55 protein-coding genes and 1 pseudogene (1 of these 56 only partly in view) are annotated in these 55872 nt (G+C 64.5%); 34 read left to right on the top strand and 22 right to left on the bottom strand.

What is annotated here, in order from left to right:
• From AC1DGP_RS23950 to AC1DGP_RS23940, 3 genes are all read left to right on the top strand, one after another.
• On the top strand, positions 1-206 hold the 3' portion of the coding sequence (locus AC1DGP_RS23950) for a polyhydroxyalkanoic acid system family protein (RefSeq protein ID WP_476769458.1). 115 nt of this gene lie to the left of the window's left edge; 206 of the gene's 321 nt are visible here — the last part of the coding sequence; the start codon falls outside the window, past its left edge; the stop codon is at positions 204-206.
• 216 nt (positions 207-422) lie between these two features.
• Positions 423-2156, top strand: coding sequence for a YbaL family putative K(+) efflux transporter (gene ybaL / locus AC1DGP_RS23945; protein WP_476775521.1), 1734 nt, complete (start codon positions 423-425; stop codon positions 2154-2156).
• Positions 2157-2436: 280 nt separating this feature from the next.
• Positions 2437-3366 carry a lipid kinase gene (locus AC1DGP_RS23940; RefSeq protein WP_441505760.1) on the top strand — a complete coding sequence of 310 codons (930 nt, stop codon included), beginning with the start codon at positions 2437-2439 and terminating at the stop codon, positions 3364-3366.
• Between the two features lie 92 nt (positions 3367-3458).
• On the opposite strand, the gene AC1DGP_RS23935 is transcribed toward AC1DGP_RS23940, so the two are convergent.
• Both AC1DGP_RS23935 and AC1DGP_RS23930 read right to left on the bottom strand, forming a co-directional pair.
• Positions 3459-3830: a YciI family protein gene (locus tag AC1DGP_RS23935; protein ID WP_476775520.1), complete on the bottom strand. Its 372-nt coding sequence runs from the start codon at positions 3828-3830 to the stop codon at positions 3459-3461.
• Positions 3831-3974: 144 nt separating this feature from the next.
• Positions 3975-4859 carry a LysR family transcriptional regulator gene (locus tag AC1DGP_RS23930; protein ID WP_476769455.1) on the bottom strand — a complete coding sequence of 295 codons (885 nt, stop codon included), beginning with the start codon at positions 4857-4859 and terminating at the stop codon, positions 3975-3977.
• Between the two features lie 99 nt (positions 4860-4958).
• Between AC1DGP_RS23930 and AC1DGP_RS23925 the strand changes: the two genes are divergently transcribed.
• Together AC1DGP_RS23925 and AC1DGP_RS23920 are read left to right on the top strand one after the other, a co-directional pair.
• The gene (locus AC1DGP_RS23925; protein WP_441505757.1) at positions 4959-5558 is read left to right on the top strand and encodes a GNAT family N-acetyltransferase; all 600 of its coding nucleotides are present in this window, start codon (positions 4959-4961) and stop codon (positions 5556-5558) included.
• Positions 5555-6727 (top strand): MFS transporter, encoded by a 1173-nt coding sequence (locus AC1DGP_RS23920; RefSeq protein WP_441505756.1) that lies wholly within the window; start codon positions 5555-5557, stop codon positions 6725-6727. Before AC1DGP_RS23925 ends, AC1DGP_RS23920 begins: the two co-directional genes overlap by 4 nt.
• Before the next feature lie 30 nt (positions 6728-6757).
• On the opposite strand, the gene AC1DGP_RS23915 is transcribed toward AC1DGP_RS23920, so the two are convergent.
• Positions 6758-7387: a GntR family transcriptional regulator gene (locus AC1DGP_RS23915; RefSeq protein ID WP_441505755.1), complete on the bottom strand. Its 630-nt coding sequence runs from the start codon at positions 7385-7387 to the stop codon at positions 6758-6760.
• Positions 7388-7579: 192 nt separating this feature from the next.
• Here AC1DGP_RS23915 and gabT point away from each other — a divergent pair, with 192 nt between their 5' ends.
• The 11 genes from gabT to AC1DGP_RS23860 all read left to right on the top strand — a co-directional run bounded on the left by gabT (position 7580) and on the right by AC1DGP_RS23860 (position 18610).
• Complete coding sequence (gabT, locus tag AC1DGP_RS23910) at positions 7580-8935, top strand: 4-aminobutyrate--2-oxoglutarate transaminase (RefSeq protein ID WP_441505754.1); 1356 nt, start codon at positions 7580-7582, stop codon at positions 8933-8935.
• Between the two features lie 7 nt (positions 8936-8942).
• The gene (locus AC1DGP_RS23905) at positions 8943-9920 is read left to right on the top strand and encodes an aminopeptidase (protein WP_441505753.1); all 978 of its coding nucleotides are present in this window, start codon (positions 8943-8945) and stop codon (positions 9918-9920) included.
• Positions 9917-10693: an enoyl-CoA hydratase/isomerase family protein gene (locus AC1DGP_RS23900; RefSeq protein ID WP_476769452.1), complete on the top strand. Its 777-nt coding sequence runs from the start codon at positions 9917-9919 to the stop codon at positions 10691-10693. The genes AC1DGP_RS23905 and AC1DGP_RS23900 overlap by 4 nt, the downstream gene beginning before the upstream one ends.
• Positions 10694-10718: 25 nt before the next feature.
• Entirely contained in the window at positions 10719-11918 is a 1200-nt protein-coding gene (locus AC1DGP_RS23895; protein WP_441505751.1) for a CaiB/BaiF CoA transferase family protein, read from the top strand.
• 74 nt (positions 11919-11992) lie between these two features.
• Positions 11993-13231 (top strand): ABC transporter substrate-binding protein, encoded by a 1239-nt coding sequence (locus tag AC1DGP_RS23890; RefSeq protein ID WP_441505750.1) that lies wholly within the window; start codon positions 11993-11995, stop codon positions 13229-13231.
• A 13-nt stretch (positions 13232-13244) separates the two neighbouring features.
• Positions 13245-14120, top strand: a complete 876-nt coding sequence (locus AC1DGP_RS23885; protein WP_441505749.1) for a branched-chain amino acid ABC transporter permease — start codon at positions 13245-13247, stop codon at positions 14118-14120.
• Between the two features lie 4 nt (positions 14121-14124).
• Positions 14125-15018 (top strand): branched-chain amino acid ABC transporter permease, encoded by an 894-nt coding sequence (locus tag AC1DGP_RS23880; RefSeq protein ID WP_476832617.1) that lies wholly within the window; start codon positions 14125-14127, stop codon positions 15016-15018.
• On the top strand, positions 15018-15779 hold the full coding sequence (locus AC1DGP_RS23875) for an ABC transporter ATP-binding protein (RefSeq protein WP_441505747.1): 762 nt from the start codon (positions 15018-15020) through the stop codon (positions 15777-15779). Before AC1DGP_RS23880 ends, AC1DGP_RS23875 begins: the two co-directional genes overlap by 1 nt.
• Positions 15776-16519, top strand: coding sequence for an ABC transporter ATP-binding protein (locus AC1DGP_RS23870; RefSeq protein ID WP_476832616.1), 744 nt, complete (start codon positions 15776-15778; stop codon positions 16517-16519). The genes AC1DGP_RS23875 and AC1DGP_RS23870 overlap by 4 nt, the downstream gene beginning before the upstream one ends.
• A 16-nt stretch (positions 16520-16535) precedes the next feature.
• Positions 16536-17882: an amidase gene (locus AC1DGP_RS23865; protein WP_476832615.1), complete on the top strand. Its 1347-nt coding sequence runs from the start codon at positions 16536-16538 to the stop codon at positions 17880-17882.
• 59 nt (positions 17883-17941) lie between these two features.
• Positions 17942-18610: a TetR/AcrR family transcriptional regulator gene (locus AC1DGP_RS23860; protein WP_441505744.1), complete on the top strand. Its 669-nt coding sequence runs from the start codon at positions 17942-17944 to the stop codon at positions 18608-18610.
• On the opposite strand, the gene AC1DGP_RS23855 is transcribed toward AC1DGP_RS23860, so the two are convergent.
• Both AC1DGP_RS23855 and AC1DGP_RS23850 read right to left on the bottom strand, forming a co-directional pair.
• Entirely contained in the window at positions 18555-19112 is a 558-nt protein-coding gene (locus AC1DGP_RS23855) for a gamma carbonic anhydrase family protein (protein ID WP_441505743.1), read from the bottom strand. The two genes, AC1DGP_RS23860 and AC1DGP_RS23855, sit on opposite strands and share 56 nt — an antisense overlap.
• A 77-nt stretch (positions 19113-19189) precedes the next feature.
• On the bottom strand, positions 19190-19933 hold the full coding sequence (locus AC1DGP_RS23850) for a FadR/GntR family transcriptional regulator (RefSeq protein WP_441505742.1): 744 nt from the start codon (positions 19931-19933) through the stop codon (positions 19190-19192).
• Positions 19934-20406: 473 nt separating this feature from the next.
• Between AC1DGP_RS23850 and AC1DGP_RS23845 the strand changes: the two genes are divergently transcribed.
• From AC1DGP_RS23845 to AC1DGP_RS23825, 5 genes are all read left to right on the top strand, one after another.
• A complete protein-coding gene (locus tag AC1DGP_RS23845) occupies positions 20407-21117 on the top strand; it encodes an ABC transporter permease (RefSeq protein ID WP_441505741.1) in 711 nt (236 codons plus the stop codon).
• A 56-nt stretch (positions 21118-21173) separates the two neighbouring features.
• On the top strand, positions 21174-21899 hold the full coding sequence (locus AC1DGP_RS23840) for an ABC transporter permease (RefSeq protein WP_441505814.1): 726 nt from the start codon (positions 21174-21176) through the stop codon (positions 21897-21899).
• Positions 21900-21911: 12 nt separating this feature from the next.
• A complete protein-coding gene (locus AC1DGP_RS23835; protein WP_441505740.1) occupies positions 21912-22688 on the top strand; it encodes an ABC transporter ATP-binding protein in 777 nt (258 codons plus the stop codon).
• Between the two features lie 11 nt (positions 22689-22699).
• The gene (locus tag AC1DGP_RS23830; protein ID WP_441505739.1) at positions 22700-23554 is read left to right on the top strand and encodes a transporter substrate-binding domain-containing protein; all 855 of its coding nucleotides are present in this window, start codon (positions 22700-22702) and stop codon (positions 23552-23554) included.
• A 223-nt stretch (positions 23555-23777) separates the two neighbouring features.
• The gene (locus AC1DGP_RS23825) at positions 23778-25208 is read left to right on the top strand and encodes an FAD-binding oxidoreductase (RefSeq protein WP_476775515.1); all 1431 of its coding nucleotides are present in this window, start codon (positions 23778-23780) and stop codon (positions 25206-25208) included.
• A 133-nt stretch (positions 25209-25341) separates the two neighbouring features.
• On the opposite strand, the gene AC1DGP_RS23820 is transcribed toward AC1DGP_RS23825, so the two are convergent.
• Complete coding sequence (locus AC1DGP_RS23820) at positions 25342-26265, bottom strand: LysR substrate-binding domain-containing protein (RefSeq protein WP_441505737.1); 924 nt, start codon at positions 26263-26265, stop codon at positions 25342-25344.
• A 205-nt stretch (positions 26266-26470) separates the two neighbouring features.
• On the opposite strand from AC1DGP_RS23820, the gene AC1DGP_RS23815 reads away from it, so the two are divergent.
• The 6 genes from AC1DGP_RS23815 (at position 26471) to AC1DGP_RS23790 (ending at position 32664) form a co-directional block, all read left to right on the top strand.
• Entirely contained in the window at positions 26471-27520 is a 1050-nt protein-coding gene (locus AC1DGP_RS23815) for an ABC transporter substrate-binding protein (protein WP_441492493.1), read from the top strand.
• A 142-nt stretch (positions 27521-27662) separates the two neighbouring features.
• On the top strand, positions 27663-28736 hold the full coding sequence (locus AC1DGP_RS23810) for an ABC transporter ATP-binding protein (RefSeq protein ID WP_441492494.1): 1074 nt from the start codon (positions 27663-27665) through the stop codon (positions 28734-28736).
• The gene (locus AC1DGP_RS23805; protein WP_441492495.1) at positions 28729-29592 is read left to right on the top strand and encodes an ABC transporter permease; all 864 of its coding nucleotides are present in this window, start codon (positions 28729-28731) and stop codon (positions 29590-29592) included. The genes AC1DGP_RS23810 and AC1DGP_RS23805 overlap by 8 nt, the downstream gene beginning before the upstream one ends.
• Entirely contained in the window at positions 29589-30383 is a 795-nt protein-coding gene (locus tag AC1DGP_RS23800) for an ABC transporter permease (RefSeq protein WP_441492496.1), read from the top strand. The genes AC1DGP_RS23805 and AC1DGP_RS23800 overlap by 4 nt, the downstream gene beginning before the upstream one ends.
• 77 nt (positions 30384-30460) lie before the next feature.
• Positions 30461-31582 (top strand): NAD(P)/FAD-dependent oxidoreductase, encoded by a 1122-nt coding sequence (locus tag AC1DGP_RS23795; RefSeq protein WP_476832614.1) that lies wholly within the window; start codon positions 30461-30463, stop codon positions 31580-31582.
• A gap of 20 nt (positions 31583-31602) precedes the next feature.
• Complete coding sequence (locus tag AC1DGP_RS23790; RefSeq protein WP_476832613.1) at positions 31603-32664, top strand: NAD/NADP octopine/nopaline dehydrogenase family protein; 1062 nt, start codon at positions 31603-31605, stop codon at positions 32662-32664.
• Between the two features lie 21 nt (positions 32665-32685).
• On the opposite strand, the gene AC1DGP_RS23785 is transcribed toward AC1DGP_RS23790, so the two are convergent.
• The 9 genes from AC1DGP_RS23785 to AC1DGP_RS23745 all read right to left on the bottom strand — a co-directional run bounded on the left by AC1DGP_RS23785 (position 32686) and on the right by AC1DGP_RS23745 (position 43496).
• Positions 32686-33414: an SDR family oxidoreductase gene (locus AC1DGP_RS23785; RefSeq protein WP_476769444.1), complete on the bottom strand. Its 729-nt coding sequence runs from the start codon at positions 33412-33414 to the stop codon at positions 32686-32688.
• On the bottom strand, positions 33411-35066 hold the full coding sequence (locus tag AC1DGP_RS23780) for an FGGY-family carbohydrate kinase (protein WP_476832612.1): 1656 nt from the start codon (positions 35064-35066) through the stop codon (positions 33411-33413). Before AC1DGP_RS23780 ends, AC1DGP_RS23785 begins: the two co-directional genes overlap by 4 nt.
• 52 nt (positions 35067-35118) lie before the next feature.
• Complete coding sequence (locus AC1DGP_RS23775) at positions 35119-36558, bottom strand: FAD-dependent oxidoreductase (RefSeq protein ID WP_441492501.1); 1440 nt, start codon at positions 36556-36558, stop codon at positions 35119-35121.
• Positions 36559-36634: 76 nt separating this feature from the next.
• Positions 36635-37930 (bottom strand): ABC transporter substrate-binding protein, encoded by a 1296-nt coding sequence (locus tag AC1DGP_RS23770; protein ID WP_441505733.1) that lies wholly within the window; start codon positions 37928-37930, stop codon positions 36635-36637.
• 23 nt (positions 37931-37953) lie between these two features.
• Positions 37954-38787 (bottom strand): carbohydrate ABC transporter permease, encoded by an 834-nt coding sequence (locus AC1DGP_RS23765; RefSeq protein ID WP_441505732.1) that lies wholly within the window; start codon positions 38785-38787, stop codon positions 37954-37956.
• The gene (locus AC1DGP_RS23760) at positions 38777-39652 is read right to left on the bottom strand and encodes a carbohydrate ABC transporter permease (protein ID WP_441505731.1); all 876 of its coding nucleotides are present in this window, start codon (positions 39650-39652) and stop codon (positions 38777-38779) included. The genes AC1DGP_RS23765 and AC1DGP_RS23760 overlap by 11 nt, the downstream gene beginning before the upstream one ends.
• 67 nt (positions 39653-39719) lie before the next feature.
• Positions 39720-40817 (bottom strand): LacI family DNA-binding transcriptional regulator, encoded by a 1098-nt coding sequence (locus AC1DGP_RS23755; protein ID WP_441505730.1) that lies wholly within the window; start codon positions 40815-40817, stop codon positions 39720-39722.
• Positions 40818-41186: 369 nt separating this feature from the next.
• Positions 41187-42470, bottom strand: coding sequence for an amidohydrolase family protein (locus AC1DGP_RS23750; RefSeq protein WP_441505729.1), 1284 nt, complete (start codon positions 42468-42470; stop codon positions 41187-41189).
• A gap of 273 nt (positions 42471-42743) precedes the next feature.
• Positions 42744-43496 carry a GntR family transcriptional regulator gene (locus tag AC1DGP_RS23745; RefSeq protein ID WP_441505728.1) on the bottom strand — a complete coding sequence of 251 codons (753 nt, stop codon included), beginning with the start codon at positions 43494-43496 and terminating at the stop codon, positions 42744-42746.
• 174 nt (positions 43497-43670) lie between these two features.
• Between AC1DGP_RS23745 and AC1DGP_RS23740 the strand changes: the two genes are divergently transcribed.
• From AC1DGP_RS23740 to AC1DGP_RS23730, 3 genes are read left to right on the top strand one after another with little or no spacing between them, the layout of a single operon-like run.
• Complete coding sequence (locus AC1DGP_RS23740) at positions 43671-44507, top strand: ABC transporter ATP-binding protein (protein ID WP_441505727.1); 837 nt, start codon at positions 43671-43673, stop codon at positions 44505-44507.
• 1 nt (position 44508) lies between these two features.
• Positions 44509-45279 carry an ABC transporter permease gene (locus AC1DGP_RS23735; RefSeq protein WP_441505726.1) on the top strand — a complete coding sequence of 257 codons (771 nt, stop codon included), beginning with the start codon at positions 44509-44511 and terminating at the stop codon, positions 45277-45279.
• Positions 45280-45311: 32 nt separating this feature from the next.
• On the top strand, positions 45312-46337 hold the full coding sequence (locus AC1DGP_RS23730; RefSeq protein ID WP_441505725.1) for an ABC transporter substrate-binding protein: 1026 nt from the start codon (positions 45312-45314) through the stop codon (positions 46335-46337).
• Positions 46338-46494: 157 nt separating this feature from the next.
• Here the strand turns inward: AC1DGP_RS23730 and AC1DGP_RS23725 are convergent, their stop codons facing one another.
• The 4 genes from AC1DGP_RS23725 to AC1DGP_RS23710 are packed head-to-tail and all read right to left on the bottom strand — an operon-like array spanning position 46495 to position 50424.
• Positions 46495-47307, bottom strand: coding sequence for an SDR family NAD(P)-dependent oxidoreductase (locus tag AC1DGP_RS23725; RefSeq protein ID WP_441505724.1), 813 nt, complete (start codon positions 47305-47307; stop codon positions 46495-46497).
• Positions 47304-48038, bottom strand: coding sequence for an SDR family NAD(P)-dependent oxidoreductase (locus AC1DGP_RS23720; protein ID WP_441505723.1), 735 nt, complete (start codon positions 48036-48038; stop codon positions 47304-47306). The genes AC1DGP_RS23725 and AC1DGP_RS23720 overlap by 4 nt, the downstream gene beginning before the upstream one ends.
• A gap of 48 nt (positions 48039-48086) precedes the next feature.
• Positions 48087-49409: an MFS transporter gene (locus AC1DGP_RS23715; RefSeq protein WP_441505722.1), complete on the bottom strand. Its 1323-nt coding sequence runs from the start codon at positions 49407-49409 to the stop codon at positions 48087-48089.
• Between the two features lie 34 nt (positions 49410-49443).
• Positions 49444-50424 (bottom strand): alpha/beta hydrolase, encoded by a 981-nt coding sequence (locus AC1DGP_RS23710; RefSeq protein ID WP_441505721.1) that lies wholly within the window; start codon positions 50422-50424, stop codon positions 49444-49446.
• Between the two features lie 48 nt (positions 50425-50472).
• Between AC1DGP_RS23710 and AC1DGP_RS23705 the strand changes: the two genes are divergently transcribed.
• Entirely contained in the window at positions 50473-51393 is a 921-nt protein-coding gene (locus AC1DGP_RS23705) for a LysR family transcriptional regulator (RefSeq protein ID WP_441505720.1), read from the top strand.
• A 42-nt stretch (positions 51394-51435) separates the two neighbouring features.
• On the opposite strand, the gene xerD is transcribed toward AC1DGP_RS23705, so the two are convergent.
• The gene (gene xerD / locus AC1DGP_RS23700) at positions 51436-52365 is read right to left on the bottom strand and encodes a site-specific tyrosine recombinase XerD (protein ID WP_441505719.1); all 930 of its coding nucleotides are present in this window, start codon (positions 52363-52365) and stop codon (positions 51436-51438) included.
• On the bottom strand, positions 52362-52508 hold the full coding sequence (locus tag AC1DGP_RS23695; RefSeq protein WP_441492512.1) for a histidine kinase: 147 nt from the start codon (positions 52506-52508) through the stop codon (positions 52362-52364). Before AC1DGP_RS23695 ends, xerD begins: the two co-directional genes overlap by 4 nt.
• Before the next feature lie 156 nt (positions 52509-52664).
• Between AC1DGP_RS23695 and AC1DGP_RS23690 the strand changes: the two genes are divergently transcribed.
• Genes AC1DGP_RS23690 through AC1DGP_RS23680 form a run of 3 tightly spaced genes read left to right on the top strand, consistent with a single transcriptional unit; the run spans position 52665 to position 55722 of the window.
• Positions 52665-53255: a shikimate kinase gene (locus AC1DGP_RS23690; protein WP_441492513.1), complete on the top strand. Its 591-nt coding sequence runs from the start codon at positions 52665-52667 to the stop codon at positions 53253-53255.
• Positions 53256-53273: 18 nt separating this feature from the next.
• Positions 53274-54416, top strand: a complete 1143-nt coding sequence (gene aroB / locus AC1DGP_RS23685) for a 3-dehydroquinate synthase (RefSeq protein WP_441505718.1) — start codon at positions 53274-53276, stop codon at positions 54414-54416.
• A 13-nt stretch (positions 54417-54429) separates the two neighbouring features.
• Positions 54430-55722, top strand: a complete 1293-nt coding sequence (locus tag AC1DGP_RS23680) for an HlyC/CorC family transporter (RefSeq protein WP_441492515.1) — start codon at positions 54430-54432, stop codon at positions 55720-55722.
• A gap of 19 nt (positions 55723-55741) precedes the next feature.
• Here AC1DGP_RS23680 and AC1DGP_RS23675 read toward each other — a convergent pair.
• Positions 55742-55872 (bottom strand): annotated as a pseudogene (locus AC1DGP_RS23675) (IS630 family transposase); the annotation flags it as partial.

The raw sequence follows: 55872 nt of genomic DNA, 5'->3' as shown, positions 1-55872 counted from the left end.
AGCTGGTCGAGGAGAACTGGGACGGGGATGCCGTCCAGTTCGGCGTCGCCGCACTCGGCTATACCGTCAGGGGCAAGCTCGAGGTCGAGGAGACGCTTGTCCGCATCGAGGTGATGTTGCCCTGGGTGCTCGCGGTCTTCGCCGAGAAGCTCGAGCTCGGCGTCGAGAAGCAGGGACAGGTCCTGCTCGAGAAGCCACGCTCCTGATCACAGGTGGCGGGCGCTGCCGGAACGCTTCGCGTTCGTAAAGTTTCCGTTCACCATCAGGCTGCTGCAGTGACCCATTGCGACAATTCGCCGGGCACGATCGGCAATATTATTGCTGCCTGAAGCGAGAGGGGCGGCGCGCTGCGGTTGAAATTCCACCTTCCGCCCGCCATGGTCTGACAACCCCTTTTCATCACTCACCGCTCCGGGAGACCAATGCATCACGGCCCGCTGATCGCCATCCTTGTCGCGGGCCTCGGCCTTGCTTTCGTCTTCGGGGCGCTTGCCCAGAAATTCCGCTTCCCTCCTCTCGTCGGTTATTTGCTCGCAGGCGTCGCGGTCGGGCCCTTCACCCCGGGGTTCGTCGCGGATCAGGGGCTTGCCAATCAGCTGGCCGAAATCGGCGTCATCCTGCTGATGTTCGGCGTCGGCCTGCATTTCTCGCTGAAGGACCTGCTTTCCGTCAAAGCCGTTGCCGTGCCCGGCGCCATCGTTCAGATCGGCGTCGCGACCTTGCTGGGCCTCGGCCTCGGCTTGCTGCTGGGCTGGACATGGGTCGCAGGCGTGGTCTTCGGCCTCGCTTTGTCGGTGGCGAGTACGGTCGTGCTGTTGCGGGCGCTCCAGGAGCGTCGCCTCGTCCAGACCGAGAAGGGCAAGATCGCGGTCGGCTGGCTGATCGTCGAGGATCTCGCCATGGTCCTCGCGCTGGTCCTGATTCCGGCGGTCGCTGATGCGCTGAACGGCGCGCGGCCGGGTGCGCCGAGCCCGCTTGCGGCCCAGTTCGATCTGGGGCTGTGGGGCGTGCTCGGGCTGACCCTCGCCAAGGTCATCGCCTTCGTCGCGTTCATGCTCATCGTCGGTCGTCGCGTCATTCCCTGGTGCCTGCACTGGGTCGCCCATACCGGCTCTCGCGAGCTGTTCCGGCTGGCGGTGCTCGCTGTCGCTCTCGGTGTCGCCTTCCTGGCAGCCAGCCTGTTCGGTGTCTCGTTCGCACTTGGTGCCTTCTTCGCGGGCATGATCTTGAGCGAGTCACCGCTCAGCCAGCGCGCTGCGGAGGAATCCCTGCCGCTGCGCGATGCCTTCGCGGTGCTGTTCTTCGTCTCGGTCGGCATGTTGTTCGATCCGGGGATTCTGCTGCGCGCGCCGGGCCCGCTGCTCGCGACGCTCGCGATCATCCTGGTCGGAAAATCGGTGGCGGCCTGGCTGATCGTGCGCGCCTTTGGCCGGTCGAATGCCGTGGCGCTGACGATCTCGGCCAGCCTGGCGCAGATCGGCGAGTTCTCCTTCATCCTGGCCGGGCTTGGCGTTTCGCTCGCGATCCTGCCGGAGCAGGGGCGCGACCTGATCCTGGCCGGCGCCATCCTGTCGATCCTGCTCAACCCGGTCCTGTTCGCGATCGTCGAGAAGATCAGCGCGGAGACGCAGCCGGCGAAGCCGAAGCCGAGCGTGGCGGCGCCCGCGCCGGCGCCTGAGCCCGAACGGGATATCGTGCCGACCTCGCTTTCCCAACACATGATCGTCGTCGGTTACGGTCGTGTCGGCTCATTGCTGGGGGCCGGGCTGCTCGCGCATGGCGAGAAGCTGCTGGTGATCGAGGACCAGTCCGATGCGATCGAAACCGCCAGGCGCGATGGGGCCGAGATCATCGTCGGGAATGCGGCTGATCCCGAAGTCCTTTCGGCTGCGGGTGTGGCGCGGGCCAAACGGCTCTTCGTGGCGATTCCGCAGAGCTTCGAGGCCGGCCAGGTTTGCATGCAGGCCCGACGCGACAACCCGACGCTGCCGATCGTCGCCCGCGCGCATTCGGATGCGGAGGTCGAGCACCTGACCAAATGCGGTGCGACGCTGACGATCATGGGTGAGGCCGAGATCGCGCGTGCCATGCTGGCGCTGTGCGTGAGACTGGGGTCGGCGCCAACCGAGCCGCCGCCGCCGGCAGAAGCAGCCTGAGGTTTCCGCTGGACCCCACGATATCCGCGATTGCCGGAAGGCGCCTTCGTAGGTCTCGGTGGAAGCGAGTTCTTTCGGATTGAGCCGGGCGGCCCAATGCCTCACGCCCGTTCGCGAGTGTGCTCAGGTGGGCTCGGTTTCCGATTTCGGCGCATCGGGAAACCGGTCCGTCCGATCAGGGCATACCCCGGTCGGACCGCCGGAGACGGGGCCTTGCGGTTGAAATCGGCGGGCAGCTTCCCCACCTGCCTTGCCCGATGTCCTGCCAACCCAAGAGCCGATGAGCCAATTGATCCAGAAGCGCGCGCTGCTGCTGCGCAATCCCAAGGCGCGGCGTGGCCAGGAGTCGATCACGCCCCTCCTCGAGCGGCTGGAAGGCGGCGGGCTCACCGTAAGCGTTGAAACCTTCGAGGCATTGCCCGAGATCGCCCGCGATATCGTACGCCTGCGCCACATGGCGGATCTCGTCATCGTTTGCGGTGGCGATGGTTCGGTGTCCTCTGCGGCGCTCGCGGCGATGGAAAGCGGCCTGCCGCTGGGCATCATCCCGATGGGCACGGCCAATGACCTGGCTCGAACGCTCGACATCCCGATGGACCTGCTGGCAGCCGCCGATGTGATCGCGCGTGGCGAAACGCGCCCGGTCGATGTCGGCACGGTCAATGGCCACGCCTTCTTCAATGTCGCGAGCATCGGGCTGAGCAGCGAGCTCGCGCAAAGTCTCGACCCGGTGCTGAAGCGGCGTTTCGGAAGGCTGGGTTACGCGCTGGCCGCCATGAAGGTCATGACCCGGGCGTCCAGGTTCAGCGCGACCATCACCGAGAAGGGGCGGGCGATCGACGTCGAGACCTATCAGATCGCGGTCGGCAACGGGCGGCACTATGGCGGTGGCAATGTGGTGCAGGAGAATGCCGAGATCGATGACGGGCATCTCGACCTCTACAGCCTGGAGATGACGAACCTCTGGAAGCTGGCATTGATGCTGCGTTCATTCCGCTCGGGAACTCATGGTGCGTGGCGCGAGGTTCGCACTGCGAAATGCGTCGAGTTCGACATCGAGACGAAGAGGCCCATGCCGATCAACACTGACGGCGAGATCGTCACTGCAACGCCGGCCCATTTCAAGGTTCATCCCAAGGCCATCTCGATCTTTGCGCCGGCCTCCGCCACGCATTTGGCAATGGCGCGCCCTTCCTTGTATCACCGTTGACGAGGCGCTTTGGCGTGGCAGGGCTGCCTGGCAACATGGCCGCGATGCTGGGCGGACGGTAAAGCCGAGCCTCGCGACCTGCTCCGCTACCGTCAGGCAGGCACAGTGTCTGCCGCGGGCATCGCGGCCTTCATATCCATCCACGCCAGCTCGAGGACATGGCCGTCCGGATCCTCGAAGGCGCGGTTATACAAGAAGCCCAGGTCAATCGGGTCACGAACCTCGATCACATAGATGCCGAGCAACTGTTCCTTTGTCTCGGCAAAGGGACCGTCGGTGACGAGTGTCCCGCTCTTGCGCACGCTTGTCGCGGTATTGGTGGGCATCCGCCGAACCACCGGCCTGAACGTCCGGCCCGATTTGTCGTGTACGGCAATCAACCGGTCGACGACGACCGCTTCCTCCTCGCGCGACCAGGCGGTCGTGATATCCTCGTCATGGTAGCACAGCACGGTGTAAAGCATCTGCAGACCTGCCTTCGGTTCAAGGACGAAGCTTGAGCCCCCGTGCCGACATGTGGTGCCAGAATTTTGCCGGGTGGCCTGCCACCTGAAAAGATCGCGCTTGCCACGAACTCGCAGTGTCCCGAAACGCGCTGCCGGGATCGTTCAGACGGACAGCTTGCCCAACGCGCGGATCGTTTCCATGAGGCCCTTGTGCAGTTTCTTGTCGCGCCGGACGACGATCGCCAGCGTGCGCTTGAGGTTCGGGGTCAGGCTCCTCACCGCGACGCCGGATGGTGCTCGGTGGCCTGCGACGGCCATGCCTGGCAGGACGGCACAGCCCAGCCCTGCACCGACGAGTTCCTTGATGGCTTCGACGCTCCCCAGCGACATGATCGGCCTGAGCGTCACCCCAGACTGAGAGAGCCACGCATCGGCAATGCTGCGCGTCCTCCCGCCGGGCTCGAACAGAATCACGGGCCGTCCGGCGAGCCAGGCCGGGTCGACCTTGGCGGGAAGCGGCATGTCCTGCGGCGCGATGAGCACGAACTCGTCGTCGAGCACCGGGGTCACGTCCAGCATGCGGCCCGCTGCAGGCAACGTCACCAGTGCGATATCGATCGCGTTCTCCTCGATGGCCTTGAGAAAATCGGTCGTGTTGCCGGTGGTGACCGTGATCTCGAGCGTCGGGAATTTCCGGCGGAGTTCCTTCAGCACCGGTGGCAGCAGATAGATGCAGGCCGTTGCGCCTGTTCCGAGCCTGACACGTCCCATCGCGCCCTTGCCATGCCGTGCCATGGCTTCGGTCGCGCTGCCGACCAGGCGGCCGATCTGGTGCGCATAGCCCAGGAGTTCATCACCTGCCGGGGTTGTCTGGCATTTGCGGCCGATCCGTTCGATCAGCGTCACTCCCAGACGCCGCTCCAGCTGGCGCAACTGCAAGCTGACCGCGGGCTGCGAGAGCCCTCGGCGTTCGGCCGCAGCGGTGAAGCTGCTCAGCTCCACGACGTCGACGAAGGCCTGTAACTGATCGAGACTGAGATTGGACACCCAAAGAATATCTCATGCTCCGTATAATGAGGCAAATCTTCCCTAATGACGGAGGGAGGCGTAGCCAGGGTGCCAGGATCCACCTTCGAAGAGCGAAACATGCCCAGCCTGGCGGAATGCCCATCACAGCCATCGGCCATCTCGTCGTCCAGGGTCGCAATCCGCGCGGCGCAAGAGCGCGACCTCGAGACCATCCAGGAGATTTATGCGCACCATGTTCTGCATGGGCTCGCCAGTTTCGAGACCGTTCCGCCTTCGCTCGACGAGTTGGCGGCCAGGCGCGCCGCTGTCCTCGATCTCGGCCTGCCCTTCCTGGTTGCGGAAATCGACGCGGCGGTCGTCGGCTACTGCTATGCGACGTGCTACCGGCCCCGGCCCGCCTATCGTTATACGGTGGAGGATTCCGTCTATGTCGCGCCGGGAATGGCAGGGCGCGGCATCGGGAGCCGGCTCCTGGCCGCCCTCATCGACCACTGCGAGAGGGGCCCCTGGCGCCAGATGGTGGCCGTCATAGGCAATAGCGACAATCGTGGTTCGATCGCCTTGCACGGCAGGCTCGGCTTCGAACCGGTCGGCACGTTTCGGGCAATCGGCTTCAAGCTGGGAGGGTGGCTGGACACGGTGCTGATGCAAAGGGCGTTGGGCCAGGGAGCCCATACGCCACCAGATGACGGTTCGTATCCATCGGCCTCGGCATGATGCGCCCCTGGGCGGTCTTCAATCTCGGTCTCACGCAGCTCATCTCGTGGGGGGTGACGTATTACCTGATCGGCGCGTTCGGCAATCTGATCGTCGCGGATACGGGCTGGTCGCGAGAGGCGGTCTACGGAGGGTATTCGCTTGCCCTCCTGGTGATGGGGCTGAGCTCTGCGCCGATTGGCGCACTGATCGATCGAAGGGGAGGGCGCTCCGTCATGATCGGGGGAGCGTGGCTCAATGCGCTCGGCTGCCTCTTGCTCGCGCTGGGAGGCAATCTCGCGCTCTACTTCACGGCCTGGTTCATGCTCGGTCTGGGCATGCGCATGTCGCTCTACGACGCTGCCTTCGCCACCCTGGCGCGGTTGCTGGGTAGCGACGCGCGCCGCCCGATATCCCAGATCACGCTCCTGGGAGGCCTGGCCTCGACGGTCTTCTGGCCGATCGGCAGTGCTCTTGCGGAAACCCTGGGCTGGCGGGGAGCCGTGTTCGCCTATGCGGCGATTTCTCTGCTGGCGATCCCGCTGCTGATCACATTGCCCGTCCCCTCGCGGCCGATCAGGTCGTCCTCCCGGTCCAGTACCGGCCGCATCGAAACCCCGCGTCGGAAGATTTGGGCGGCAGGCCTGTTTGCCTTGATCGTGACGCTGGCGAACTTCCTGAATTCGGCGATGTCGGCGCACATGATTGCGATGATGGTCGGCCTCGGGTTGAGCGCGTCGACTGCAATCATGGCCGCGAGCTTCCGTGGGATCGGCCAGTCGGCGGCGCGCCTCTGCGAGGTCCTGTTCGGAGCCCGGGTCGATCCCATTGCTCTCAACCTCTTTGCCACCGTCGTCCTGCTCGTCAGTTTCGTCGCTGGCTTCCTGGCGGTGTCGACTTGGCAGGCTGCGCTTGTCTTCGCCTTCATGTATGGCGCCGGCAACGGCTTGCTGACGATCACGCGGGGAACCGTGCCGCTCATCCTGTTCGATCCGGCGAGCTATGGACGCTTCGTCGGGACACTCGTGGCCCCGAGCTTCCTGCTATCGGCCACGGCGCCGATCGCCTATGCGGCCACGATCACGCGCTACGGCGACGCGGGTGCGCTCCTGCTGTCGGCCGCGGTCGCAACCGTCGGGGCCTTCGCAGCGCTCGCCTTGTTCGTTCTCGGCCATGTGCGAGCACCCTGACCTGGGCGAAGCCGGGCCGCCGGCGTTTCGCTAAAGGACGTAATCCTTGTAACGCTCGATGTATTCGCGCGCGCTCCGGTTTAGTTCTCTGATGCGCATCTCGGCGTCGTCGGCGTCGCCTCGGATGATCGCTGCCAGTACGGCCCGATATTGAAGTATGCCCGCCTGGGCACGGCCGGGAAGGAGCGCCACCCGACGGATCGTGACACGGGTGCGGTCGTAGATGCGCTCGAGCAGATCGGTGAGGACCGGGTTGCGCGCGGCTTCGGTTATGCGGGTTCGAAACGTCTCGATTGCCTCGACATGGCGGTCGATATCGCCTGCCTTCAGGCTTTCCTCGAATGACGGGCCGAACAATTCGCTGATGTCGTCCCAATCGCCCCTTTTCGAGTTCAGGGTCGCCAGCCGAACGGCGAGGCCGTCGAGCGCTTCCCGTACCTCGTAGAGGCGATATGTGGTCTCCATATCAACCGCGGAGACGATTGCACCCTTGTTGGGTTCTCGTGTGATCAGGCTGCGGTCTTCCAGCGTCGCCAGCACCTCGCGCGCCTTAGCTCGCGGCAAATCATAGGCCTGGGCCAGATCCTCTTCCGGAATGCGGCTGCCAGGGCTGATCGCCCGCGAGGAAATTTTCCTGCGCATGTCGGCGATGGCGCCCACGACAGTCGCCGCCTTTCTCTTTTGCCTAGGCATTCTGCAACCTCACGGTGTCGGTTCCCTTCGATAGAGCGGCTGAACAGATAGATCAATCGTCTCGACAACAGATTGTACAATCGATTGCAAGATAGTTGACACACGAAAATGTACACGCTTAACTCCACTCATGGCGATTGCCGCCGGGGAGGGAGCCGCATGAGGCTGAATCAAGAATTGGCCGTTCCGGGCCCTGAGTGCGCATCGTTGCTCGACAGGCGGAATGCCGCCGTGGCGCGTGGCGTCGCGAATGGCCCGCCGGTCTTTGCTTCACACGCCTCCGGCGCGAAGCTGACGGATGTCGACGGCAATGCGTTCCTGGATTTCGCGGGCGGAATCGGCACGCTGAACGTGGGGCACGCGCACCCGGACGTAGTGCAGGCGGTGAAGGCCCAGGCCGACCAGTTCCTGCATACCTGCTTCAATATCGTTATGTATCCCGGCTATGTCGATCTGGCCGAGAAGCTCATCGAACTCGTTCCCGGTTCATGGCCGAAGAAGGTCATGCTCCAGACGACCGGCGCGGAGGCGGTCGAAAACGCCATCAAGGTGGCGCGCAGCGCGACGGGGCGCCAGGCTGTCATTGCTTTCGAAGGAGCCTTCCATGGCCGTACCTTCATGGCTCTGTCGCTCACCGCGAAGGCGCCGGCCTATAAGAGCGGGTTCGGGCCCCTGGCGTCGGAGATCTACCGCGCGCCGTTCCCGGTCCTCTATCGTTCCGGCCATGAAAGCGAAGAGGCTTGCAGCGCGGCCGCCTTCGCCGAGTTTGCTCGGCTGGTCGAAATGGAGGTCTCTCCCGACGCCGTCGCTGCAGTGATCATCGAGCCGCTTCAGGGCGAGGGCGGCTTTCATGCTGCGCCTGCGCCCTTCCTGAGGCAGCTCCGCGAATACTGCACGCGGCACGGTATCGTGCTCATTGCCGACGAGATCCAGTCCGGTTTCTGTCGGACGGGCGAGTGGTTCGCGACGCAGCATGCCGGCATCGAGGCCGACCTTTACACACTCGCCAAATCGATGGGCGGCGGGCTGCCGATCGCCGCGTTAGTCGGACGCGCCGAGCTGATGGATGCGCCCCGTGTCGGCGGTCTGGGCGGGACCTATGGAGGCAATCCTCTTTCCTGCGCCGCCGCCCTGGCCACGATCGCGGTGATGGAACGGGATGATTATCAGGAGAAGGCCCGCCGCATCGGTGCGGTCGTCGAGGATCGTTTCTCCGGCTGGGCGCAGCAATATGCGATCGTCGGCGATGCGCGTGGCCTCGGGGCGATGCGAGCCATCGAGATCGTCCGGGATCGCAAATCTCACGCGCCGGCCGGCGATCTGGCGGCTCAGATCGTCGAAGAGTGCTATCGCAATGGTCTGATCCTGGTGAAGGCTGGCTTCCACGGCAACGTCATTCGCTTCCTTGGGCCGCTCTCGCTGGAGGCGGAGGAGTTGGAGCGCGGCCTCGGCATTCTCGGCGATGCGGTCGCCGCCGCAGACCGGCGCGCCAGCCCGCTGGCAATGAGCGCCTGAGATCGACATGAACACGCTTCTCAAGCTCAAAAATGCGCGCAAGGTCGTGAAACTGCTCGGCAATGCCGGGTCGGACAGCCAGGTTCTGGTCCTTTACGACCTCTTCACCGATCATAATGTCGAGGCGCTGGCGATCGCCCTGTCCGAAGCCGGCGCGGGCGTGCACCTCATGCAGATCGAGGGCTCGTCGAGACATGGGCGGCAGCTCTCCGAGATCACCGCGCAAGCCATGAAGGCGTCGGATCTCGTCATCGGACTGACCCGCGCCAATATCGCACACACACAGGCGCGTCAGGAGGCCACGCGCGCCGGTGTGGGAGTCATCGTTCTGCCCGAGTCGCATCAAGGCGATTTCTTCCTGGCAGAGGGTTGGGAGGCGGATTTCGTGGCCTTGCGGCCGCAGATCGAATGTCTGGCCGATGCCTTCACCCAGGCCGGCACTGCCCGTGTCACCAGTCCCGACGGGACGAACGTGACCATGAGCATCGCCGGGCGACGTGGTCGCGCCCTTCATGGCTTCGCCAACACGGTCGACATCTCCGCAGGCTACTGTCTCGAGGCTAGCCTGGCGCCGGTGGAGGGAACGGCCGAGGGCGTCATTGTCGTCAACGCCAGCATTCCAGGCGTGAGCCTGATCCGTGACGAGCCCGTCCGCATCCACATGGAGAAGGGCATGGCGGTCGCGATCGAAGGCGGAGCCGAGGCCCGGATGTTCAGCGACCTCCTGAAGAGCTTCAACGATCCGCTGGTCTATAATCTCGGTGAACTCGGCGTCGGCATGAATCCGAACTGCGTTCTCGACGGCACCATGCTGTCCGATGAGAGCGTTTACGGCTCGATCCAGCTTGCCCTCGGCACCAGCGCCTATATCGGCGGCACAGTAAAGGCCGCTGCCCACTACGACACCATCCTCACCGACGCCACGCTCGAGCTGGATGGACGCGCCGTCCTTCGCGGCAGGGACCTGCTGCTGGAGTACGTATGATGGGCATCGAGGTTTCGCGCGACGGGACAGGCGTGGTGACGGTCCTGCTCAACCGTCCCGAGAAGCGCAACGCTTTCACCATGGAGATGTACCAGGCGTTCGGCGCAGCCTTCTCCCAGCTTGAGAGTGATGACGCGGTCCGCTGCGTCGTCGTCAGGGGCGCCGGCGGGCATTTTTGTGCCGGGAGTGACATTGGCGGCTTCGGGGATGATCGCGACGGGCGCCAGCAAGCCCGCGACTATGCCGACTTCACGCTTGCGATGACGGACCGGCTCAAGAACCTGCGTCACCCGACTGTCGCCTGCATCGAAGGCGCTTGTGTCGGGGGCGGCCTGGAGATCGCCTCGATGTGCGACATCCGGATCGCGGCGTGCTCGGCCCGGTTCGGAGTGCCGATCAACCGCATTGGCATCACGCTGGACTACCGCGAGCTTGAGGACATCGTCGCCGTCATCGGCCATTCCGCGGCGCTCGAAATCCTGCTGGAAGGTCGAATCTTCGGAGCCGAGGAGGCTCTGTCGAAAGGACTCGTGACCCGGCTTGCCGATGATGATGCCGTCGCCGCCGAGGCCTATGGCGCCGCAGAGCGGATCGCCGGCGCGGCGCCTCTGGTCAATCGCTGGCACAAGAAATTCATCCAGCGCCTGCGGCAGGGCGGGACGCTGACGCCGGAGGAAAGTGACGAAGCCTATGCCTGCTTCGACACCGAGGATTACCGGCTGGGCCGAGCGGCGTTCGGACAGAAGATCAAGCCGGCTTTTGTCGGGCGCTGACAAGAAGATGACAGGTAAAATTCCGATGAGCAGCCGTCCGTCGCCAATCTCCGGCATGAAGGTCCTCGATCTCTCCCAGATCATGGCGGGTCCTTACTGCACCATGGTCCTGGCCGATCTCGGTGCCGAGGTGATCAAGGTCGAGAAGCCCGTCACCGGCGACGATTCCCGTGAGATGGGCCCCTATGTGAACGGCGAGTCGACTTGCTTCGCGCAGATCAACCGGAACAAGGAGGGTATCTCCCTCAACCTGAAGGATCCGCAGGCGCGCGATATCCTTTACGACATGGTTCGCTGGGCCGATGTGGTGGTGGAGAACTACCGGGTCGGCGTGACGAAGTCCCTCGGGGTCGACTACGAGACGCTGAGCAAGATCAATCCGCGCCTGATTTACTGCTCGGTGTCCGGCTACGGCCAGACGGGGCCTTATTCCGGGAAGGGCGGCTTCGACCTGGTCGCCCAGGGCCTGACCGGCATCATGAGCATGACCGGCGAACCCGACGGCCGACCCCTCAAATCCGGTATCGCGATTTATGATGTTGGCGCGGGTCTCACGGCCGCCTATTCGATCATCGCGGCCCATGTCCATCAGCTTAAGACCGGCGAGGGCCAGCACATCGACATCTCCCTCGCCGAATGCGGTCTGCCCTGGTTCATCTGGGAGGCTGCCGCCTATTTCGCCGAGGGTACGGTGGCAAAGGCGACGGGCAGCCGCCACCGCGTTTCGGCGCCGTACCAGGCACTGCGCACCGGCGACGGCTTCATCATCATCGGAGCCGCGAACCAGCGGACGTGGGAGAAGCTCTGCCGGGATGTGATCGGCCGTCCGGAACTGATCACCGACCCGCGATTTGTGACCAATATGGACCGGCTCGAGAACATCAAGGCGCTCGAGCCCCTGCTCGAAGAGGCTTTCGCCTCCGCCGATGCTGCGACCTGGATCGCGCGCTGCGAGGCGGCCAGTGTCCCATGTGGTCCGATTAACGACTTCGGACAGGCGATGAATGACCCGCATTACATCGCTCGCGGCATGATCGAGGAGATCGACCATCCCAAGCTCGGTGCCATGCGGATGATCGGGATTCCGACCAAATTCTCGAAGACGCCAGGTGCAATCAGGAAGCCGGCCCCACTGCTCGGAGAGGATACCGACAGGGTCCTGCGTCGGTTCGGCATTTCGGATGACCAGATCGCGAGCCTACGAGGCCGCGGCGCCGTTCAATAGACCGTCACTCGGGGGCGGAAAGCCGCCCCCAACCGTCCAAGAATAACGGCAAAAGCCAACATAGGGGAACGATGATGAAACAGCCTTACAATCTGTCACGCCGCGCCTTTTTGGTCTCAGGGACCGCCGCAGCAGGCCTAGGGGCGCTTCCGGGCCAAAGCTTCGCGCAGGGGGAGCGGGTATTTCGGCTCGGCGCGCTCAACTCGATCACCGGCATCGGCGGCCCCTACGGCCCCTACATGTTGGAAGCGATCAAACTAGCGGTGGCCGAGGTCAACTCTGCGGGCGGTGCGGCGGGCCGCAAGTTCCAGCTCTTCGCCGAAGATGATCAGACGAAGCCCGAGGCGGCTGTCCTCGCGGTCAAGAAGCTCGTCGAGATCAACAAGGTCGAGGCGGTCGTAGGCATCTGGGCGTCCTCGGTCGGCCTGGCGACGATGCCGATCACCAACGACGCCAATCTGATCACGATGAACACCTGCGGCGCGCCGGAGATGCTCACCGAGAACAAGAAGGGCCTCGCCTGGATGTTCCAGGCTTCCAATGCGATCTTCGGGAATGCCTTTGCGGAGGTTGCGCGGCGCCGGGGCTTCAAGCGCCCCGCCGTCATGGCCTTCAACAACTCGACCTTTGTCGGGCAGGCGAACTATTTCAAGAGCGCCTGGGAGGCCAATGGCGGCAAGGTCAGCGCCTTTGTCGTCTACGAGCCCAACCAGAGCAGCTATCGCACCGAGCTTGCCCGTGTCCTCGCGTCGAAGCCGGATGTCATCTCGCTCAGCGCCTATCGTCCCGACGCCACCATCATCCTCAAGGAATGGTACCAGAGCGGCCAGGACTGCAAGTTCATCATGCCTGGCTGGACCGCCAACGAAGACCTCGTCAAGGCGCTCGGCAAGGAAGCGACGGAAGGGCTGATCTCGATCTCGAATGTCGCGGCCGAGCAGCATCCGGCGTTCAAGCGTTTCGCAGCCGAATTCAAGACGATCACCAAGCGCGAGCCCGATATTTTTGCCGCGCAGTGCTACGACATGGTGATCACGCTTGCCCTTGCCCTCGAAGCTGCGGGAGCCCAGGCGGACGTCGCCGCCATCAACGGTCAGATCCGCGCGGTCACCGGGACCGGAGGCACCAAGGCCAACTCCTTCGTCGAAGGCCGCGATATCCTGCGCAAGGGACAGAAGGTCGATTACGACGGGGCGTCCTCGCGTCTCGAGTTCGGCAAGCATGGCGAGACGGTGCCCGATTTCGGTGTGTTCGACATTCAGGACGGCAAGCTCGTCCTGAAAGAGACCATCCCCGGCCAGCTGCCGGCATAGGAAGGTCGCACCGATGGATTGGATCTCGATCGCTAACGCGGTCATCAACGGCGTCGTGATCGGGATGTTACTGGCCTTGCCCGCACTCGCGATCACGCTCGTGTTCGGCATTGCTCGCTTTCCCAATGCGGCCACCGGCGACTACATGACCCTGGGCGCCTACACGACCATTGCCTCCCAGATGTTTCTGGGAGGCTCGATCGTAACCGCCGTGCTCGGCGCGATGACGATGACCGCCGCTGTTTCGCTGTTGATGTATTTCTGGGTCTTCCGGGCACTGGCGGAACGCTCGCACGTCGCCCGGCTTATTGCTTCCATCGGCGTGGCCTTTGCCGTTCGCAGCACAATCACCTTCTTCGCGGGGCAGGACCAATATGTCGTGGACCTGCCACTGGTGCGGGCCTGGAATTTCGGCGGAATCCGCATCCTGCCGACGGATCTCTACATCGTCGGCGCTGCGATCATCGCGCTCCTGCTGGTTTTCTGCGTCATGTATCTGACCCCGACGGGACGTCGCATGAGGGCGATCGCGGACAGCTCGGAACTGGCCGCCGCGAGCGGCATTCGAGCGCGCAGGGTGATGATCTTCCTCTGGGCCGTGGCCGGAGCATTCTGCGGACTCGGTGGTGCGCTGCTGGGCATCAAGGCAGTGGTGCTGCCCGAACTCGGCTGGGAACTCCTGATGCCGATGTTTGCTGGCGTGATCCTCGGCGGGATCGGCAGCCCTGTGGGCGCGGTTCTGGGCATCGTGACGTTCAGCATCGCGCAGGAAGTCGCGAGCTTGTTCGTCGGCCCTGCCTACAAGGTCGTTCTCGCCTTCCTGATCCTTCTTTGCGTGCTGCTCCTGCGACCGCAGGGAATGTTCGGCCGTCCGATTGCAGCGAGGTGATGCCATGGAAGGCTATTTGATCGCGATCTCGATCAGCGTGCTGATCTATCTCCTGATGGCGAGCGGGCTGGCGCTGCAATACGGCTTCACCGGCCTGGTGAATTTCGGCCATGTCGGGTTCTTCGCCATCGGCTCCTACACCTCGGCCCTGCTAGCATTGAAAGGGGTGCCGATCCCCGTCTCGCTGGCTGCAGCGACGGCGCTCGCCGCCCTCGCGGCCTACCCGTTGGGGATGATCTCGCTGCGGCTGGGCGGCGACTATCTCGCCATCGTCACGCTCGGCTTCTCCGAAGCTGTCCGCATGACACTGCAGACAGAGGAATGGCTGACGCGCGGCATGCATGGGCTGCCGGGCATCCCCAGGCTCTTTGCCGGTTGGGTCGATCCGAAAATGACCGATTTCTACATCTTTCTCTTGCTGCTTGCGGTCTGTGCCGTGGTCTTCCTGCTGATCCATCATATCATCAGGAGCCCGTTCGGCCGGGTGATCGAAGCCATCCGCGACAACGAGGTAGCGGTCAGGGCGCTGGGCAAGAATCCGGCCCAGTTCAAGACGCGATCCCTGATGATCGGGGCCGGAATCGCGGGCCTCGCGGGCGGACTCCAGGCCCATTACCTGACCTTCATCAGCCCCGAGCAATACGTCCCGCTCATCACCTTCTACATCTGGATCGCCCTTGTCCTGGGCGGTGTCGGAACATTGCGCGGCGTGGTCATCGGAACCGTATTGCTCGTCGGGTTCCTCGAAGGCTCGCGTTTCCTGCGCGATGTCTTCACCGGCGTCTCCGAGGTCCAACTGGCGAGCGTCCGGATCTGGATCATCGGCATGGCTCTGATCTGCGTCGTGCTCTACCGCCCGCAAGGCCTGTTCGGAAAATCGTCGCGGAGGAGCAACTGATGGCGCTCCTTTCGATAACCGATATCACGGCTCGCTTCGGCGGCTTTCGTGCCCTCGACTATGTTTCGCTCGAAGTCGGCGAAGGCGAACTGGTCGGGTTGATCGGAACGAATGGTGCGGGAAAGAGCACGCTGTTCTCGGTCGCCACCGGCTATATTCCGGCGGGGTCCGGCAGTGTGGTCTTCCAGGGCGAAGACATCACCGAAGTGCCGGTCCATCAGCGGGTCCGGCGCGGTCTCGCCCGCACATTCCAGGTCCCGCGTGAATTCAGCCACATGACGGTGTTCGACAACCTGATGGTGGCAGCGCGGGATCAGCGTGGCGAGAAGCTCGCCGCCCTGGTTTTCGCGCGCGGCGCGATCCGGCAGGAGGAAGAGCGACTGGCCGAGCGCGTGCGGGAAGTGATGGCCTTCCTCAACCTCGCGCGCGTCTCGGACGAACTGGCGGGCAAGCTCTCGGGCGGCCAGAAGAAGCTGCTCGAGATCGGCCGGCTGCTGATGCTCGAACCCAAATGCATCCTGCTCGACGAGCCTTTCGCCGGGGTGAATCCGGTTCTGATCGAGCAGCTCTGCGACCGGATCGTCGAGTTGAACCGGCGCGGCATCGCCGTGCTGATCATCGAGCACAATCTCGCCGAGCTCGCGCGCGTCGTGCCCCGACTCTACGCGATGGATCGCGGCAAGGTCATCGCCAGTGGCACGCCTGACGCGGTTCTCGCCGATCCGGGCGTCCGCGAAGCCTATATGGGGGGTGTGATATGAGCCTTCTGCAAATCGCCAACCTGTCCGGCGGTTACGGCGATGTCGACATCATCACCGGTATCGACATGCATGTCGGCGCCAGGGAAATCGTCACGATCGCGGGCACCAACGGCGCCGGCAAGTCGACCCTCATCAAGGCGGCGATGGGCATCCTGCCCCGTATCGCCGGCACCATGGTGTTCGACGGCATCGATCTGATGAAGCTGCAAATCGAGGACCGCGTCCGCATCGGCATTTCCTACGTGCCGCAAGTCCGAAACGTCTTTGGCACCCTGACCGTGCTGGAGAACCTGCAGGTCGTGGAACATGCGCCTGGCAAAAGCGCACGAATCCGCGACATGTTCGATCTCTTCCCCGCTCTGGCGGGGCGGCGCGGCACCTATKCGGAAAACCTCTCCGGCGGCGAGCGTCAGCAACTCGCCTTTGCGCGGGCCTTGATGTCCTCGCCCCGCCTGATCCTGCTTGACGAGCCGTCCGCGGCGCTGTCGCCGGCGCTGACCGACCAGGTCTTCGAGGAGGTCAAGCGGCTGCCGCAGGCCGATGTTGCGGTGCTGATGGTCGAGCAACGGGCACGTCAGGCGCTCGCCTTCAGCGACCGCGGATACATCCTCGATGCGGGGCGCATCGTCTTGTCTGACACAGGCGCAAGCCTGCTAGCCAACGAGGAAATGGGCGACGTCTATATCGGACGCGGCCAATCCCAGGCGGCAATGCCCCACGCACCTTCCACGCACGTCTAGAAACGGGACAGGCACAATGGACATTTCTTCCGTCGACCGGCCGGTGACGGCCAAACGGCCGGCTGCCTCGCGCACGGCCATGCTCACCGCGACCGAGGGCTTGCGAGCGCTCGATCAGGGGACTCTGACCTGCGAAGCCTGGGCACGCGCCTGCCTGGAGCGCATCGAGGAGCGCAATGGCGGCGTCAAGGCGTGGGTCCATGTGAACGCCGACGCCGCCCTCGCTCACGCGCGGGCTCTCGACCGGAACGGCCGTAGCCGCCTGTTCGACGGCGTCCCGCTCGGTCTCAAGGATACGATCGACACCGCCGACATGCCGACTGAGCTGGGCGATCCCGAGATATTTCCTCGCCGCCAGCCGCAGTCCGACGCGCCGGTGGTTTCGATGGCGCGCAATTTCGGCTTCACCATCCTTGGGAAGAACACGGTCTCGCGGCACGCCATCATGCTGCCGGGACCCGCACGCAATCCTCACGATCTGACGCGCACGCCGGCGGCCTCCTCGGCCGGCTCCGGCGCCGCCGTCGCCGATTTCATGACGCCGATCTCCATCGGCACACAGACGGCCGGCTCGATCCTGAGGCCATCCGCCTTCTGCGGAGCGGTAGGCTTCAAGCCAACGCTGGACGCCATTCCCTATGTCGGCATCAGGACCTATTCGCGCCCGCTCGACGTCATCGGGCCGATCTGTCGCTCGGTGGAAGACGCGACGCTCTTCATGCGCGGCTTCACCCGCGATCCGCGCTTCGATGCAACGACATCCGTGCGTACCGACATGCGCGTCGGCGTGTGGAGGACGAAGGATTTCGATAAGGCCGATCCCGCTGCGCTGGCCATCTTCGAGGACAATCTGCGCAAACTGGAAGCGGCAGGTGCGACCGTCCAGTCGCTGGTCATGCCCGCGATCTTCGAGACGATCGGGGAAGCGCAGGATGTGATCATGGCCTATGATCTGGCGCGCGAGTATGCCGACATCAAGCGCAACCATGCGGACAAGTGCGATCGCGAACTGATCGAATACCTCGAACTCGGCGAGAGCTACTCCGCCGACGATTATGCGCGTGCGCTCGACGCCGCGGACGCGTGCCGCAGGGCCTTCCACGATCTCGCGCGCGATGTCGACGTGCTCGTCATGCCGTCGACCTTGGGCGAGGCGCCGGAGGCGACGAGCACCGKCAGCTCCGCCTTCATCCGCATCTGGTCCCTGCTGCACAACCCTTCGATCACCTTGCCGGTGTCTCGCGGACCAGCAGGCTTGCCGCTCGGTTTCCAGGTGGTCGGCTGCGTCAAGGAAGATGCGCGCCTGCTCTACTGGTCTCGCTGCATCGAAACCATCCTGGGAAGCTCGGCCCATATCGCCTGATTGGCCCGAGCCGCGACGCCTGGCTGGAACTCTCATGGGATCCAGTGCACAAGCGATGGATGACGACGAGCTTTAGACCGGAGCAACGGGAGAGCGGCAGGGATGCGATCGTACGCACCGCAACCCTGCTGTTCGGTGAGCGCGGTTATCAGGGGGTGAGCATGCGCCTCCTGGCGGAGCAGCTCGGCATCACCGCCCCCAGCCTCTATCACCATTTCTCCTCAAAGGAGGCGCTGCTCTTCGCCGTCCTCGAGGACAATCAACGGGATTTCCTCGCAACGACCGAGGAAGCCGTCGCGAAGGCAGCTCCCGACCCAAGGCGCCAACTCGCGGCGCTGGTGGCCTCGCATGTTCGCTATCAGATCGAGAAGGTCGAATATGCCCGGGTCTATGACCGGACGTTCCTGGGAATGGGTCCGCTGGTCGAATTTCTCTCCGACGAGCAACGCGGCGTCATGCGTGTCTTGCAGCGCCGGCACACCGAGAATCTGCGCCGTGTGATCCAGGGCGGGGTCACGGAGGGTGTGTTTACGGTCAAGGACGTATCACTTGCCGCCTTCGCAATCATCTCGATGTGTGACGGCGTCATCACCTGGTATCGCAGCAACGGCAGGCTTACCGTGAAAGAAGCGGCCGGGCTCTATGCCACCATGGCGCTTGACCTCGTCGGCGTCAGACCAGATGCCGGGAGCTCCGCGCTGGATGGTCAATTGCCATCTCCGCGATGAAGCGTCGGTGGTTGGAGACATATTCCGCCGCGGTCTCCGCGATGTCGTGGATCTCCTGATCCGTCAACGACCGCACCGCCTTGGCAGGGGCCCCCACGATCAGCGAGTTCGGTTCGAAGCGCTTGCCCTGGGTGATGAGAGCGTTTGCGCCGACGATGCAGTTTTCTCCGATGACGGCGCCGTTCAGAATGGTCGAGCCCATGCCGACGAGCACCCGGTCGGCAAGCGTGCAGCCGTGCAGAACGGCGCGGTGCCCGACAGTGCACGAGGCGCCGACCGCCAAAGGATATCCTGCGTCCACGTGGAGCACGGCGCCGTCCTGAATGTTTGATCCGGCACCGATCGATATGCGGTCATTGTCGCCCCGGATGACGGCGGCGAACCAAACGCTGGTGTCGTCATCGAAGATGACGTCGCCGATGATCGAGGCATCGGGGGCGAACCAATAGCGGCCCGAGCGCGGAAGGGTCGGGCGCAGATCGCCCAGGTTCATGATTGGCATGGATCTTCTGTGGAGACCGAGGGATTTTGAGGCTTCTCACGGGGCAGGGCGCGGGCATCCGCCTCCCTTGCGCGAGTCTAGAAGCCGACCGAGAGACCCAGCCGCTTCGCTGCGTTCATGACGTGCCGCCGGGCGGCGCTGCGTGCCGCCTCCACACGTTGCTCGACAATATTGTCATAGATTTCCTTATGTTCCATGAGAACTGCCTCCGGCCGGCCGACATAGGAGGAAGAATTCAGACGGGCGATGCGGACAGAGTTCTTGAGCTGCGCTCCAAGAAGATCAACCAGCTCGAGAATGAACGCATTTCCGGTCGCCTTGGCGATCGTGCTGTGGAAAGCGAAGTCCGCGTCAATGCCGTCATCCCCATCGCGGATATTCGCATCAATGGCGTGGAGACACTGAGAGAGCGCGCGCAAGTCGCTGTCCGAACGCCTTAGCGCGGCATAGCCCGCCGCATCACCCTCGAGAGTCAGGCGCAATTCGAAGACCTGCGACAGCTGCTCGCGATTATTCTCGATCTCTCGTGGATCGAGCCGGAACGATCCCGCGGCGCGCATGCTCGTCACGAAGGCGCCGCTGCCCTGGCGCGCGTCGACCAGCCCCTCCTGCTTGAGCCTCGAGATGGCTTCCCTGATGACGGCTCGGCTGACACCCATGCTCCGTGAGAGTGCGAACTCGGTCGGCAATTTCTGGCCGATCTCGAGTTCGCCCCCGCTGATGCGTGCCGCGAGATCGCCGGCGATCTGCTCGGCAAGGTTCGGCCGTCGCAAGGGACGAGGCTCTTCGGCAGGCGTGGATCCGGCGCTCTTGGCTTTCATTTCACCCAATCCCTATCAAAGGAATATTTGTCGGGCAACTTTGATCGTCGCTGGAATGCGGCGCTTGTTCATGCTGCAGGAACACATTCTCGGGGCAGGCCTCTGCTCGATTCCAGGCGGAGCGTGTCATCTTCCCGCGAAACCTATGAAAGGCTCGCGCGCCCAGCTGTGTAACTCGATTCAGGGACATTCTTCGCGCTGCTTGGTTTTCGCGATCCGCAAAGTCGGGCGGAACGCGACCGCGCTTGACGGCCATCTTCTAGTATGTCTTTTTGTCCGACAACCAAACGCTTGTTAAGTTCAAGACAAGAACAAAGAATGCAGCATCCGGGGAGGCTGACGTGAACGCAATCAAACTGCCATACGAGTCGAACGGCGGATGCATAGCCCAGCGGAGGTGCCCTGGAGCCGCGGGCATTGGTTCCGGGCTTGGTATGAGCGTCTTGTCCGCCTGAGCCCGCGAGACGCTGCCTATGTCGACATTGTCGCTGATGAGTCTGGGCTCCGACGGTTGGGGCGTGGCGATGCTGGTCGCTGCCGGCGTGACCTTATCAGTCGCCGCCTGCGGCTTCCTCCTCGGTTCTGTGATCGGTGGCCTTGTTGCCTGGGTGAAGCTGTCAGGCGGTGCGGTCGCTCGCGCTGCGGCCGATGCCTACACCACGATTCTTCGCGGCATTCCGGACCTTCTCATCATCTACCTCTTCTATTTCGGGGGGAGCGCGCTGCTCAGCAGCATCGCGGGACTTTTCGGTCCCGGGGGCTTCGTCGGTGTGTCGGGGTTCGCCGCGGGTGCCGCTGCGATCGGCATTATCTCCGGCGCCTATCAGTCAGAGGTCTTTCGAGGCGCGTACACGGCGCTGAACTGGGGTGAGATCGAGGCGGCGAAATCCGTGGGCATGCACCGCACGCTGATGTTCCGCCGCATCATCGCGCCACAGGTGCTGCGATATGCCATCCCGGGCCTGGGCAATGTCTGGCAACTGGCCTTGAAGGAGTCCGCCCTCGTCTCGGTCACGGGGCTGGTCGAGCTGCTCCGCCAGTCGGCCATTGGCGCCGGCTCCACGCGTGAGCCGTTCAGCTTCTATCTCGCTGCCGCTGTGCTCTACCTGGCAATCACCACGGTTTCCTCATGGGGATTCCGGCGCGCCGAGAGCTACGCGATGCGCGGCGTCCGGAGAGCCTGAATGCAGCCCGCTCACATGCCCATCACCCTCAAGCATCCTGAGAAGCGAAGCCCGTGATTGACGCCGCATTCATGGGGGAAACCTTCCTCAAGCTGCTGGAAGGACTGCCCCTCACACTCAAACTCACGTTTTCATCCGTCACTCTGGGTCTGATCGTTGCGATGGCCCTCGCGACGATGCGCATGTCAGGGGTGCCGGTCCTGGACTGGCTTGCGCGCAGCTATGTGTTCGTGTTCCGCGGGACGCCGCTTCTTGTTCAGATCTTCCTCATCTACTACGGGCTCGGTCAATTTCGGCTGGCCCTGCAGGCCATGAACCTATGGGGTTTCTTCCGCGAGCCGTATTGGTGCGCTCTGCTCGCCCTGACCCTGAATACCGCCGCCTATGTGAGCGAGATCATCCGCGGAGGCTTGCAGTCCGTCCCGCAAGGTCAGATCGAAGCGGCACGCGCCTGCGGGATGTCGCCGCTTCTCCTCTATCGGCGGATCATCGTTCCGATTGCTGTCCGTCAGGCACTTCCGGGCTACGGCAATGAAATCATCCTGATGGTGAAGGCGACCTCGCTCGCCTCGATCATCACGATGATGGAAGTGACCGGCATTGCGCATAAGCTGATTTCGCAGAGCTTCCGCGCGATCGAGATCTTCATCTGCGCCGGGGCCATCTACCTCATTCTCAATTTCCTCGTGACGCGGGCCATTCAAGCCCTGGAGCACAGGCTTTCGCCGCATCTGCGGGACGCGCCCATGCCCATTCAGCGCCTTGAGCCGGTCCATGAGTAGCGGAGACGATCGGTGACCTCATTGTCCACGCCAGCCGTTTCGGTGCGCGATCTGCGCAAAAGTTTCGGCTCCTTGGAAGTTTTGCGCGGTATTTCGCTCGATGCGGCCGAGGGACAGGTGATCTCAATCCTCGGCTCGTCGGGCTCCGGCAAGTCAACGATGCTTCGATGCATCAACGTGCTGGAGACGCCCGACGCCGGCGAGATCGCGATCGGCGGTGAAGTCATTGCACTGCGCAAGGGCCGAAACGGACGCACGGAGCCGGCTAATCGCTCCCAGGTCGACCGGATCCGCTCCCGCGTCGCGATGGTCTTCCAGAGCTTCAATCTCTGGTCGCACCTGACGGTGCTTGAGAACGTCATCGAGGCGCCGATCCATGTGCAAAAGCGACCAAGGGCGGAGTGCATCGCCGAGGCCGAGGCGCTGCTTGCGAAGGTCGGCATCGTCGACAAGCGCAACCACTATCCGGCTCATCTGTCGGGCGGCCAGCAGCAGCGTGCCGCAATCGCGCGCGCCCTCGCCATGAAGCCGAAGCTGATGCTGTTCGACGAGCCAACCTCGGCGCTCGATCCCGAACTCGTCGGCGAGGTCCTGCGCGTCATGCGATCGCTGGCGGAAGAGGGCCGCACCATGCTCGTGGTCACGCACGAAATGGGTTTTGCCCGGGATGTCTCGTCCCGCGTGGTGTTCCTCCACAAGGGGATGGTGGAGGAGGACGGGCCGCCTGGCGAAGTATTCAGCGCACCAACATCGCCACGGTTTCGACAATTCATCTCTGAGCATCGTTAGGAGGGGACACGATGAACAACCCGAGATTTCGACTGGGCTGGCTGGCGCTGAGCGCTTGCGCATTCCTGGCGACTGCCGCCGAAGCGCAGCAGGGAAAGGAGATCACCATCGCAACCGAAGGTGCCTTCATGCCCTGGAACTACACCGAGCCGAGCGGGAAGCTCGGCGGTTTCGACGTCGAGTTGGTGAACGATCTCTGCCGCCGGATGAATGCCAAGTGCAAGGTCGTCGGTCAGGACTGGGCCGGCATCATCCCGGCTCTCCAGGCCGGAAAGCACGATGCGGTGATGACGGGAATGAACATCACCGACAAAAGGCTGGCGGTGATCGGCTTTTCGAGGCCCTACGCCACGAGCCGCCACGTCTTCGCGACGATGACCGATCGCGAAATGCTCAATCTGCCCAAGAGCGGACAGCTGATCGACATCACATCTCTGAACGACGACGGCAAAAACACGATTGAGCAGATGAAAAAGCTGATCAAGGGGAAAACGATCGGCGTGCAGACATCGACCAACGCCCTTGCATTCCTGGAGACCTACTTCAAGGGAGACATCGAGATCAGGGAGTACAAGACAGCCGAGCAGCATGATCTTGATCTCTCCGCAGGTCGCATCGATGCGGTGTTCGTCGATTACGCGTCTGCGATGTCGTCGCGTGAAAGGAAGGAACTGAACGGCATGACCGTTGCGGGGCCGTCATTTCGCGGCGGACTGCTTGGTCGTGGCGTCGCGATCGGCCTGCGCAAGGACGATGGCGAGCTCAAGCAACGCTTTGACCAGGCGATCGAGCAGGCACTCGCGGATGGCACGATCAAGACTCTGTCGATGAAATGGTTCAAGTCCGACATGTCGCCTCCGCAATAGTCCCGTCGATGGAGTGGATTGACGGACTGGATCTTGAGAACCCCCGGGCGGGCAGGGCTGTCGGCCGAGCCCACCCGGACCGAACTCCGCCTGTTGACCTTAGGTCGGCAAGGCCAGGCACAATCAGTGGCCGGTGCAAGCAAAGCGAATCCGTCTGACGGGGCGAGAGTTCCCAAACGGTTCCGATCAACACGCCCGGATTTGCCAGCGATCGAGCACAGACATGAGCGACACCAGACATCTTGACGCCATCAGCGCAATCGTCGGGACCAAGGGATTGGTCACAGACGCTGCCGATAGGCGCCGATACGAGGTCGGAGCACGGTATGACGAGGGGAGGGCGCTATTCGTCGTCCGGCCCGGGACAACCGAAGAGGTGTCCCGCATCGTCGCCTATGCGGTCTCGAATGGCATTCGCCTCGTGCCCCAAGGCGGGAATACGGGTGTGGTCGGGGGATCCACTCCCGATCAGTCGGGAACGCAGGTCGTTCTCAGCGTCGACCGCTTGAGCGCTCCGCTCGAAATCGATCTGACCAATCGCACGGTGACGGTAGGGGCCGGCGTTCGCTTGTCGACGCTGAATGAGACCCTCGCGACGCATGGGCTCTTTCTGCCGATCGATCTCGGCGCAGATCCGATGGTTGGCGGCATGATTGCCACGAACACCGGTGGCGCTCGCTTCCTCCGTTATGGCGCCATGCGGCGACAGGTTCTGGGTCTGGAGGTCGTGCTTCCAGATTGCAATGGCACCATCCTTGACCTCACGACCGGCCTGCGGAAGGACAACGCGCATATCGACCTGAAACATCTCTTCGTCGGGACGAGCGGGGCGTTCGGCGTTATTACAAGGGCGGTTCTCGAAGTGCAGCGCGTCCCGCGACAGGTCGCGACGGCGTTGCTCGTGCCGCGTGACGATGAGGCCATTCCCCTCCTGCTCACGGCGCTTGAGGAAGCGTGCGGCGAGTATCTGAGCGCCGTCGAGGGGATTTCGCGGAACGCGATGAAGCGAACATTTGCCCATGTCGAGCGCCTGAGGAATCCGTTCGCTCGCGGCGAGATTCCGCCTTACGCGATCCTCGTCGAACTGACCCGGAATTGGCCCGAGCGCGGGCATGAAGCCGCGCTCCCAGTCGTTCTCGAGACCGTTCTCGCCGAGCTGTTCGAGCAGGATGATCCGCTGCTCGCCGATGCGCTGATTGGTCGGTCGGAGGAACTCTGGGCGTTGCGGCATTCCTTGCCGGAGGGGCTGAAGGCGGCGGGGCATGTGATCGCCTTCGATCTTTCCCTGAAGCGCTCAGACCTTGTTCCCTTCCGAACCGAGATCATTCCGCTCCTCAACGCCGAGTTCCCCGAGCTCGAGCTCTGCGATTTCGGGCATATTGCCGATGGCGGCATGCACTTCAATCTTGTGCATCCCGGCCGGCCAGATGCCGCCTATATCGACCGCGTCCGGGACAAGGTGCTGGACGTCGTGATCCGAGGCTACGCGGGCAGTTTTACCGGCGAGCATGCGCTGGGCCGATCAAACCAGTCTCTCTACGATCGATACACACCGGAACTCGTGAAGCAGCTTTCGGGATCTCTCCAGGGCGCGCTGACCGAGGCTACGATGGGAAACGTGCGTTTCGCGTCGGCGAACCGGGCGCCTCGTTAGCGCGGTTCTCCGGGTCTCAACTGCGTTCATCCTGCCGGTGCTGAAATGACCTGAGACGCAACTGCGCCAGCAGGGCCCCGGCTGGAGCAGGCGCTTGGAGACGCCCGCCTACGGACGGGAGTCCAGGTTCGGCTCACGGCGCCCCCGAGCTTGGAGCCTTTCCGTGCACCTTCTGGCGCTCAAGATGCAGATGCGCGACGAAGTCGGAGACAAGTTGCGAGCGCAGGCTGTGCGAGGGGTAGAGAACTCCGAAATTATAGGCGATGGCCGGCCGGAAGGGACGGGAGACTAACCCCAGCGGTTCGAACGCTTTTGCCGTGAACGGGTCCGCAATGGTCAGGCCCAGTCCCTGCGCCACCATCTGGCAGGCGATGGCGGCGATCGGGGTTTCGACGCGAACGTCGCAGCGCACCCTGGCGTCGTCGAGCACCTGCTGCAGCGAGCGGGACATGAAACTCCCCGCGCCCTTGCCGATGAACGGCATGCCGTCCAGGTCCTGCGGGACGATCTCCGGCCGCACCGCAAGCGGGTGACCGGCCGGCATCACGCAGACGCCGATGGCAGGGTCGAACAGCTCGATCTCGACACCGGGCTTGTCCATCGGGAGCATCGCGAAGCCGACATCGAATTGCTGTGTCGAAACCCACGAGGCAATCGACTCCGAACGCTGCGCCTGGATCGCAGCGGCGACGCTCGGGCGGTCCTTGAGAAATCCGGCAAGGGCGACAGGCAGGAAGGTGTGCGCCAGAGCGGGCATGCTGACGATCCGCAACTGCTCGACGCGGCGCTCCTTGATCTGGGCGGCGCGCTCGCTGATCCGTTCGAGCCCGACGAAACTGCGCTCGACTTCCTGATGCAGGGCCATCGCTTCGGGCGTCGCGACCGTGCGGCCATCGCTGCGCGTGAACAACACGAATCCGACCGCCTCCTGCAGCTCCTTCATCAATCGGCTGATCGAGGGCTGGGAGCTGCGAAGCAGGCGCGCGGCCTTGGTGAAGCTCCCGACATGCAGAACCGCGTTGAAGGCTTCGGCATGCCTGTGGGTGATCTGAGCCAAATCCGGCACTCCATTCCCGTTCCGCTACGGTCGGCCTGACCGGGCATTGCGACCCGGTCGGTGCGCCGGCAGGGCAATCGCGGCGATACCATATCAAATCTGAATGGCGTGATCCATAATCAGTCGATTGACAGATGGGTGCCGCTCCCCAACCCTTGGCTGCAACGGGGGCCGTGTTCCCCGGCCAAACAGGGGATTTTTCGGCATGGCCACTTTGCGTTCGACTTCGCTTGGATCCGTCTTCGCCCTCGCGCTCGCCACGGGCGGCCTTGTCAGCGCGGGAGCGAGCGCCCAGCAGACGATGTATGTCGCGGGCTATGGCGGCTCCTTCGAGCGCCTGATGCGCACCGCGATCATTCCGCCCTTCGAGAAGGCGAACAACGTCAAGGTCGAGTATGTCGCGGGACAGTCGACGGCGACGCTCGCCAAGCTGCAGGCCCAGCGCGGCAAGCAGGAGATCGACGTCGCCATGGTCGATGACGGCCCGATGTATCAGGCCGTGCAGTTCGGGTTCTGCGCGCCGATCGAGAAGGCCCCGGTGCTCGACGATGTCTATCCGATCGCGAAACTGGACGAGAAGGCCATCGCCTTCGGCATCGGCGTCACCACCCCGGTCTACAATGCCAAGATCTTCAAGGAGAAAGGCTGGCCGGTGCCGACCTCCTGGGGCGACCTCGGCAACAGCGCCTATAAGGGGCAGCTTGCCCTGCTCGGCGCCGCCAGCACGACCGGCCTGCATGGGCTGATCATGGTGGCGCGCGCCGAGGGCGGCGGCGAGAGCAAGATCGAGCCCGGCTTCGCCGCCTTCAAGGACAAGATCCGGCCCAATATCCTGACCTTCGCACCCTCCGCACCGAAGCTCGAGGAGCTGCTGCAAAGCGGCGAGATCGCGCTGACCGTGATCTCGCGCTCGCGCGCCGTCGCGCTGAAGAAGGAGGGCCTGCCGCTTGAAGTGGCCGAGCCGAAGGAAGGGGCCGGCGCACTGATGGTGACGATGTGCCCCGTCGTTGACAGCGACGTGGCGCCGCAATCGCAAAAGTTCATCCAGCACATGCTCTCGCCAGCCATCCAGAAGGTCTTTGCCGGCGCGGGCTATGGCCCGGTGAACCGCAAGACGGAGCTGACGGCGGATGAAGCCGCGGGGCTGGCGGTCGGCGACCAGGCCGTTTCCAAGCTCGCCAAGATCGACTGGCCGACCGTCAACCAGAACCGGGCTGCGTGGACGCAGCGCTGGAACCGCGAGATCGAGCGCTAGATCAGCGGACCGGATCTTATCCGATTCGCCGATCTAACCTTCTGATCTGCATCACCTTTCGGGCCGATTCCTGAAGCCCTCGTTCCTCCGGACATCAGGCCTGCGCCAAGGGCGCAGGCGGTTTCATGGATCACCCTCGACTATGGCCAAGATCGCCCTTCGCGGGCTTACCAAGCGCTTTGCCGCCTTCACGGCGCTCAACGGAATCGACCTGGCGATCGAGCCCGGCGAGTTCGTGGGGCTGCTCGGTCCGTCCGGCTGCGGCAAGACCACGACGCTGAACATCGTCGCCGGCTTCGAGGAGCCGACCAGCGGCGAGGTACTGCTCGACGGGCGCAGCCTCCGGGGTGTTCCGGCCAGCCAGCGCGGCATGGGCATCGTCTTCCAGAGCTATGCCCTGTTCCCGCACCTGACGGTCGCCGAGAATGTCGCGTTCGGGCTCGAAATGCGGAAGATCGCCAAGCCCGCCCGTCAGCAGAAGGTCAAGGAAGCGCTCGATCTGGTGCGTCTCGGCCATCTCGCCGAGCGCTATCCCCGGCAATTGTCCGGCGGGCAGCAACAGCGGGTCGCGCTGGCGCGGGCGCTCGCCATCGAGCCCGCCCTGTTGCTGCTCGACGAGCCGCTTTCCAATCTCGATGCCAAGCTGCGCGAGGAAATGCAGGTCGAGATCCGGGCGATCCAGCGCCGCGTCGGCACGACGACGATCATGGTCACGCATGATCAGGCCGAGGCGCTGGCGACCTGTGACCGGATCGCGGTGATGGATGCCGGGCGGATCGTCCAGCTTGCCGATCCGTTGACGCTCTATGACGCACCGACGAGCCATTTCGCCGCGAGCTTCGTCGGCCGCTCCTCCCAACTCAAGGCAAGGATCGTCTCGGTGGAGGCCGGGCGTTGCTCGCTGCGCATCGAGGGCGTCGAGGCGGCGGTGCCCGGCACGGCGCAGCCCTCGCTTTCGGCAGGCAGCGCGGTGGTGATCGCCTTGCGCCCGGAAAAGGTCCGCCTCGTGCCGCCCGGGACCGGTTTTCTCGGCGGTCGGCTGACATCACGTGTCTTCCAAGGCAGTTCATGGCTGTTCTCCGTCGAGACGGCCATTGGTGCGGTGCTGTCGTCGGAGCCGCATCGTGGAGTGCCCGCCTTCAACGAGGGCGACGATGTCGGGCTCAACTGGCGGCCCGAGGATGCCGCCATCATCGCGGACGCGCATCATGGCTGAGGCATCCAGGAGCCGCGTGCCGCTGCTGCTCAGCCTGCCGGCGCTTCTCTTCTTCGCAGCGCTGCTGGTGACGCCGCTGGTGATGATCGCCGTGCTGAGCTTCCAGTCCTTCGACCTCGCGACCGGTGCGACGGGCGGGGCGACGCTGTCGAACTTCGCGGATACGCTGGGCGATCCCTATTACCACACCATCTTCCTGCGGACGGTCGGGATCGCGCTGGCGACGACGGTGCTCTGCGTGCTGATCGGCGCACCCGAAGCCTATTTCCTGTCGCGGATGCGACCACCCTGGCGCTCGATCTTCCTGATCGTAACGCTGAGCCCGCTGCTGATCTCGGTCGTGGTGCGCACGCTCGGATGGGCGCTGCTGTTCGGCCGCAACGGTGTGATCAACAACGTCGCCTCCGGGCTCGGCCTGACGAGCGGGCCGATCCCGATGCTCTACACCATCCAGGGCGTCGTCATCGCGCTCGTCCATGTCGCGGTGCCGTTCATGATCATCTCGGTCTGGGCCGCCCTGCAACGGCTCGACCCCAAGGTGGTTCGTGCGGCGCAGTCGCTCGGCGCCGGCGAGACCACGATCTTCATCAGGATCATCCTGCCCCAGATCGTGCCCGGCATCCTGTCGGGATCGCTGATCGTCTTCGCGCTCGCGGCCAGTGCCTTCGCGACGCCCGCGATCATCGGCGGGCGCCAGCTCAAGGTCGTCGCCACCGCCACCTATGACGAGTTCCTGGGCACGCTGAACTGGCCGCTCGGCGCGGCGATCGCGATCGTGCTGCTCATCGTCAACGCCACGATCATGCTGACCTATAACCGCTTGCTCGAGCGGCGCTATGCGAGGTTTGCCCAATGAACCGCAACGGCCCCGTCGCGCTCCTCTGCCACAGCCTGTTCGTCATCTTCATGCTGGCACCGCTGATTGTGGTGATGTGGATGTCGCTGACGCCGAGCAACCTGCTCTCGCTGCCCACGACCTCGTTCTCGCTGCGCTGGTTCAGGGCCATCCTGGCCAATCCGCAGTTCGTTTCCGCCTTCTGGATGAGCATCGTGCTCGGCGTCGTTGCCGCGACCTGCGCGATGGCGCTCGCCGTGCCGGCCGCGCTCGCTCTGGCACGGCATCAATTCCCCGGGCGCGAGGCCCTGGTCGGGCTGTTCCTGTCGCCGCTGATCATCCCGCATGTCGTGCTCGGCGTCGCGTTCCTGCGCTTCTTCACACAGGTCAATATTACCGGCTCGACCGCAGGCCTGCTCGCCAGCCACGTGCTGATCATTTTCCCCTATGGGCTGAGGCTGGTGCTCGCGGCCCTGACCGCGGCCGATCCGGCGCTCGAACGCGCCGCGATCTCGCTCGGCGCCTCCAGCTGGACCGTGTTCCGGCGGGTGGTGTTTCCGCTGATGATCCCTGGCGTCGCCGGCGGCTGGGTGATCTCATTCATCCAGAGCTTCGACGAGGTGACGATGACGGTGTTCGTGGCGACGCCGTCCTCGATGACGCTGCCGGTCAAGATGTACCACTACATCGAGGAATCGATCGATCCGCTCGTCGCCTCGGTCTCGACCGTCGTCATCCTGCTGACCTTCCTGCTGATGGTCCTCGTCGACCGCATCTACGGGCTCGATCGCATGCTGGTCGGGAAAGGCTGACTAGCCGGGCTGACCGGCAAGCGCGGACAGGCCAGGCCGCCGCGCCCCCCTCTTCTCAATCGTCAAGGACATTCCAGATGAAAGCCATCGTCGTCGGTGCCGGTGTCATCGGCTCGTCGGTCGCCTATCGCCTCGCCCAGGCCGGCGCGGCGGTCACCATCGTCGAGGAAAGGCGGATCGGCGGCGGCACCTCCAGCGTGACCTATGCCTGGGTCAATGCCTGCGAGAAGCTGACCTCCCATGCCTATTACAAGTTGAACTTCGCCGGCCGGCAGGCCCATGAGGACATCCTGGCCGAGTTTCCGCACGCGAACTGGTACCACCGCCCTGGCGTGCTGCAATGGCAGAATGCGGAGGCCGAAGCCGGCGCACGCGACGGCACCGACCCGCTGGTGAAGCTCAGGCAGCTGATCGACTGGGGCTACCCGGCCGAGCTGCTCAGTCTGAAGGAGGTTCGCGAGCTCGAGCCGGAGATCGACCCGGACGTGATCGGCAATGYGCCAGTGATCTACTACCCCCGGGATGGTTGGCTCGATGCCGTGCCCTATGCCGGCGCGCTCGTCACTGCTGCGCAGGAGCGCCATGGTGCGAGGCTCGTCAACGCCAAGGTCTCGGGACTGCTGGTCAGCGGCGGGCGCTGCGATGGCGTGGAGATCGCGGGCGGCGATCCGATCCATGCCGATATCGTCGTGAACTGTTCGGGACGCTGGTCCAACGAGGTCGCCAACCGGAGCGAACATCAGGTTCCGCTCGCACCGACGGTCGGCCTGGTCGCCTACACCCCACCGGCGGGCGTGACGCTGCGCAGTGCCTTGCGCACTCCCCTGCTCAATATGCGGCCCGATGGCGGCGGCAGGTTCCTGCTGCGCTCGAACGAGCTTGACCGGCTGGTCGCCGCCGACGCCGCTTCCCTGCCCACGCATCCCCAGGCTCAGGAACTGCTCGCCCGGGCCAAGACGACGATCCCGGCCCTGCGCTCCGTCGAGGTCGAGGCCGTTCGCATCGCGATCCGGCCGATCCCGCGTGACACGCTCTCGGCTGTCGGGCCGGTCCCGGGGCTCGACAACTACTATGTCGCCGTCACGCATAGCGGCGTGACGCTCGGCGCCTTCCTCGGCGAAGCCATCGCCGACGAAGTCGTGCGCGGCCGCACCCGCTCCGAACTGGCCGAGTTCCGGCCGGCCCGCTTCTTCAACTGACGACCCGACGAGGACAGGACATGAAAACCGCCATCATGGGCGCAGGCGCGATCGCCTATGCAAGCGCAGCACTGCTGATCCAGAACGGTCATGAAGCCCGGCTGTGGTCGCCATCCGGCCGCCGCATCGCAGCGCTCGCCCAGGGCCAGACGCTGCGCAGCGAAGGGGTCGTCGCCGGGGAGTTCAAGCCGACCATCGCCGCGGATTGCGCTGCCGCGCTGGCAGGGGCGGATGCGATCCTGATCGCGCTTCCCGCGAACGGCCATAAGGCGGTGATGGACGCCATGGCGCCGCATCTCGTCTCGGGCCAGACGGTCGTGATCAGCTCGCACGCCTCGCTGGGCGCGATCTATCTGGCACGATTGATCGCGGATCGCGGGCTCGATGTCCCGGTCGTGGCGTTGAGCACGACGGTGCTGCGCGCGCGCCAGACGAGCGACACCTCCGTGAAGATCGCGACGCTGCGCGGCAAGGTCGATATCTCGACCCTGCCGACGGAAGCCGCCGAGCGCGGCCTCACTATCTGCAAGGCGCTGTTTGGCGACCGTTTCCGCGCGATCTCGAATGTGCTGGCCGTGGCGCTGAGCAACGTCAATCCGCAAAGCCACATGGCGCTGGCCCTCTGCAATTTCACGCGCATGGAGAAGGCCGAGGCCTGGGGCCAGAGCGAGCACATGACGATGGCCGTCGGGCGGTTGTTGGAAGCGATCGACGCCGAACGCCTCGCCATCGCGGCGGCGTTCGGCGTCGAGGTCCGCACCATGCGCGAGCATTATTCCCTGACCTATGGGCTTCCCGATGCAGCCCTTGGAGAGACCGCGAAACTGCTGGCAGCCAGCCAGGAGCCGACGCTCGGGCCGGCCACGATCGACACGCGCTATACACTCGAGGACGTGCCGTTCGGGCTCTCGCCCCTGGTCGCACTCGGACGCCTATGCGGGGTCGCGACCCCTTTGCACGAGGCCGGCCTCCAGATTTTCTCGGCGCTTTACGGTCGCGATCTCGCCGCGGAAAACGATATCCTGCCGGCGCTGATGGCCCGCCAGCTCACGCGAGAATCACTCATTGCAATGACGCGCTGACGAGGAGCCTGGAGAGGGCGCTCAAAGGTCGGTGCTCTGGGGTAGGATCACCAGGTCCCGGATGGTGACGTTTCGCGGCCGGGTCAGCATGAAATGCACGGCCTCGGCGACCTCCTCGGCTTCGATCAGGCCGCCCCTGGCGCGTTCCGCTTCAAGCTTCTCCTGCGGCCAGTCGGCGATGAGGGCGGTCACGACCGGACCCGGCAGGACTGCCCCGACGCGCAGTCCGTGCGGAATGACCTGGCGCCGCAGGGTATGAACGAAGGCCTGCACCGCGTGCTTGGAGGCGGTGTAGATCGGCTCCCACACCACGGGCACAATGCCGGCGATAGAACTGGTGACGAGAATATCGCCCGTCTTGCGCGCGATCATATGTGGGAGCACCGCATGGATGCTGCGGAATACGGCGTTGATATTGAGATGCAGCATGCGGTCCCAGGCGTCGGGATCTCCGTCGCTGACGGGCCCGCCGACATAGGCTCCGGCATTGGCGTGGAAGATGTCGAGCTCTCCGGCCCGCTCGAGGATCTGCGACATCATGCCGGAGACGGAGGCCGGATCGGCCAGGTCCACGACGAGCGGTATGGCCTCGGCGCCGAGAGACTTGGTGACACGGCCCAATGCTTCACTGTCGCGATCGACGAGAACGACGCGCGCGCCAGCCGCCAGCAGCCGTTTCGCGCAGGCCAGTCCGATCCCCGATGCGGCGCCGGTAATCGCGGCGACCTTTCCGGCCAGTTCCTGAGTCACGTCATCGCCTCCGACACGGCATGATCTTTCGTCTCCTGCAGCAGATCGCGCGCCGCGCGTGCGGCTGCCTGCAGCGTTTCAAAGGCAGCAAAGCGCCTGTCGTGTAACTGGGCGATGTCGCCGCCGACCGGTGCGAAGACACTGGCGCCCGGTGCCATCGCGACCATGGCTTGCGCGAGGTCCTGGAAGTTTCCGGCCGCCGTCGCACCAAGCATCGCGGATCCGAGAAGGACGGGGTCGACATCCTCGGGAACGAGCACGGGCAATCCGGCACAATCAGCGAGCATTTGCCGGATCAGCGGAGCGCGACCGGCGCCGCCGCTGAGCACGATCGCATCGATCGTTGCGCCCTTGGCGCGGCTGACCTCGATGATCTGCCGAAGGCCGTAGCCGATGCCCGTCAGCCCGGCGACATAGAGCGCGACGAGATGGTCCAGATCGCGCTCCATGCCCAGGCCGGCGATCAAGGCTCGGGCCTGCGGATCGGCATGCGGCGATCGGTTCCCGAGAAAATCCGGCACGACGACGAGACCCTTCGCAAGACGTGCAGCCTCCGAAAGGTCGGCGGCGCTCGTCGCCGCGCGCGCGGCGAGCCAGTCTGGCAATGAGCAATGGTCCGCCGCCGCGCGCTGCTGCGCCTCCGGCGCGGCCGGATGAAATCCGATCAATTGTTCGATCGCGGCGCCGGCGCCGGATTGACCGCCCTCGCTGAGCCAGAGATCAGGCGCCATCGCCGAGAAGTAGGGGCCCCACACACCGGGAATGAAGATCGGCTCGCGGCTGCTTGCCATGGTACAGGCGGAGGTGCCGAAGACATAGGCCATGCGGGTTAGTGCCGTGCCGTGCGACGAGCGCACACCAACCGAGCCGACACCGCCGGCATGAGCGTCGATCAAGCCCGCCGCTACGGCAGTGCCTGGCTTCAGCCCGAGTTCGGCAGCTGCCTCTTCGGTCAGCCCCTGTGCGAGGGCAGTGCCTCCGGGAACGATCTCCGTGCCGATGCGGGCAAAGCCATCGTCGCCGAGATCGCCGAGCCCGATCTGGTGGAAATAGCCTGCGTCCCAGCGCGCTTCATGCGCGAGATAGGTCCATTTGCAGGTCACCGTGCAGGTCGAGCGCGCCAGCGAGCCGCTTGCCCGCCAGGTCAGGAAGTCGGCGAGGTCGAGGAACTGCCAGGCTGCATGATAGGTGGCCGGCAGATTCTCCTTCAACCAAAGCAGCTTCGGCGTCTCCATCTCGGGCGAAATCGTGCCGCCGACATAGGCGAGCACCGGATGGTTCGTGCGGTTGATGCGTTCGGCCTGATCCAGCGCACGATGGTCCATCCAGACGATGATGTTGCGGCCCGGATCGCCATGGGGACCGACGGGCAGCGGCACGCCGTTCTGCCCGAGCACCACCAGCGAGCATGTCGCATCGAAGCCGATGCCCGCGATGGCCTCCGGCGCGAGCTGTGCCATCGCCATGGCCTCGCGGACGCAGGCGCAGACCGCATTCCAAATGTCAGCGCTCGATTGCTCGGCGATGTCCGGCCCGTCCCGATAGAGCGCGATGCCCCGCTTCGCCGTCGCGAGCATGCGCCCGCTCGGGTCGAAGATTCCGGCGCGGGCGCTCGCGGTGCCGACATCGATGCCAATGAAATGCTCGGTCATATCCTCGCGATCCTGTCGGAAGGGGCGGCATCGGCCGCCCCGTGCAGAGCGGTCAGGCTGCGGCGCGATTTGGCGACCCGGCACGCGTCCCATCTGGATTGCGCAAGTAGACGCCGCGCTCGAGTTGCTGGCGGCGTAGGTCCTCGATGTCGATATCGGCCGGCGGGCGGTTGCCGCGGACCGAGATCCTGGCGGCGCGCCCGGCCGCCTCGCCCATTGCCATGCAGGTTGCCATGACGCGGATCGCGCCCATGGCCTCGTGTGTCGCAGAGATGCTGCGTCCGGCGACCAGCAGATTGCCGATCTTCTGCGGGATCAGTGAGCGGTATGGAATATCGTAGCAGTCGCCGCACCAGATCAGGGTACAGCCGTCGTCGGACGGGCGGTGAATATCGATCGGATAGCTCGCCACCGCGATCGCATCGTCGAAATGGCGACAGGACAGGACGTCGTCCTGCGTCATCACATATTGGCCGATGATGCGGCGTGTCTCGCGGATGCCCAGGAAAGGCGCGGTCTTGGTGAAATAGGCCTTCTCGAAGCCCGGCACGTAATTGACGAGATAGGTGACGATATCGTCGATCTGGGCGCGACCTTCGATCTCGCCCTTGGTCAGGCTGCGGGCGTTGGTTCCATCCGTGCCCTTGACGCGGGTCATGTTGATCCAGACCTCGCCCTTCTTCAGACCGGTGATGATGATGGTCCGCTCGTTCGGGATCTGCAGGCCGCGCTCGGCCTTGGCCTTGGCCATCAGCTCACGCATGCCGACGACGATGAACTGCCGGTTCTGGCCGAAATACTCGGCGGGAATGAAGTCGGTGAGGTAGGTGCGTGCTTCCGGCGGAGCATTTGCGATGCTCATCCGAAGCGCATCGGTGTCGACGCCGGCCAGGCAGAACATCAGCGTCGGCGGCTGCATGCCGCCGTCGGCATTGCCCTTCTCCGTGGGCACGCCGGCGCTGTAGGCGACGTCGGCATCGCCGCTGCAGTCGATGACGACCTTGGCGAGGATGGCGATGCGGCCGGTCTTGCTCTCCGTGATGACGCCGCGAATGATGTCGTTCTCGACAAGCGCGCCGGCGAAGAAGGTGTAGAACAGCACATCGACGCCGGCCTCGGTCAGCATCTCGAGCGCCACGGTCTTGACCGCTTCGGGTTCGACCAGCGTGATGCCCATATGCAGCGGGCAGGGCCGATGCTCGCTCGCGCCATCCCGCTCATTGCGCAGGCGTTCGATGAATTTCTGCGGCAGTCCGTCGATGATCTGGTTGCCCTTCTGGCCGAGGAAACCGAGCACCGGCAGGCCGATCGTCATATTGCCGCCGACGAAACTGCGGCTTTCGATGAGCCCGACGCGGAGACCGTCTTCGGCTGCGGCCAGGGCAGCGGTGATTCCGGACGGCCCGCCGCCGACGACGAGCACGTCATAATCGGCTGAAACGGGGATGGAGCGCGCCGGCTCCTCGATGAAGCGAACCCCTGTGGTGGACATGAGGCGATTTCCTTCCATTGGCATCGTTCGATCGTGGTGCGGGGCCGGCGCCGAGTCGCCGGCCGTTGTCGTTCAATCAGGCCGGCATCATCGGCTTGACGCGCTCGATGATGGCGCCGACTGCGTCCTTGACGGGCTTGCGTCCGAGCACGGCGAGTTGGACCTCCTCAAGGAACGTCGCCTGCGCTCGGGCCGCCTCGGGAAATGGCGGGAAGGCGCCGCGCGCCGTCGCCAGCACCCTGGCTTCTGTGGCGGCGAGAGCGTTTTTGGCCTTCAGGCTTTCATCGGCATAGGTCGAGACGCGCACCGGGCCATTGCCGTTGACGGCCATGCCGAGCGTCACGCGCTTGCTCGACACTTCCCTGATGAAGCTCCAGGCCAGCGCCTTGTCCTTGGCATTCTTCGGGATCGACATCGCCCAGGCTTCGACCACGGAGGCCATCGGCATCTTGCCCTTGAGCCCGGCGGCGATCGGGAACTCGACCGCCTTGATCTTGCCCGCAAACTTACTCTGCTCGGGATTGTTGAGCTGCGCGCCGCGGGCGAAAGGCAGGACGGTGAAGGCGGCACGGCCCTGTTGCAGCCAGGTCACCTGATCGTCGTTCTTGGTCGTCGCATAGCTGCGCGGCAGGCTTCCGGATTCGAACATGCCGCGCAAAGCCGCGAGCCCGCTTTCCAGAGCGGCACGGTCCGGGACCAACTTGAGATCAGGACTGATGAAGTCTCCGCCATAGGCGCGGGCAAACATCACGGGGAAGACGGCGAGATCGCTCGCCAGCACCATGCCGGTTACCGGCGTACCGGCCTTGGAGGTGAAGGTCGTCTTTTTGGCCTGCTCGATCAGCTCTTCGAGGGTCGTCGGCGGCGCCGAGATCCCGGCCTCATCGAGCAGGGCCTCGTTGTAGAACAGGCCCTGCGTCGCATGACGCACCGGGATGCCGATCAGCTTGCCGTCGACCGTCATGCCCTGCACGAGACCAGGCGCGATATCGCCGAAATCCTCGATCGGGTCCTGCTTCTGAAGAGCGTCCAGCGGCTCGAACAGGGCGGCGATCTGAGAGGTCGGCCGGTTGTCGATGAGATAGCCAACCCCGTACTCGGTCTCCTTCAGGCTCGCCTCCCGGAAGAGCCGGTCCTGCAGCGGGTTGGAGTCGAAGGTGGTGAAGGTGATCTCGGCATCATTGGCCTTGCGCCAGTCCTTCAGCAGGTCACTGTCGCCGCTGCCGAGCACGGTCTGATGGACCTTGTGGCTCAGCACGTTCAGCGTCTTGCCGGCGGCCAGGGCAGGCCCGGTTGCGAGCGCGGCCGCGGCGCCGGCAGCGCCGGCCATGAAACCGCGGCGTGTCACGTCTGTTGCAGGCTTGTTCGACATGGCTTCCTCCCTTTTTTGATTGGCTACCCCTTCGTCGAACCGGCGGTGAGGCCGGCCACGAGATAGCGGTTCATGAAGACGACGAAGAGCAGGACGGGCACGAGCTGCACCGTCGAGGCGGCAAAGAGGATCCCCCAGTCGACGCCGTCGATGGAGCCGATCATCTCCGAGATGACGAGCGGCGCGGTCTTGGCGCGCGTCGCCGTGAAGATGAAGGCGAACAGGAACTCGTTCCAGGAGAAGACGATCACGAAGACCGCGACGGCGAGAACGCCCGGCATCGCCAGTGGCGCGATGATCTTGCGCAGGATCGTCATGCGGCTGGCGCCGTCGATCGAGGCAGCCTCGTCGAGCTCGCGCGGGATCTGGTCCATGAAGGTGCGCATCAGCACCGTCCCGAGCGACACGAAGAAGGTCGCGTAGAGCAGGATCAGCACGAGATGGGTGTCGCTGAGGCCAAGTGCGTTGACGATCGGGAACAGCGGCAGCGTCACCACGATCGGCGGGATGAGGCGTACGACGATCAGTCCGACGATGCTGGCTCCCAGCCATCGGCTGGAATGGCGGGAATAGACATAGCCCGCACAGGCGCTGGCGATGATCGCGAGCAGCGTCGCGCCGACCGTGATCAGCAGGCTGTTCAGCAGAGCTTCGAAGAAGACACCCCAGGACCGCCAGAGTTCGGCGTAGTGCTTCAGCGTCGGCGTGAAGAGCCATTTCGGCGGAACCGCGAAAATGTCCTGACCCGGCTTCAGCGACGAAACGGCGATGAAGAGGATCGGAAACAGCGACCAGAACAGGATCGCCGCGACGGCGAGAGCCTTGCCGGCCCCGATGAGGAGACGCTCAGTGCGCATGGGAGAGGCCTCCCCGTCGCAGCAGAAGAACATAGCCGGCCGCGAGCAGCAGCGAGACCACGACCATGATCCAGGCGGTCGCCGCCGCCGACCCGAAGGCGTTGAAGCTGAACGCCTCCTGATAGAGATAGATCGCCACGACTTCGGTCGAGCGCGCCGGTCCGCCCTTGGTCAGCAGCCACGCCTCCGAGAACAGGCGGAAGGCGAAGATGTAGCGGAAGAGCAGCGCGATCAGCATCGCCGGGCCGAGCAGTGGCAGTGTCACACGCCGGAAGGCCTGCCAGCGCGTGGCTCCGTCGATCCGCGCCGCCTCGTAGAGCTGGGCGGGGATGGCGAGGCGTGCCGCATAGACGATCACGAAGGTAAAGGGCAGATGCAGCCAGACCGTCAGCAGCCCGATCAGCACCATGGCGTGCGACGGTTCGAAGGACCAATCCAGCGTCGGCAGGCTCAATGCCCGCAAGGCCAGCGTGACCGGCCCGGCATCGGGATCGAACAGGAAGCGCCACATCACCACGGCGGTGACCTCGCTGACGGCATAGGGCGCGAGCACGGCGACGAGAAGGAAGCGGCGAAACGGCAGGCCACTGGCGAAAAGCAGCGCCATGCCGAGCCCGACGGCCAGTTCGAGGTGGACGGCCACGACGACGAGCACGACCGTGTTCAGCAGCGCGCTGTGAAAGGCCGGGTCCGCGAGGACACGCATATAATTCTGAAGCCCGACGAAGCTCGGCGCCTGGCCGAAGCTCGAGGTGTTCAGGCTGAGCCACATCACATAGAGCGACGGCAGCACGATCACGCTCAGGATGAGCAGATGGACCGGCGCGAGCAGCGGCAGAATCCGTGCCGTTTTTTCAGGCTGCACTCTTTCCTCCAGGACTTCTTTCGATCCAGGCTCTCTTGGCCCGGTGGCGCGGACATGGGGTTGTCCGTCAATGCATGGCTTTGGGCGCAGAGATCGCCGTCTCCGGGTTCAGAAGCGGTTCGGGGCTATCGCTGTCGCGACCATCGTCCGCCGCGGGCACGAGATCGCGGACGGACTCGCGGACCTGCAGGCTGGTCTGCAGTACGATGCGCTGCGGCGCCGAGCCGTCGCCCGCCATGCGCGCGCGCAGGCGCTGCCAGGCGGCTGCGGCGATCTCCGCGATCGGCTGCCGAATTGCGGTGAGGCCGGTCTTGCGCGCGCTCATCCAGGGATAGTCGTCGAAACCGACCACGGAGACCGGATCGGGAATATCGACCCGCAGACGGGCCAGCGCCGAGAGCGCGCTGAGCGTCGTGACGTTGGTCAGGGCGATGACTGCGCTCGGCCGCCGGTGTCGCTCGAGCCAATGCAGGAAGGCGCCGGCCCCGCGCTCGGCATTGGAACCGAGTTCGATGACGGTCGGCTCGTGGCCGATCGTCGCACGAATCAGGTCGCAGGCGCCGCGCGTGCGCTCGCGGATCGGTGAAATTCCGAGGCTTGAGGCGGCGACGACGATGTCACGATGACCCCTGCCCAACAGATGCCTTGCCGCGATCTCACCGGCTTCTCGATTATCGATTGCGACCGTGTCGACGATGCAGCCTTCGGGCGGCACGCGATCCGCGAAAACCATCGGCAGGCGACCGATCTCGCGCTCGAGTCCTGCGGGCATGCCGTCGCTGCAGGGAATCGCGATCAGGCCGGAAGGGCGCCAGGCCAGCAGGGCACGCAGCCGCGATTGTTCCAAAGCGATGTCGTCACGCGAATTGGCGACGATGATGTCATATCCGTCCGCCTGCGCCATCACTTCGAGCTGCGAGACCAGGGAGGTGAAGAACACGTCGTCCAGATCCGGAACGAGTACGCCCACGACCTTTGCCTGGCCCGAACGGAGCTGAGAGGCAGCGCGGTCGACTTGGTAGGACAGCTCGCGGGCCGCCTTCTGGACCCGCTCCTGGAGATCGGCATTGACCGGCTTGTTGCCGCTGAAGACGTTCGACACCGTGGCGATAGACACGCCAGCGAGCGCCGCTACCTCCTTGATCGTGACACGTTTCGAGCTCACCGCATGGCCTGTTAAACGTTTTACAGTAAAACGTTTAACGGAGCGCGCGCGTTGATGCAACTGCCTTTCACATGGCTCCCTGTGGCCGGGGGCCAGGCTTGAGCGGGTCGGCCAAGCCTCCGTGCAACGGAGCCCGAAGCTCAGCGATCCAATCCCTTGACATCTGGGGTCCGTCCTATCTGGCACCCTGTGTGCATGGCGCGCCGCTCTGCCGCGCTTATAGCGACGACCTGCGGCTTGCCGGCCATGAGATCATCCTGAAGGGCGGCCAGATGGGGCCCGCAGGATTTCTTTGCGAGGGCTCGCGGGGGTATTCTTCCCAAGGTAGCCAATCGCTCCCCGCGCGGCAGATATCGGAATACGGAGCGCTCAACCGCCTGAGAGAGCGACGGGCCTTGGCAGGACGCCGTTCGTTGCAGCCAATCTGTTCAACGACGCTCGGGGGCGTTCGAAACTGAGCCGTCCGCGCTTGAAGCCAGTGATGGGCTCGGCAATCTCTGCCAGCGCATCGGTTGGGGTCTTGGCATCGAGAATGACAAGATCCGCGGGATTCCCAACCGCGATCCCGTAGTCAGGCAGCCGCATCAGCCGCGCAGGCAGCGTCGTGATCAGGTCCAGACAGCACGGAAAATCGCCCGGCCCGCATTGCGCGACATTGGCATAGAGATTCGCCATGCGGAGCAGCGAACAGTCACCGAAAGGGGTGAAGGGATTGAGAACGTTGTTGGTCGCGATCGAGCAGACCACACCTTGCGCGGCGAGACGATGGGCTGGTGCGAGCCCGCGCGGCTGAGCGTAGGCCGATTGCCGCCCCATCAAATACAGGTCTGTCGCCGGGAGCACAGTCAGTGCAACTCCGGAATCGGAAAGCCGGTGCCCGATCACAGCCAGCGTTTCCGGATCGACCATCGATAGTTTGCTGACATGGCCAATTGTGACGCGACCCTGCCAGCGATGGTGCTCAGACTGGCGGCAGACTTCGTCGAGATGCATCCAGCTCGGATCGAGGTCGAAGTCGAGATGGAAGTCGAGGTCGACGTCAAATTCCCTTGCCAGTGCGAAGAGACGGTCGATCTGGGCAACCGGGTCGGTATCAGTATAGGGGCAGCCGCCGAGGAGGTCGGCGCCATCGCGTAACGCTGCAAGCAGCAGCGCCTCCGTGCCCGGGTCGTTGGTCAAGCCCTCTTGTGGGAAGACGCAGATCGAAAGATCGAGCGCCCAGGCATAGTCGGTTCTCAAGGCCTTGATCGCCTGAAAGCTCCGAATCCCGGCACGGGGATCGACCTCGACATGAGTGCGCATGCGGGTCGTGCCCTTCGCGATTGCCTTGTCGAGCACGCAAGCGCCGCGCTCGTAGACATCGGTCACGCTAAAGTCCCGTTTCATCGCGGCCACAGCCGCAATGGCGTTGCTGAGCCCGCCATGGGAGTGGCCGCAGCGGCCAAGCAAGCAGGCCTTGTCGAGATGGATATGGCTGTCGACGAAACCTGGCACGACAAGGCGGCCACCGACGTCATGGGCCGGTGCATCGGTGACGAGATTTGGTGCCATGGCGACGATACGACCGGCGCTGACTCCGATGTCCTGCGGCCGCTCGCATCCCGCAATGGCGGCCTGGCGGAAGACGAGATCGAGAGCTGTGTCGGACGGCATGATGCTGCTTCGGAATCGGCATTGAATGGATCGAAAACATGCATGCACTTAATGTGCCGGGATGATGCTCTCCGACGCACCGCCGTTGAGCCATGGCTGCGGCGAGGAGGGGAAGGCGCGAGAGGAGGCGAGATAGTCAGGCGTCGCCATGAACCCGTGGGGGTCACGGGCCCCCGAGCCAGGCGCCTGGCTCGGGGGCCCGCTGTCGCCGGGATGTCTGGAACGAGAATGTTGCCTCGATCCTGCAGCCGCACGGCATCGCCGCGGGCAGCGCTATTCCGCTGCGTCCAGGCGCCGCTTGCGGACGGTGGATCGCGTGACCGGCGCGTCAGCATAGGGCGCCAGGATATCCATGATGTCGCGGCCGCGCGGCTTGGCCTGCGCGACGAGGGCCCGCTCCGCCACCGAATCGAGGTGGTGATGCATCAAGCTCATCACCTTCTCCGCATCGCCGCTTTCAAGCGCATCGATGAGCAGGCGATGCTCATTGATTGCGCATTCCGAGGAATGCGGGCGGCTGAACAGCGATAGCGTCAGGCAACAGCGATAGGCGATCTCGCTGACATAGCGGATCATGATCGCGCTTTCCGTCATGGTGGCGAGAAGGATGTGGAATTCGGTGGCGAGCCGGATCGAGACCGCGTCGGGCCCACCGCGTGCCGCGTCTTCCTGATCGATATGAGCGCGTAGCGCCGTGAGCTGGGCCTTGCTCAACCTGCCTGCGAGCTGGCGCACGACGAGGCGCTCGAGCTGGATCCGAATATCGAAGGTGTCGCGCGCCTCTTGCCAGCTCGGGGTGGCGACGACGGCGATGCGGTTGCGGCGTAATTCCACCAGGCCCTCGGCCGCGAGCTGGCCGAGCGCGTGGCGCGCGATCGTGCGGCTCACGCCAAAGCGTTCCCCGAGCGCATCCTCCGGCAGTTTGGCGCCAGGCTCGAGCGCCTGCTCGATGATCGCACGCCGCAACGCCCGGCAGATCGTTCCGACCTTGTCCGATGGGCTGTCTTCGGCCTTGTCGCGCGCCATGTCCCGTGTCCGCGTGTGAAGCCACCCCTCTTAGCGCCTCGGTTCCAAACTCTGCAATCTGCTCGGATCGGGAGCCGCCGGATAGAATACAAGATGGCATCATGATTGCATGCACTTTTGGGAATGAACCTCGCGATAGCCACACTCCCTATCGTCTCGGCTCCTGATGCGATCATGGCACAGGGCACCATGACACGGCCGGGCTCGGCGATCGAACTGTCGCAGACGAGCGTCACCTTCGGGCGGGGCGCAAACGCCGTTCCCGCCTTGGCGGAGACGACCCTGCGTATCCAGGACGGTGAGTTCCTCGCGCTGGTCGGCCCGTCGGGTTGCGGCAAGTCGACGATCCTGAAGCTCGTCAGCGGGCTCGTGCAGCCGACGACGGGCGTCGTCATCGTGGGTGGCCGCGAGGTTGCGGCGAAGGCGCTCAGGATCGGGATGGCATTCCAGAACCCGACCATGTTGCCCTGGCTGACGATCGAACAGAACGTCATGTTGCCCTTGAAGATCGTCCAGCCTTTCCGCTCGCGTTATCGGCGGGAGAAACGCGCTGCTTTCCGCGACAAGGCGCATGCATTGCTGGCGCAAGTCGGATTGCAGGGATTTGCCAGCAAATATCCCTGGCAACTCTCAGGCGGCATGCTTCAGCGGGCCAATCTTTGCCGAGCGTTGATCCATGAGCCGCGCATGCTGCTGCTCGATGAGCCCTTTGGCGCTCTCGATCAGTTCACGCGCGAGGAACTTTGGGCGATCCTGCAGGATCTTTGGCTGGCTCACCGTCCGACCGTGCTGCTGGTGACGCATGATCTGCGCGAGGCCGGATTCCTGGCGAGCCGCATCTGCGTGATGAGCGCGCGGCCCGGCCGCATCCTCGACGACAGCGAGGTTGCGTTTGCACGCCCGCGCACCATCGCCATGAGCTTCGAGCCGGATTTCGTGGCGCTGAACCAGCGCTTGCGTGACTTCATTGTTGATGCCCGCTCGGCGCCGGCAAGCCAGGACGGTGCATGAGATGAGCGAGTTCAAGCGCAAGTTCTGGGCAGCGGCGCTGATCGCGCTCTTCTTCGCGTCCTGGGAGCTGTTCTGCCTGCTCGCGGGCGTGTCGGACCTGATCCTGCCGCGGCCAAGCCAGGTCTTCGCTACGCTTCTCGCGCGCTTCCCTGTTCTCTGGCCCCATATCCTGCAGACGCTGGCGACGACGATGGCCGGCTTCGTCCTCGGCGTCCTGCTCGGGGTCTTCCTTGGTGCGACGATCGGGGTGTCGCGCACGGCCTATGACACGGTCTATCCGCTACTGATCGGCTTCTCCTCGATCCCCAAGGTCGCGGTCGTGCCGATCTTCGTGCTCTGGTTCGGCTCCGGCACAGTCCCGGCCGTGCTGACCTCGCTCGCGATGTGCTTCTTCCCGATCGCCGTCAATATTGCGACCGGGCTTGCCACCACCGAGCCGGAAATGGAGGACGTGCTGAAGGCGCTCGGCGCCAGCAAGCTCGACATCCTGTGGAATGTCGGCCTGCCGCGGACGATGCCGTTCTTCTTCGCCTCGCTGAAGGTCGCGATCACCTATGCCTTCGTCGGCACCGTGCTGGCGGAAACCGTCGCCTCCAATCGCGGCATCGGCAACGTGATGATGAGCGCCTCGTCGAATTTCAACGTGCCGCTGGTCTTTGCCGGGCTCTTCATCCTCGCCGGCCTGGGAGTCGCGCTCTACGCCGCGTTCTCGCTGATCGAGATGCGTGTCACCGGCTGGGCCAATCGCAAGAACGACTTCGCTGCCGCCTGATCCAATTCGTATCAACCAGAGGGGACATGAGGATGCTCAAGACGTTGACCGCGACGCTGTTCGCAGGCCTTGCACTGGCCAACTCCGCCATGGCGCAGGAGACGACGCTCAAGTTCACGCTGGGCTGGAAGACCCAGGGCTCCGATGCGGTGTTCTTCGTCGCCCGTGACAAGGGCTACTACAAGGCAGAGGGCTTGAACGTCGTGATCGACCAGGGCGAGGGTTCGGGCGCGACGGTGACGCGCATCATGGGCGGCGCCTATGACGCCGGCTTCGGCGACGTCAACGCCATCATCCAGAACGCGGCTGCCAAGCCGGGCGAAGCGCCGGTGATGGTGTACATGATCTGGAACCGGCCGCCCTTCGCCATCTCGAGCAAGAAGGCGACCGGCATCACCACACCGAAGGACCTCGAAGGCAAGACATTGGGTGGGGCACAGGGCACCCCGACGACCCGGCTGCTCGAGGTCTTCGCCCGCAAGAATGGCCTCGACATCAGCAAGATCAAGCTCTCGAACATGGCGCCCAACCTGCAGGAGCCGCTGCTGATCAAGGGCGATGTCGACGGCGCGCTCGTCTTCAACATCACCGGCTACTTCAACCTGCTTCTCAACCGGCAGGATCCCGACAAGGATTTCAACTGGCTGAGCTTCGGGGATTACGGGCTCGACCTCTATTCCAACGGGCTGATGGTCTCGCAGAAGCTGCTGAAGGATAACCCCAAGGCGGTGGCAGGGCTCGTTCGTGCGACCAACAAGGCCATGATCGAGATCGCTAAGGACCAGGCCCTCGGCATGAAGGGCGTGATGAATTTCGACAATCTCGTCAACGAGGCTGTCGAGAAGAAGCGGCTGCAATACTCCTTCAGCGAGCTGATCGTCTCGCCGGAAATGAAGGAAATCGGTGTCGGCGACACCAAGGACGACCGCATGGCGCGCGCCATCGACATCATTGCCGAGGGCTATCAGCTCGCCCGCAAGCCGAAGCCCGAAGAGATCTTTTCGCGCCAGTTCCTTCCGCCCAAGGCGGAGCGCGAGCTGGTCTACACGGCAAATTGATCGGCCATGGCGGCAGGGCGGCGCGATCGGCACCGTCCTGACCGATCCGTCGCTGGTTTGTGACCAGGCGTCGGTGATTGTTTTCTATGCTCGTCAACGTCGCATGACACAGGGAGATTCTGCCCTTCGCGATTACTGGTGCGCGCCGCGGTCGTGGCTACGCGGGCTGTACAGTCCCGACGTCGCGCCCGATCTTCGTGTAGATACCGGCGCCGATCATGCCACCATCGACGGCGAGATCCGTGCCGGTGATGAAGCGGCTATCGGGTCCGAGCAGGAACATCACCGCGCCGGCGATCTCGTCCGGGTCGGCACCACGCGCGAGTGGCGTCATCATCCGGTTCCCTTCGAAGAAGGCGGTTGCGCGCTGAGCGTCGTAGCCTCCGTTGGGCTGATTGATCATCGGGGTATCGACCAGCCCCGGGCAGATCGTGTTCACCCGAATTCCCCGAGCCGCCAGTTCGATGGCAGCCGCCTTCGCGAGACCGCGCAGCCCCCATTTGCTGGCGGTGTAGGCGGCGCTGAAATAGCCGGTGAGGCCAGCCGTGGAAGACACGTTCACGATCGACCCGCCGTCGGCCATGTGCGGCGCCAGGTGCCGGATACCCAGGAAGGCGGCATTGAGGTTGACGTTCAGCACGGCCAGCCACTCGTCATGCGTGGTCTCCGTAACGGTCTTGCGCAGCGTGATGCCGGCGTTGTTGACCAGCCCCGAGAGCGAGCCTCCGAGTGTGCCGGCTGCGGCGAGGATCTCGGCCCAGGATTCCTCCCGCGATATGTCGGCCGTGACGACACTCAGCCTGTCCGCTGTGTCGCCGAGCACTGACCAATGCGGGTCGTCGGGGCCAAGCACGTCGGCGACCACGACCTTCGCGCCGGCCGCAAGAAGGCGGGACACCTCGGCAGCGCCTTGCCCCCTTGCCCCACCGGTGACGACGAAGACCCGATCCTGCCAGAAGGACGAACTCATGACCTGCCGATGCCTCCGTCGACACCCAGAACGTGGCCGGTGATGTAGCCGGCGGCATCGGAAGCGAGGAAGCTCACGGAATCCGCGATCTCTGTCGGCTGCCCCATGCGTCCGAGTGGCGTCCGACCAAGATAGATCGCCTTCTGCTCGGGATCGGCATGCATCCATGCGCTCATCGGGGTCTCGATATAGCCGGGGGCGATGGCGTTGACGCGAATGTTCAGGGGGCCCCACTCGATCGCGAGACAGGACGTCAGATGCGCGATTGCGGCCTTGGCAGCAGCATAATGAGCGCAGTTGGGCCGGGCCTTCAGGCCGGCATAGCTTGAGAGGTTGACGATCGAACCACCGCCGCCGTCCTTCATGACCCGCGCAGCGGCCTGTGCCCCGAAGAATGCCGCCGTCAGATTGACGTCGATCGACTTGCTCCAGTCATCGACCGTGATGTCGAGTGCGGCCTGGCGTTCCAGGAAGCCCGCGTTGTTCACCCAGATGTCGATGCGGCCGTGATCGGCTGCGATCTGCGCGACGGTATCCTGCAGGGCGGCCGTATTCGCGATGTCGACGATCCGGCGATCGATGCCGGCCGACCCTGGTCCGTCCTGGCGGTCGAGCGCAACGACCCTGGCGCCTTCGGCATTCAGCTTCGCGCAGATGGCTGCTCCAATGCCGCCGCTCGCGCCGGTCACGACGGCGATCTTGCCCCGATGGGCCTTCTGGCAATCCTGCATGGTTCCCGTTCCTGGAAGAATGGGCCGCACGCTGTGCGGCCCGGTTGGTCAGCGACCGCTGCGGATCTGGCTGAGGGGGACGCCGCGGGTTTCGCGGATCATGATGGCGGCGATGACGGCGAGGGCGCCGAGGACCATGATGTAGAGCGAGAACACCCAGGACAGTCCGATCGAGCTCAGCCAGGCGTTGAGATAAGGGGCCGTGCCTCCGAAAATCGCGACCGAAAGCGACGACAGGAAGCCGACTCCGAGCGCCCGCTGCTGGGTCGGGATCTGCTCTGCGATCAGGGTCGGGTAGATCGAGGCGATGATCGCCCAGACGGCCAGGCCGATGCCTTGAGAGAGGAAGAGGGTCCAGGGCTCGTTTGTCAGAATCGCTGCGACCGGGATCGGAGCCAGGATCAGTCCGAGCCCATAGATGAACACCATCGGCTTGCGGCCGACCTTGTCTGCGAGGTGCCCGAACAAGGGCAGCAGACAGAGAACGACGAGTTGAGCGAGCAGGCTCGCGATGAGGGCTCCGCGGGCATCCATTCCGCGCGCGGAGATCGCAAAGCTCGGAGCGAAGGTCACCCAGGTGTAGTAGGCGACATTGGAGCCGGCCGAGAAGAAGACCACCTTCAGCAGGATCTGGAGTTTGTCGCGGCCATTCATCGGCGCGACAACCGCAGGTGTGGCTTCGTCCGCGTCATAGACCGGGGACTCATGCGCGGCGCGGCGCATGTAGAGCGCGAACAGACCGAGGATACCACCGAAGGCGAAGCCGAGACGCCAGCCATAGGCCATCATGTCCGCCGGCGAGAATAGCGACGTCAGCACGATACCGAGGAGGGTCGCCGCCATGACGCCGAGCGTCACGCTGATGAAGACGCTGCTTGCCCAAAGGCCGCGCCTTTCGGCGGGAGCGATCTCTGCAACATAGGCATAGGAGACGCCGGACTCTCCGCCATGCGCCAGGCCCTGCAGCAGGCGTGCGATCAGCAACAGCGCCGACGCCCAGATTCCGATGCTCGCGTAGGAGGGGATGAGGGCGATCATCAGGCTGGCCGCAGCCATCGTCGACATCGTCACGATCAGGGTGTTCTTGCGGCCGATCCGATCGCCGAAGCGCCCAAAGATGATGCCGCCGATCGGTCTCGCAACGAAACCAACCGCAAAGACGGCGAGCGTCGAGAGCAGCGCGGATGTGGAGTCCGTCTTCTCGAAGAAGTTGGCTGCGAGATAGACGGCGAAGGTGCCATAGAGCGTCCAGTCGAACCACTCGAGCAGATTCCCGACGGCGGCGGCTCGGAGCGACTGGAGCGATTTGCTCCTAGCGACACGATCGTGCGGACGCGCGGCCTCGCCGCCCGCCAGAATATCGGCTGACATGAATTCCTCCCTGGTGGCTCTTTGGCCGTTCTGTTTAGAGATGGGTCGAGAACCAGCGCGCTGCCGCGCTGCTCGTCGTCTCGAAATGCTGCTGGTAGGCGGAGTAATGGCCGCCCTGGAGCAGCAGCAATTCCTTGGGCTCGCGCGCCTGGGTGAAGGCGTCGAGTTGAAGATCGGTCGGCGTCTGAAGGTCGTTGTCGGCAACGATCATCAGGAGCGCTGCGGGCCCGATCCGCGACACCCATTGACCTGGCTCGTAGCTGCGCGCGAGTTCGAGAGATCGGATGGTCACTTCGTTGCGCCATTCGGGGCAGCGCGCGGCCTGTCCGATCATGTAGTCGTATGATTCCGCGCCGGGATAGGCGACGTCCGGCCCTTCATCCTGCCCGACCTCGCGCATCGTGCCTGGCGGTTGTCCGTTCAGGCGCGCCAACCGGTCATCCGCGAAAAAGCGCTGGAGCGTCTCGGCGTGGCGCGGATGGACCTTCCGCAGGCCGGACAGGTAGCCGCTGATCGTCGGAACCTGGCTCACGACGCATTTCACCCGGCGATCGGTGGCACCGACTACGAGGACATGGCCTCCGCTGTAGCTGGTTCCCCAGATCCCGATGCGCTGCACGTCGACGTCGGGGCGCGAACAAAGATAGGTGACCGCAGTCCTATAGTCCTCCTGCTGCCAGGCGGGATCGATCTCCTGGCGGGGCAGTCCGGAGCTCTTGCCGAGCCGCCGATAATCGAAGGTCAGGCAGGCGATGCCCTGTGCCGCAATGATGCGGGCATAGTCCTCGAGATCACCGCCCGCGACCATTCCCCAGCCGTGTCCGAGGGCAACGGCGGGAAGCGGTCCGCTCGTCGACGGCAGATGGAAGGAGCCGCGAATGACATCCTCACCGGCGCGAAATTCCACGGGGGTGGTTGAAACGTCCATTCGCCTGTCCTCCTGATCCGCCTTGGCGCTGGCTGCGGGAGCGGATGTATTTTCAAGAGGTTTTGGCGAATGGTGCCTCTTGATCAACGCCGCAAAACAACTTTATCAATCGGTATTCCCGATTGATCAGGCGCCATGGATCTCCGCAAACTCGATTGCTTCCTGGCCGTGGCTCACCGGCTGCACTTCGGCCAGGCCGCCGAAGCACTGGGCGTGAAGCAATCCGTCGTATCGGAGTCGATCAAATCTCTCGAGAGCCATCTCGGAGGTCGGCTGTTTGAGCGGACGAGCCGGCGCGTATCGCTCACAGCTCTCGGGCAAGCTCTGCTGAAGGATCTCGAACCGCCGGTCAATGCTCTCAGGGCGGCGCTTGGCGATGCGCGCAAACGCGCTCAGGGCCAGCAGACGGAATTGCTCGTCGGCTATCTCGGCGGTGGATTCTACGAGCTCACATCGGCGGTGGTTGCGGAATTCGCGCGCTCTCGTCCCGACATCTCGCTCCGCTTCGTCGAGCTCAACTATCTGAACCAGGGATCGGCGGTCCTGGACGGCAAGGTCGACGTGGCGCTGGCGCGGCTGCCGCTTGCGACACACAGCCTGACGCGAGGCGCCATTCTCTTCCAGGATGCACGCACGCTCGTTGTGCCGAGCGGACACCGCCTGGCGGCCAACAAGCTGGTGGATCCAGAAGAGCTGCAATACGAGCGAATGGTCCGATTGCCCGCCGGCGCAGCGTCCGACGAGTGGTGCAACTATCATTTTCCGCGTGTGACCCCGTCGGGGCAGGCCATCGCCGACGGTCCCGAGATCGCGACGGTGCGAGAAGGGCTGGTCGCGGTCGCAGCCGGCCAATGCGTCATGACCTTGACCTCGCGAGCCCGGAACTACTTCGCCCATCCTGGCGTCGAGTTCATCGAGATTGATCTGCCGCCGATCCAGAGCGCCCTGACCTGGCGCACTTTCGATCACCGCTCAGGGCCCCGAGATCTCGAAATGGCGGCAAGGGCCGTCGCCGCCCGCCTCGGCACGCTCGCCCTTGCAGAAGGCCCGCGCTGATCGGGGCGGCCTCGCAATTCCGGTCTTCCCGGGGCCTGGCGATCAGCTCTCGTCGGCCAGGGGGTGCAGGTCGCGCACCATGCTCTTCAGGCGCTCGTCGAGGACATGGGTGTAGATCTGGGTCGTGGCGATATCGGCATGGCCGAGCAGTTCCTGCACGACGCGAAGATCCGCACCGTTCTGCAGCAGATGGCTGGCGAAGGCGTGGCGCAGCACGTGCGGGCTCAGCGCCGCGGATAAGCCGGCTGCCCCGGCCAGCATCTTGAGGTCGCGGCCAAAGGCCTGGCGCGTCAGATGCCCACTCTCGCCGTCGGACGGGAAGAGCCAGCGGCCGTCCGCGCTTCCAGCCTGGCGCAGGGCCTCCAGATAGCTGCGTGCGGCCTCGCGGGCAGCGTCGTTCAGCGGCACCAGCCGGTCCTTGTTGCCCTTGCCGCGCACGACAAGGAAGCGCTCGCGCGTCGTTGCCGCTGAGAGCGGCAACGCCATCAGTTCGGACACGCGCAGGCCCGTGGCGTAGAGCATCTCGATCAGGCAGCGCATGCGCAGGGCCTTCAGCCGTGCCGCCGGGGTAAGACCATCGCGTTCGCTGAGGAGCCGCGCCGTCTCGATCAGGCGATCGACATCGGCGACGGAAATGACCTTGGGCAGCGGCCGGCCCTGCCTTGGTCCGTCGATCGCGGCGGAGGGGTCGGCGCCCGTCAGCCCTTCCGTATAGAGGAAGCGATGGAACTGGCGCACCGCGGAAAGCCGGCGCGCCGTCGATGACGCCTTCAATCCACGGGCTGCAAGATCGGCGAGCCAGTCCCGGATGTCCTGGGCGCCGATGGAGCCGAGGTCGCCGCGGCCGGCGATGAAGCCGGTATAGTCGTCGAGGTCGCGCTCATAGGCCTCGAGCGTGTTCTTCGCCGCGCCGCGCTCCGCCGCGAGCATGTCGAGAAAGGCCGTGATCCGGCTGCGCGCCAGCCGGCTCATCGCTGCTGCAGCTTGGACGGTGGCACGATCTCGACCATCTCGCGCTGCTCGGGCTGGACGAAGGTGACCAGCGCGATCATTCCGGCGAAGATCAGCCCGCCGACGATGGCGAGAAAGGCGATGAATCTGAAGAGGGTCGGCACGGGCCGGATGTCTCCTGGAACCTTGCCCCGATTCAGGACTATCCGGTTATTGCCGATGCCTGGCGGTTCGCGCAAGTGCAGACCGGTTCATCAGCGTCGTGAGGGCATGACGTCGGCTGACGGCTCATGCTAGACCGGCTGCGAGGAAATGCCGCGATGACAATAGCCGACCCCATCGAGAACCTGGACAATTCCGAGTTGCGCAGTCTGCTCGGGAAGCGCGCAGTCGTGCTTGTCGGCATGATGGGCTCGGGCAAGAGTTCCGTGGGGCGGCGGCTGGCAACGCGGCTCGGCCTGGCTTTCGTCGACGCCGACGTCGAAATCGAAACTGCGGCCGGCATGACGATTCCCGAGATTTTCGCGCAGCGCGGCGAAACCGAGTTCCGTGACGGCGAGAGACGCGTCATCAGCCGGGTTCTGGCGACACGCGCGCCGCTGGTGCTCGCGACCGGGGGCGGCGCCTTCATGAACGCGGAAACGCGGGAGCGCATCATCGAACTCGGCATCTCGATCTGGCTCAAGGCGGATGCCGATGTGCTGATGCGCCGGGTGCGCAAGCGCTCCAACCGGCCCTTGCTGCAGACTGCCGACCCTGAAGCGACGATGCGGCGGATGCTGGCGGAGCGCGAACCGGTCTATGCACTGGCTGATGTAACGGTGACCTCGCGCGATGACCCCCATGAGGTCGTCGTCGAGGAGGCGATAGTCGCGCTCGATCGCCATTTGCGTTCCCTTGAGAGCCTTTGAGCTGCTGAGAGCGAAGACATGATCAAACCTGCGAACGAGAAGTCCGGCGCGCGGATCGTGGTTCCCGTTGCGCTCGAAGGGCGCAGCTACGACATCCATATCGGCCGCCACCAGCTTTGCGAGGCGGCGAGCCTGATCGCCAGCTTCGCGCCTGGCGCCAAGGCGGCGCTGGTCACCGACGAGCATGTCGCCGGCCTGCATGCGCCCGCCTTCGAAACCTGCCTCCAACAGGCCGGCGTCGCGACCACGCGGATCGAGATCCCGCCCGGCGAGGCATCGAAATCCTATGCTCGGTTCGCGGCGCTTTGCGACGCGCTGCTCGCTGCGAAGATCGAGCGCAACGATCTCGTCATCGCCTTTGGCGGCGGTGTGGTCGGCGACCTGACCGGTTTCGCGGCGGCCGTGCTCAGGCGCGGCGTGCGCTTCGTGCAGATCCCGACGACGTTGCTGTCGCAGGTCGATTCCTCGGTCGGCGGCAAGACAGGGATCAACTCCTCGCATGGCAAGAACCTGATCGGCGCCTTCCACCAGCCAGCCCTGGTCATTGCCGACACGGCGCTGCTCGATACGCTGAGCGAGCGGGAGTTCAAGGCTGGCTATGCCGAGGTTGTGAAATACGGGTTGATCGGCGACCCGAATTTCTTCGACTGGTGCGAAGTCAACTGGAGCCGCATCATTGCAGGCGGACCCGAGCGCGATCATGCTGTCGCCGTGTCCTGCCGCGCCAAGGCGGCGATCGTGGCACGGGACGAACGCGAGGAGGGGGACCGCGCCTTGCTCAATCTCGGCCACACCTTCGCTCACGCGCTGGAGCGCCTAACCGGCTATGACGCGAACCGGCTGGTGCATGGCGAGGCGGTGGCGATCGGTCTTGCGCTCGCCTTCCGCTTCTCGCAGCGGCTCGGCCTTTGTTCCGGACAGGATGCAGGGCGGGTCGCGGCGCATCTCGATGCCGTCGGCCTGCCGAGCCGATTGCAGCAGGTGCCGGGCGGGGCCGGCAGCACGGAGGAGATCGTTGCCGCGATGACCCAGGACAAGAAGGTCAAGCGCGGCGTGCTGACCTTCATCCTGGCGCGCGGCATCGGCAAGAGCTTCATCGCGCCGGGCGTCGCGGCGGACGAGGTCAGGGACTTCATCGAGGCCGAGCTCGCGGCCGCCTGAGCACGCTGGGACCATGCTCGAGAACATCAACCCCTGGCTGGCCGCGCTGATCGTCCTGATCTGCCTGTTGCTATCAGCCTTCTTCTCGGGCAGCGAGACGGCGCTGACGGCTGCCTCGAAAGCCCGGATCGCCGCGCTGGAGAAGGCGGGAAGCCGACGGGCCGGCATCGCGATGCGGCTGCTGGCGACGCGGGAGCGGCTGATCGGCGCCATGCTGATCGGCAACAATGTCGTCAATATCGGTGCCTCGGCCTTCGCCACCAGCGTGCTGGTCGCGGCCTTCGGCAATGCCGGGGTGATCTATGCGACGGCCGTGATGTCGGTCCTCGTGATCATCTTCGCGGAGATCATGCCGAAGACAGCGGCGATCGCGAAGCCCGACCAGGCGGCGCTGCGGCTGGCGCGGCCGGTGGCCTGGGTCGTTGCCGTGCTGGGCCCGCTGACACTGGCGATCGAATGGTTTGTTCGGCGCTTCCTGCGCCTCTTCGGCATCCGTATCGACGAGAACCAGTCGATCCTTTCACCGAATGAAGAGCTGCGTGGTCAGGTCGACCTGATGCACCAGGAGGGGGCGGTCAAGAAGGCCGATCGCGACATGCTCGGCGGGCTGCTCGACCTGAAGGAGCTCGGCGTCGAGGACGTGATGATCCACCGCACCAAGATGCGGACGATCAATCTCGATATCGGACCGGAAGCGATCGTGCGCGAGGTCCTGGCCTCGCCCTATACGCGGATGCCGCTCTGGCGCGACAAGCCGGAGAACATTGTCGGCATCCTGCACGCCAAGGACCTGCTGCGGGCGCTCGATGCTGCCGGCGGGGATGCCGGCAAGCTCGACGTGGCGCAGATCGCCCTCGCGCCCTGGTTCACCCCGGTCACGACCTCGCTGCCTGATCAGCTCAAGGCCTTCCTGGCGCGCAAGACCCATTTCGCGCTTGTCGTCGACGAGTATGGCGAGGTGATGGGGCTGGTGACGCTCGAGGATATCCTCGAGGAAATCGTCGGCGATATCCGCGACGAACATGACATCGCGGTGCCGGGCCTGCGCCAGCAGGTGGATGGGTCGGTGGTCGTTGATGGCGGAGTGCCGATCCGGGACCTGAACCGCGCGATGGACTGGGACCTGCCCGACGAGGAGGCGACAACGATTGCCGGCCTCGTCATTCACGAGGCCCGCACCATCCCCGAGGCCGGGCAGGCCTTCACCTTCCACGGCTTCAAGTTCGAAGTGGTGCGCAAGAGCCGCAACCGCGTGACCTCGCTCCGGATCACCCCCCTGGCGCTTGCCCTCGCCGCTACGGGCTGAACACTAGAGCATTTTCACGTTATTCCGGCTCATATCCGGCAGCCCTGAAGTAGTTTTTGCATTCGTCGGGAGTGAAGGCGTCGAGGATTGTTCCGATGGTTCGCCAGAGGCCTTCGACGGTTCGCTCGGCTGCTTTTCGCAGGAGCGCCT

It is taken from the genome of Allobosea sp. 05T433, assembly GCF_056396065.1.
Note: the sequence above shows the minus strand (reverse complement) of the source record. Positions and strands in the feature narration are given on the sequence as shown.

What these genes read in the sequence shown, in the direction of transcription:
- AC1DGP_RS23920 (WP_441505756.1), top strand. Translation starts at nt 5,555, where the DNA reads ATGATGCGCCCCTGGGCGGTCTTCAATCTCGGTCTCACGCAGCTCATC.
- AC1DGP_RS23855 (WP_441505743.1), bottom strand. Translation starts at nt 19,112, where the DNA reads ATGCCAATCATGAACCTGGGCGATCTGCGCCCGACCCTTCCGCGCTCG.
- AC1DGP_RS23935 (WP_476775520.1), bottom strand. Translation starts at nt 3,830, where the DNA reads ATGCTTTACACCGTGCTGTGCTACCATGACGAGGATATCACGACCGCC.
- aroB (WP_441505718.1), top strand. Translation starts at nt 53,274, where the DNA reads ATGATCAAACCTGCGAACGAGAAGTCCGGCGCGCGGATCGTGGTTCCC.
- AC1DGP_RS23845 (WP_441505741.1), top strand. Translation starts at nt 20,407, where the DNA reads ATGTCGACATTGTCGCTGATGAGTCTGGGCTCCGACGGTTGGGGCGTG.
- AC1DGP_RS23825 (WP_476775515.1), top strand. Translation starts at nt 23,778, where the DNA reads ATGAGCGACACCAGACATCTTGACGCCATCAGCGCAATCGTCGGGACC.
- AC1DGP_RS23735 (WP_441505726.1), top strand. Translation starts at nt 44,509, where the DNA reads ATGAGCGAGTTCAAGCGCAAGTTCTGGGCAGCGGCGCTGATCGCGCTC.
- AC1DGP_RS23830 (WP_441505739.1), top strand. Translation starts at nt 22,700, where the DNA reads ATGAACAACCCGAGATTTCGACTGGGCTGGCTGGCGCTGAGCGCTTGC.
- AC1DGP_RS23800 (WP_441492496.1), top strand. Translation starts at nt 29,589, where the DNA reads ATGAACCGCAACGGCCCCGTCGCGCTCCTCTGCCACAGCCTGTTCGTC.
- AC1DGP_RS23880 (WP_476832617.1), top strand. Translation starts at nt 14,125, where the DNA reads ATGGAAGGCTATTTGATCGCGATCTCGATCAGCGTGCTGATCTATCTC.
- AC1DGP_RS23790 (WP_476832613.1), top strand. Translation starts at nt 31,603, where the DNA reads ATGAAAACCGCCATCATGGGCGCAGGCGCGATCGCCTATGCAAGCGCA.
- AC1DGP_RS23690 (WP_441492513.1), top strand. Translation starts at nt 52,665, where the DNA reads ATGACAATAGCCGACCCCATCGAGAACCTGGACAATTCCGAGTTGCGC.
- AC1DGP_RS23750 (WP_441505729.1), bottom strand. Translation starts at nt 42,470, where the DNA reads ATGCCGTCCGACACAGCTCTCGATCTCGTCTTCCGCCAGGCCGCCATT.
- AC1DGP_RS23925 (WP_441505757.1), top strand. Translation starts at nt 4,959, where the DNA reads ATGCCCAGCCTGGCGGAATGCCCATCACAGCCATCGGCCATCTCGTCG.
- AC1DGP_RS23860 (WP_441505744.1), top strand. Translation starts at nt 17,942, where the DNA reads ATGACGACGAGCTTTAGACCGGAGCAACGGGAGAGCGGCAGGGATGCG.
- AC1DGP_RS23875 (WP_441505747.1), top strand. Translation starts at nt 15,018, where the DNA reads ATGGCGCTCCTTTCGATAACCGATATCACGGCTCGCTTCGGCGGCTTT.
- gabT (WP_441505754.1), top strand. Translation starts at nt 7,580, where the DNA reads ATGAGGCTGAATCAAGAATTGGCCGTTCCGGGCCCTGAGTGCGCATCG.
- xerD (WP_441505719.1), bottom strand. Translation starts at nt 52,365, where the DNA reads ATGAGCCGGCTGGCGCGCAGCCGGATCACGGCCTTTCTCGACATGCTC.
- AC1DGP_RS23810 (WP_441492494.1), top strand. Translation starts at nt 27,663, where the DNA reads ATGGCCAAGATCGCCCTTCGCGGGCTTACCAAGCGCTTTGCCGCCTTC.
- AC1DGP_RS23705 (WP_441505720.1), top strand. Translation starts at nt 50,473, where the DNA reads ATGGATCTCCGCAAACTCGATTGCTTCCTGGCCGTGGCTCACCGGCTG.
- AC1DGP_RS23905 (WP_441505753.1), top strand. Translation starts at nt 8,943, where the DNA reads ATGAACACGCTTCTCAAGCTCAAAAATGCGCGCAAGGTCGTGAAACTG.
- AC1DGP_RS23895 (WP_441505751.1), top strand. Translation starts at nt 10,719, where the DNA reads ATGAGCAGCCGTCCGTCGCCAATCTCCGGCATGAAGGTCCTCGATCTC.
- AC1DGP_RS23770 (WP_441505733.1), bottom strand. Translation starts at nt 37,930, where the DNA reads ATGTCGAACAAGCCTGCAACAGACGTGACACGCCGCGGTTTCATGGCC.
- AC1DGP_RS23780 (WP_476832612.1), bottom strand. Translation starts at nt 35,066, where the DNA reads ATGACCGAGCATTTCATTGGCATCGATGTCGGCACCGCGAGCGCCCGC.
- AC1DGP_RS23775 (WP_441492501.1), bottom strand. Translation starts at nt 36,558, where the DNA reads ATGTCCACCACAGGGGTTCGCTTCATCGAGGAGCCGGCGCGCTCCATC.
- AC1DGP_RS23680 (WP_441492515.1), top strand. Translation starts at nt 54,430, where the DNA reads ATGCTCGAGAACATCAACCCCTGGCTGGCCGCGCTGATCGTCCTGATC.
- AC1DGP_RS23890 (WP_441505750.1), top strand. Translation starts at nt 11,993, where the DNA reads ATGAAACAGCCTTACAATCTGTCACGCCGCGCCTTTTTGGTCTCAGGG.
- AC1DGP_RS23715 (WP_441505722.1), bottom strand. Translation starts at nt 49,409, where the DNA reads ATGTCAGCCGATATTCTGGCGGGCGGCGAGGCCGCGCGTCCGCACGAT.
- AC1DGP_RS23885 (WP_441505749.1), top strand. Translation starts at nt 13,245, where the DNA reads ATGGATTGGATCTCGATCGCTAACGCGGTCATCAACGGCGTCGTGATC.
- AC1DGP_RS23900 (WP_476769452.1), top strand. Translation starts at nt 9,917, where the DNA reads ATGATGGGCATCGAGGTTTCGCGCGACGGGACAGGCGTGGTGACGGTC.
- AC1DGP_RS23725 (WP_441505724.1), bottom strand. Translation starts at nt 47,307, where the DNA reads ATGAGTTCGTCCTTCTGGCAGGATCGGGTCTTCGTCGTCACCGGTGGG.
- AC1DGP_RS23740 (WP_441505727.1), top strand. Translation starts at nt 43,671, where the DNA reads ATGGCACAGGGCACCATGACACGGCCGGGCTCGGCGATCGAACTGTCG.
- AC1DGP_RS23730 (WP_441505725.1), top strand. Translation starts at nt 45,312, where the DNA reads ATGCTCAAGACGTTGACCGCGACGCTGTTCGCAGGCCTTGCACTGGCC.
- AC1DGP_RS23745 (WP_441505728.1), bottom strand. Translation starts at nt 43,496, where the DNA reads ATGGCGCGCGACAAGGCCGAAGACAGCCCATCGGACAAGGTCGGAACG.
- AC1DGP_RS23765 (WP_441505732.1), bottom strand. Translation starts at nt 38,787, where the DNA reads ATGCGCACTGAGCGTCTCCTCATCGGGGCCGGCAAGGCTCTCGCCGTC.
- AC1DGP_RS23940 (WP_441505760.1), top strand. Translation starts at nt 2,437, where the DNA reads ATGAGCCAATTGATCCAGAAGCGCGCGCTGCTGCTGCGCAATCCCAAG.
- ybaL (WP_476775521.1), top strand. Translation starts at nt 423, where the DNA reads ATGCATCACGGCCCGCTGATCGCCATCCTTGTCGCGGGCCTCGGCCTT.
- AC1DGP_RS23850 (WP_441505742.1), bottom strand. Translation starts at nt 19,933, where the DNA reads ATGAAAGCCAAGAGCGCCGGATCCACGCCTGCCGAAGAGCCTCGTCCC.
- AC1DGP_RS23815 (WP_441492493.1), top strand. Translation starts at nt 26,471, where the DNA reads ATGGCCACTTTGCGTTCGACTTCGCTTGGATCCGTCTTCGCCCTCGCG.
- AC1DGP_RS23720 (WP_441505723.1), bottom strand. Translation starts at nt 48,038, where the DNA reads ATGCAGGATTGCCAGAAGGCCCATCGGGGCAAGATCGCCGTCGTGACC.
- AC1DGP_RS23805 (WP_441492495.1), top strand. Translation starts at nt 28,729, where the DNA reads ATGGCTGAGGCATCCAGGAGCCGCGTGCCGCTGCTGCTCAGCCTGCCG.